The sequence below is a fragment of the Bacillus sp. AY2-1 genome (genome assembly GCF_008368965.1).
GTDB classification, from domain to species: domain Bacteria; phylum Bacillota; class Bacilli; order Bacillales; family Bacillaceae_G; genus Bacillus_A; species Bacillus_A thuringiensis_S.
In genome coordinates, this window is sequence record NZ_QPEL01000011.1 from 1 (window position 1) to 57,036 (window position 57,036).

The following is a 57,036-nucleotide window of genomic DNA, read 5'->3' on the forward strand; positions in this document are numbered from 1 at the left end:
TTATACTAGGTATACTATTTATTTTATATTTATTAAAGCGTTACTCCTTTGATCAGAAAATGAATTGGAAAAGAAGAATTCTATTTGGATTCGCATTTGCTACTCCATTTTGTTCCGCTGTATTCTTAAATATTTATTTCCAAAAGCAACCTTATCTCATTTACCATCTAAACTTTTGGCAAAGTGCCTTAATTGCTATCTTATTTTTTATTTTATATAAATTACTATACAAAAAATCAAATTTTTAACAGCCCTTCAAAAGGCTGTTTTTCTTCTGTCTAATTTTACAAATTGAAAAATTTCATAAAGAAAATAAGAAAAATGCAAAATAATTAAAGTTAATTGTTGACGTGATGCTTTTATTATCGGTATCATAAATCTTCGTGAGCAATTATTTTTCGTTATACGATTTTTTTATTATTACTGAATTTTTGAGAGGAGAAATTAGATGTCAGTTAAGAAGAAAACGCAAGTACGCACCGGCAAAATGGTACGTGAACTAATGTTAGCAGACGAAGATGTAAATGCTTCGCTAATTATGGTATATAGTGAAAACGGTGTAAACGCAGAAATTAAAATCGAGGGCTTAACGCCGAAATGTAACGAAGAATTATTTTTGAGCGGAAACGTGGATTGGAACAAGAGTGTTATTTATAAAATTGTTGATTTCACTGGAAACGCTGAAGTTGGTAAAGTTACATTAACAGCGATGAACAAAAACAATGTTTCTCTAGAAATTGAACGCGTTATGTGGAGTAAAGAAAATAAAGACGCTGCCGAGCAAGAAGAAACACAGGTAGAAGCAGCGCCGAAAAAAGAAGTAGTTGTAGAAGCTCCAAAAGCAATTCCACCCGCTCCTAAGCCTGTTACGCGTGTGGAAACACCTGCTATGGCACCTAAGCCTACTCCGGTACCGACACCGAAGCCAGTAAGTGTAGAAGCGGCTGTAGAACTAACTACTCCAGCACCTGTGAAAAAAGTAGTCCCTACTCCAGTTACAAAGCAAGAAACAGCACCGGTTGCTCCTGCAAAACCGAAGCAGCCTGCTTTGACTGAAACAAATTCAAAACTACAAGAAAATTATGTTAAACTCGTGAAAAAGACAATTGAAGTTTGTCAAGATTATGAGCTTGGCATCGACATAGATGATTCTATTGAAAGCTTAAAAGAAGAACTACAAAGCCAAGGTATTAGCGTTACATTTGACAAAGAAATTATGGACGTTGTAAGTCGCCTTCGTTCTTTACAAGATAAAGGAATCAAAGTAGAAAAAGTACTTAATTTACTATAAAAAAATAAGAGGTGGCAATTGCCATCTCTTATTTTTTATAATTCCACTCATTACTTTCATACTTCTCTTTCGCTAACGTTTGAACTTCATGTAACTGTTCTTCTGTTAATTCATATGGAACAAGTTCTACATCCAATCCTTTTTCAAACCCAATTTCAAACGCTTTAATTAACTGTTCTATCGTAAATGTACGGTCTGTTAATTCATTAATTGCTACCGCTTTAGAAGAAAACATACTTTTCATACGTTCCTTCACACGTTCATTTGGGAATAAAAATAGATCATATAGTTCATCTAAATCAATTTCTAATGGAATCGATCCATGCTGTAAAATAACACCTTTTTGACGTGTTTGAGCACTACCAGCAATTTTTCTTCCTTCCACTACAATTTCATACCAAGATGGTGCATCAAAACATACGCCTGAACGTGGATTTTTTAAATTTTCACGATCTGCTTCTGTTTTTGGAACTGCATAATATGCTTCTAGCCCTAATGCCTTAAAACCATCTAATAAGCCTTGCGAAATAACACGATACGCTTCTGTAACTGTTTTCGGCATATTCGGATGATCTTCAGACACAATAACACTATACGTTAACTCTTTGTCATGTAGTACACCCCTGCCGCCTGTTTGACGACGAACGAATCCATATTTCTTTTCGTTAACTACATCCATATTAATATCTTTTTCAACACGTTGAAAATATCCAACTGTTAATGTTGGTACTTCCCATTCATAAAAACGAATTGTTGGTGGCATTTTCTTTTCACTTTGCCAATTTAATAAACATTCATCTAACGCCATATTAAATGCCGGTGAACATTGACCAGAGTTAATATAACACCATTTTTCTTTTCCCATCCTGCACCTCATATAACCAAGTATTTTTCACATTCTCTAGTCTACCAAATTCGACAAAATTTGTGAAAGAATACGAAATTTCTTCTTATATGCAAATGAATCTGTTGCATAAATACATATGGGCATTATAATATTGAAAGTAGGATAAGAAAAAAGGGAGCGATAGAATCGTGTCAACAACTTGGATTATTTTATTAGCCGTAATCGTAGCATTCATCGGCTACACTGTATGGATGTACTTCTATCAGAAAAAATTAATTAAAACTCTTACAGAAGAAGAATTTCGCGCTGGCTACCGTAAAGCACAGCTTATCGATATTCGTGAAACAGATGAATATAACGCAGGGCACATTTTAGGTGCACGTAACATTCCGTTATCACAAATTCGCCTTCGCCATAAAGAACTTCGTCAAGATCAACCTGTTTACTTATATTGCCAAAGCGGATTCCGTACAGGTCGTGCAGCGCAATACTTAAAAAAACAAGGCTACAAAGATTTCTACCAATTACAAGGTGGATTTAAATCTTGGACAGGCAAAATTAAAAAGAAATAATAACATACAAAAAACTAGCTGAATAAATCAGCTAGTTTTTTCATTTCATCTTATTCGCAATGTATAATAAATTTTGCTTAATCGTGTCTTTATCGCTCTCTTCTACATTCCGATACAATAGCTGATATTCAATTCCTTTCTCTTTCCATAGAAGCGTAGCAAATTCGTCACCACGTTCATAATCATCTTTATTTTTAAAATAAGCAGACGTTCCATTATTTAGTTTCATTTGTTCTTGAAATCGCTTCTCTTCCACGAAATCCGGAAAACTATAAGGAAAGTTCGCGACATTTAACTCAATATACTCATTTCTACCTTGCTCCTGCTGTTTATATTTAATCGTTAAGACAGCCTTCTTTTTCCCAAGCGTTCTTACTTCACCCTTTACATCACTTATAATGTCGTACGGTAAAAACGTTGGAACTTTAAACTTCACCGGAAAATATTTTGGAATTTCCTTTAGCGGAATAGGATCCGTAACACGATCCATAGCTCCTCCTGTTGTTCCCACAAAGTGTTTTTCTTCTTGCATCGTTTGCTGAAACGAACACGAACTAAGTACAAAACTAGAAAACACGAAACAAATGATTCTTTTTTTCAATTTGTTTCCGCCCTTTCATACCGCTCTCTTAACGAACGAAGCGTTGATCCCGCACTAACGGCCCGATTAGTGCCGGCTAATAATCAGTGGGGGATGGCGCCCACTGATTAAAGTTTCACTTTATATGCTCTTCATATTCGCTTTGTCACCAAACTACACCTTTGAAAACTTTCCACGTTATTCTCACACATTTTGACAACACTTTTTGCAAACAAAAAAGACCCCTATCATTCTTACGCCCAAGTGAAAAGGTTACGCGAATAAAAAGAAGTCTTATTAATACCATAGTTTGTGAAAAGCTTTTCAGGTCAAGATTTTTTCTTTCTTATTATTTTCCCTTTATAATAAGAGAAAGAGGTGATACATATGGCCAATATAAAACAAATTGCTAAAACTGCTGGTGTATCGATATCAACTGTTTCTCGTGTCCTGAATAATCACCCTTACGTAAAAGAAGAAAAGCGTAAGCGTGTTCTAGATGCTGTTGAAGAATTAAACTACGCAAAAAATATAAATGCTGTCCATTTAATAAGAGGGAAAACATATACAATTGGCGTTATGCTCCCTTTCATTAACCTCCCCTACTTCAGTACCATTATTGAAGGAATTGGTAACGAAGCATTATTAGCTGGGTATCACATTAATTTATGCCAAACAAATTACGATAGCCTTGAAGAAATTCGTGTTCTTGAAATGATGAAAATGAAACAATTTGATGGGATGATTATTTGCTCCCGGACGAGCTCTTGGGAACAAATCGAACCTTTCGCAAAATTTGCCCCTATTATTTCATGTGAAAAAATGAACCATCCCCTCATTTCATCCATCTACGTAGATCATTATGAAGGCTTTCGTCTCGGTACTACCTATTTACTAAGTAAAGGCCATGAAAAGATCGGAATTTGTTTAGCGAGAAAAACAAGTGTAAATTCCATGGAGCGTGAAAAGGCGTTCGCCGATACACTTTGTAACGAAGGGAAGACGTTGCATCCTGAATGGATTTTCCACCAATGCTATACAATGCAGGACGGAGCACAAATACTCCATCGTATTTTAAATATGAAAAATCGTCCAACTGCTATTTTCACAGCGAACGATCAAGTTGCAGCTGGTTTATTAACAGAGGCTCGAAAACATGGCATCCGAGTACCTGAAGACCTTGCTATCCTTGGATTTGATAATCATGAAATTTCAAAGGCATTAGAAATTTCCACAATTGAACATCCCGGTCTCGCAATGGGCTCACATGCTTTTTCTTTATTCCATAAGCAGATTCAAAGCGAGCAAATTGTCGGCAGTGCAAAAGAGCTTTCATTCCATTTAATTAAGCGAGAGACTGTCTAAAAAGAGCGTTACCTATAACGCTCTTTTTCAGCTCTTCACCTATTGACATTATATTTTTCATCTCATATAATTAACCTAACGAACGGTAGGTAGGGGATGAAAATGACAGCAAACCGCATTAAAGCTGTAGCACTTTCTCATTTCGCACGCTACGGCTATGAAGGAACTTCATTGGCAAATATTGCTCAAGAAGTTGGGATTAAAAAACCATCGATTTACGCACACTTTAAAGGAAAAGAAGAGCTATATTTCATATGCTTAGAATCTGCTCTTCAAAAAGATTTGCAGAGCTTCACAGGCGATATCGAAAGCTTTTCCAATTCGTCCACTGAAGAATTGCTTTTAAAATTATTAAAAGGCTATGCAAAACGATTTGGTGAAAGTGAAGAATCAATGTTTTGGTTACGAACTTCTTATTTTCCGCCTGATGCATTTCGCGAACAAATTATTGATAAAGCAAATGTACACATTGAAAACGTCGGAAAACTTTTATTCCCTGTATTTAAAAGAGCAAGCGAACAAGATGAGCTGCATAACATTGAAGTAAAAGACGCCTTAGAGGCTTTTCTATGCTTACTCGATGGTCTTATGGTTGAACTATTATACGCAGGTTTAAATCGTTTTGAGACACGTTTAGACGCTTCTTGGAAAGTATTTTGGCGCGGACTTTCAAACTGACGGATTGCTCCTTTGCAATGCGTCGTTTTTAAGCACTTTACCTAACGACTGGTAGGAAGGAGAAATGACATATGGCATGGATTTATGTAATCATCGCTGGTATTATTGAAATCTTTTGGGTGATTGGACTAAAAAAAGCGGAGGCACCACTTGAGTGGGCTGGTGTTGCTCTATTAATTACAATTAGTTTCGTCTTATTATTTAGAGCTTATAAAGATTTACCTGTCGGCACTGTATATGCAGTCTTCACAGGAATCGGAGCTGGCGGAATCGTTCTTACAGAGATTTTCATCTTCGGAGAACCTTTCTCTATTGTAAAAGTTTTATTAATCGGTTTAATCTTCTTCGGAGTAATTGGTCTAAAACGAGTAACAGAAGAAAAAGAAACGAAGGAGGCTGCATAAAATGGCTTGGGTATTTTTAATTCTAGCTGGTATTTGTGAAATTATTGGTGTACTCTTTATGAAAGTAGCCACTGAAAAGAAAGGCTGGGCACCAAAAGTTATTTTAATCGCTAACTTCGGCGTAAGCTTCTTCTTCTTATCTCTTGCGATGAACACGTTACCGATGGGAACTGCTTACGCGATTTGGACTGGAATCGGAACTGCTGGAAGTGCACTTCTAGGCATTCTCATTTTCCGAGAATCAGCGGATTGGCGTCGTCTTGCTTTCTTAAGCTGCATTTTATGCGGCGCTGTTGGCTTAAAACTATTAAGCTAACGTGAGGTGAATGTCATGTGGAAAGAAAAAGGGAATCAACTGTTAGCATGGATTACACTCGGGATTGTCATTCTATTACAAATAAGTTTTCATATAATAGAATCATTGTTTCATAAAGTATTATCCATTCTCACATTCTTTCCTAACATGACACTTGAAATTATATCGATTGTTTGGTCCATTATCGCCTCCATTGCAATCGTCATTATATGAAGTATCGCCAAGCTATGGAATAAGTTATTTAAAAAGGACAGTACTTCTAAAAAAGAGTAACTGTCCTTTTTTGTATTCATTCAGATTTTCTATAAAAGTTAGATGCAATAAGACAAAACAGACCAACTATGACAATACTTATACCAATCCCTTTATGCAAATTAGGAAACGGTGATGGTATGTCTGAATAAAAATTTGCTAATATGAGACCGATTGAAACGAAAAGTACCCCTATTCTATATAACCATTTTCTTTTGTTCATCATTCTCCCCTCCTAAAATTTTTCATACACTCCTTTCTTTTGGACAGACTACCTAAAAAAGGAGTGAATAATATGCCAAATTCCATACATAAACAAATCCTATTTTTATTTTTCCTATTTCTTATTCTCATCATCGTTTTCAGCTTTATATTACATACTCCAAAAGATGTGCCAAATAGCGTTTCTTTTTATAAACTACTGCTCTCGTATTGTCGTTATTGAAGAACGTGCCTTTTGAAATTTCCCCAAGAAAAAAAGACCAACATTTCCCTGTTGGTCTTTCGTATATGTATCACTTTTCAAAGCGATCTAACATCTCGTCTCTCATTCCGAAACTTACTACTGCAATTCCTATATACATAAACAGAAGAAATGCCGGATGAACTGTGTTGTACCAGCTGCTGTCAACGATTAAGTAAATCGTTAATGCCACAACAAGAACAAACGCTAAGATAAACATATAAAAGTGTCTTGTACTACCCATGATAAACTCCTCTCTTCTCACTTCACCATTCAACAGTTTATTTTATCGAATAATTCGATATGACTCAAGGTTAACTTTCTGTTATGTAATCAAGTTCCACCTTTACAATGTCCTCACATGCTATTGAAATGATTGTTCCTTGTTTATCAATTGCCGTCACTTCTCTATTATCCATTACACGATTTGCTACTCTTTCTAACACTTTCCCTTGGTCTCGATAGCAAAATTCTTTTACATCTTTAATTGTTTCTCCATTTTCTAAATGGTATACCATTCTATAACATCGATATCCCACACTTTCACCCCCGTCTTGCTCGTTTTTTCACATATACATAAAAATGAGTAATTTTTGCCTCATCACATCTTCTTAATTTCAATAAAATTCTAACAAAAATAAATACTTTTATCAAACTGACTTTTTCAACAAAACTACCTATAAAACTACACCTTTACACCATTAGGAAACAAAAAATATAATTTTTTAACATTTTCTTCACTATTTCTGCACAAATTCTCCATACAAAAAAAGAACCCGCCGCAGCGAGTTCTTTTTTTGTTATTCTAATCAAACTTGTACAGGAGCTGGCTTTGCATAACGTAAAACTGGTTTACGTGCAGCCATCGTTTCGTCTAAACGTTTAATGACTGTCGTATGCGGTGCTTCTTGTACAACTTCTGGATTTTCTTCTACTTCTTTAGCGATTTGAATCATCTTATCAATGAAACCATCTAATGTTTCTTTTGATTCTGTTTCTGTCGGCTCAATCATAATACATTCTTCCACATTTAATGGGAAGTAAATTGTTGGTGGATGGTAACCGAAATCAAGCAGACGTTTTGCAATATCTAATGTACGTACGCCAAGTTTCTTTTGACGACGACCTGATAATACAAATTCATGCTTACAATGTCTATCGAATGGAAGATCGTAGAATGGTGCTAATCTTCTCATCATATAGTTCGCATTTAATACAGCATACTCAGTTACTGCACGCAAGCCATCTGGACCCATAGAGCGAATATACGTGTATGCACGAACGTTAATTCCGAAGTTACCATAGAATGGCTTCACACGACCAATTGCTTCTGGACGGTCGTAGTTGAAGTGATAACCATTTTCCGTTTTTTCTAAAATCGGTTTTGGTAAGTACGGAATTAAATCAGCTTTCACACCTACTGGACCAGAACCTGGGCCACCACCGCCGTGAGGACCTGTAAATGTTTTATGAAGGTTTAAATGCACAACGTCAAATCCCATATCTCCTGGGCGCGCTTGGCTTAATACCGCATTTAAGTTTGCACCATCATAGTATAATTTACCGCCTGCATTATGGACAATTTCTGCCATTTCTAAAATATTTTCTTCAAATAGACCTAATGTATTAGGATTTGTTAACATAAGTGCTGCTGTTTCTTCATTGACAACACGTTTTAAGTCTTCTAAATCAACAAGGCCATTTTCATTTGATTTTACTGTAATTGTTTCAAAACCAGCTACAGTTGCAGATGCTGGATTCGTTCCGTGAGCAGAGTCAGGCACAATTACTTTCGTACGGTTAAAGTCACCATTTGCTTCATGGTATGCACGAATTAACATTAAACCTGTCCATTCTCCGTGTGCACCAGCTGCTGGTTGTAAAGTAACAGTATCCATACCTGTAATTTCGATTAAATGCTCTTGTAAGTCGTACATTAATTCCATTGCACCTTGTACTGTCTTTTCATCTTGCAGTGGATGAATATTTGCAAATCCTGCGAAACGAGCTACACTCTCATTAATTTTCGGATTATATTTCATCGTACAAGATCCAAGTGGATAGAATCCAGAATCAACACCGTGGTTACGGTTTGAAAGTGCTGTATAGTGGCGCATAATATCAAGTTCAGATACTTCTGGTAGCTCTGCATCTTCTACTCGAATATAATCGCTCTCAAACACATCTTCTAGTTTCACTTCTTCTACATCTAATTTGGGTAAGCTATATCCTACGCGTCCTTCTTTAGTCACTTCAAAGATAAGTGCTTGGTCTTGGTTCTTCATTGGATAGCCCCCATTTCGTTTACAAGTGTGTCAATTTCCTCTTTCGTACGAAGCTCAGTTACCGCTACAAGCATATGGTTTTCATGCTCTTTATAATCACGGCCTAGATCGTAACCGCCGATAATATTCTTTTGTAATAATGCATCGTTTACTTCTTTCACTGGACGTTTGCAATCTACAACAAACTCATTGAAGAATGGTCCAGCAAATGTTACAGTAAAGCCTTTCGCTTCAAATTGACGTTTTGCATATTGTGCTTTAGAAATGTTTTGACGTGCCATTTCTTTCACACCTTGTTTGCCAAGTGCCGTCATTGCAACAGAAGCTGCTAATGCATTTAACGCTTGGTTTGAACAAATGTTAGATGTCGCTTTATCACGGCGAATATGCTGTTCACGTGCTTGTAACGTTAATACAAATCCACGTTTACCATCTGAATCTACAGTTTGTCCAACAAGACGTCCTGGAATTTTACGCATAAATGCTTTCGTTGTTGCAAAGTAACCACAATGCGGTCCACCAAACTGCGTTGGGATACCAAATGGTTGTGCATCACCGATTACAATATCAGCACCAAATTTCCCTGGTGGTGTTAATGCGCCTAATGATAATGGATTTGAAGAAACGATAAATAATGATTTTTGTTGATGAACGATTTTTTCAATATCAGCTAATTTTTCAACTTGTCCAAAGAAGTTTGGATATTGAACGATTACACAAGCAACTGTATCATCTACTTCACTTTGTAATACGTCTAAATCTGTTACACCATCTTTATGATTAATTTCAACAACTTCAAGATTTTGACCTTTTGCATACGTTTCAAGTACTGCTCTTGATTCTGGATGAACCGCGCTAGATACAAGAATTTTCTTTTTGCGAGTATGGCCAGCTGCTAACATTGCCGCTTCAGCTAAAGCTGTACCCCCGTCATACATAGAAGAGTTTGCTACATCCATTCCTGTTAATTCACAAATCATTGTTTGGAATTCAAAGATTGCTTGTAATTCCCCTTGTGAAATTTCCGGTTGGTATGGTGTGTAAGCTGTATAAAATTCTGAGCGAGAAATAACATGATCTACAATTACTGGAGCATAATGATCGTATACGCCTGCTCCTAAGAAAGAAGCGTATTCTTTTAAGTTAGCATTTTTACTAGCCATTTGAGATAGCTCTTTTAAAAGCTCTGGCTCTGATTTTGCTTCTTTAATTTTTAAATCCCCTTTAAAACGAACACTCTCTGGAATATCAGAGAATAATTCATCGATCGTTTGAACGCCGATCGTTTGTAACATTTCTTTTTTGTCTTCTTCTGTCATTGGAAGATAACGATGCAACATGAAATCTACCCCTCTCCCCGTTACTTTGAACGTTTGTAAAATGGTGTTGGAACAACTACTGCTTTGACGCGTTTATTACGAATTTCAATTTCTACTTCTGTATCAACTGCTGCGTATTTTACATCAATTAGTGCTAAACCAATGCTTTTCTTTAACGTTGGAGATTGTGTACCACTCGTTACTTCCCCAATTTTTTCTTCACCAATAAATACAGGGTAATGCGTACGAGGAATTCCACGTTCGATTACTTCGATGCCGACTAATTTACGAGGCGCACCGTTTTCTTTTTGCTCTTTTAACGTTGCTTTTCCAAAGAAGTCTGCTTCTTTATTTGTTTTTACCGCAAAGCCAATTCCAGCCTCAATCGGTGTAATATCTTTTGATAATTCTTGTCCATAAAGTGGTAATGTTGCTTCGAATCGAAGTGTATCACGAGCACCTAAACCACATGCTTTTAAGCCCTCTTCTGCTCCAACTTCAAGAAGTTTCTCCCAAAGTTTTGCAGCATCTTCACTCTTACAGTAAATTTCGAATCCATCTTCACCTGTGTAACCTGTACGAGATACAAGTGCTGGAATTCCATCTACAAGAATATTGTTTTTAAATTTAAAGAACTTAATTTCTTTCAAATCTTCTGACACAACTTTTTGTAAAATGCCTTCTGCTTTTGGTCCTTGAATTGCAAGCTGTGCAACTTCACTAGAAACATTGACTACTGTCGCATCGCCAATTACATGACTTGCTAACCATTCGTAATCTTTCTCTATATTTGATGCATTGATTACTAATAAATAGTCTTCTTCACCACGTTTGTAGATTAATAAATCATCTACTGTACCACCATTTTCGTAGCACATAGCTGTATATTGTGCGCCCCCTACCTTTAAGGTAGATACGTCATTTGTAACAACACGTTGTAAAAATGCTAAACTATCTACACCTTTTACTTCAACTTCTCCCATATGAGACACGTCGAACAAACCTGCAGCTGTACGTACAGCTTCGTGTTCTTCTTTAATGCTTGAAAATTGAACTGGTAATTCCCAACCACCGAAGTCGATTGTTTTCCCACCATACTTCGCGTATACATCAAATAACGGTGTACGTTGTAATGTAATCATGCTCTCTCCCCCTTATGCTTTGACAAATCAATAAAAGTTGCTTCCTTTTTCTAAACATTTTCATTCTGAAAAGATAGGATATACGGAATCTCATTATATTTTTTTATGAAAGCGTAAATAAAAAATCACTTTCTTGGATAAAATACGAAAGATTCCACACATTTCACACCATTATCCTAACATCATTCGCTATATTTCATCAATATTCTAGCATAAAAAATAATTTAGAATTTTTTATGTTAAAACACAATAAATACAGCTTTTGAGATTTAATACTTTATTATTGTCTATCATATAGCCTTTAATAACGATAATTATGCCTTCTTTTGAGGCAAATCATCATACATTAAAAAATAATTACTTTAGTTTATAAAAGGTGGGAGAGTCGTAATGAATGTCGATATTTCCGTAGATCGGACGTGGCAAAACAATTTTTTAAATAGAATTGATGAAGATGGTCCTTGGACAAACTGGGATTTATATCACTTAGCTTATGAAACAGAAAAATCGTTACTTGTTCCTACTTTTGATGGACTACAAGCACCGAAACATTTATCCCATTTCACGCCGCTTCCGCATCAATTAGAAGTCGCTCAAAATGTGATTGAACAAATGAATGGTAAAGCGATTCTAGCAGATGAAGTAGGTCTTGGAAAAACAATCGAAGCTGGACTTATTTTGAAAGAATACATGGTCCGCGGGCTTGTGAAAAAGGTACTTATACTTGTCCCAGCCTCTCTCGTATCACAATGGGCATACGAGCTGAATACAAAGTTTTTCATTCCCGCTGTAGCACAAAAGAAAAGCTACTCGTGGGAACAAGCTGACGTAATCGTATCATCAATTGATACTGCGAAACGTTCACCACATCGCGATATCGTGTTGAACTTAGAATATGACCTTATTATTATCGATGAAGCACATAAACTGAAAAATAATAAAACAAAAAACTATGAATTTGCACAACGATTAAAAAAGAAGTTTTGTTTATTACTAACCGCTACTCCTGTTCAAAATAAGATTGATGAAATTTTTAACCTTGTTTCTTTATTAAAGCCAGGACATTTAGGCAATCAATCCAACTTTGAAGAATATTACGCTTCCAAAAATCGCTCAGCCGAATCAGATGAAGACTTAAAAGCTCTCATTAACAAAGTAATGGTGCGAAATAGACGACATAATACCGGTATCGATTGGCCGAAGAGACATGTACGTACAATTTTTGTTGAGTTTAATGAACAAGAACAAGCTCTATATAATGATATCGAAAATTGGCGAGGACAAGACGCCTTCACATCTGCTTTCTCATCGTTAACTTTAAAACGGGAAGCGTGTAGTAGTCGTGAGGCTGTTTACTATTCATTGAAAAAGCATGTAGAAAAAAGACAGAAAGAAAATGAACATTATATAAAAGATCCACATATCGATGTGCTAATGGACAAAATTAATCATATTCCTTTCAACTCGAAAGCAACTAAAGCTCTAGAGCTTATAAAAGAAATTGACGATAAAGTCGTCATTTTCACGGAATACCGAGCATCACAGATGTACTTACAATGGTTTTTACAACAACACGGTATTTCTTCTGTCCCATTCCGCGGCGGATTTAAACGCGGGAAGAAAGATTGGATGAAGGAACTTTTCCAAAATCGTGCCCAAGTGTTAATTGCAACGGAAGCTGGCGGAGAAGGCATTAACTTACAGTTTTGTAGCCATATGATCAATTATGATTTGCCATGGAATCCAATGCGTCTTGAGCAAAGAATCGGACGTATTCACCGTCTCGGTCAAAAGAATGATGTTCATATTTATAACTTAGCTACAAAGCATACTGTTGAAGAACATATTTTGAAACTGTTATATGAAAAAATCAACTTATTCGAGCGTGTTATCGGTGAACTCGATGAAATTTTAACGAGAATTAATATGAAAAACATCGACGCGCACATTCAAGAAATTTTCGCGCAATCAAAAAGCGAAGGTGAAATTAGAATTAAGATGGAAAACTTAACATCTATTATCGACTTTGCGAAACGAAATGAAGCTGAGGTGCAAGGCTATGCAGCAACATGAAATTCATAATTACTTATACAATTTCTTTGAGGCGAATAACTGTGAAATTTTAGAACGTTCTCCTCATTTATTAGATGTACAGTTAACAATTGAGATGGATAAATTATTAATGAATCGCCCTTTTTATTGGCACTATCTTGAGAAAACAGGAGGCGTACCGAATCCGATGCGCCTTACTCTTATTACAAATCCAGAAAATGAAGAAAATGATGGTGAGCTTATTCACTACGGTTCACCACGTCTACATCAAATTTTCCAAACGACAAAAGAATTAGGCTCTTACATACGTTTATATGAGGATGTAAGACATAATGGGGCAACACATACACCGCTCCACCCTTGGCTCGGTATTAATATAAAAGTTTCCTATCAATGTGATCGAAAAAAAGACATCCTTCACTCGATTGGCATTCATCTCATTTCTGGAACAATGATGGCAAACTTTCATGAAACATTAACAAACATTAAACTTACACCAAAAATACCTGATTTTTGTTTTACGCTCTCGCCCATCATTAAACCTCAAAGTGGTTTACAACGCATAGAAGACGCTTTAAAAAATATAATTGCAGAAGATGACCATACGTGGGCAAAAGAAGCAAGAGTGCGTTGGAATCATGATCTAGACCTTTTAAACCGTTTTTATGAAGAAAGTGACGAACTTCCTGAGAGCTATGAAATTGAAAAACAAGCTCTGCAAGAACAGTATGAACCACGTATTACAGTGCAAATTATTAACGGTGGCCTTTTTTATGTTACCGCGAATCATTTTCTATCTTGAAGAAGCTCCTTCTGCTTTAGAAGGAGCCTCTTTTGAGCTATTTTCTACCCTACTCGCTATCGCCACTACGCTCTTGCTGTTTTTTCTGTGCCATACGTTTCTGCTGTGCACGATCCTTTGCGCTCACATGATTTGCATCAGTTGGAAGATTTTCTTTCGAACGTCCAATTCCATTGCTCATCTTTCCCACTCCTTTTTTCGTTTTTCAAAATACATGTTTATTTTCAGCTAGAGTTTCAATCCTTATACAAAAAAATAAGAGCAGCCATTGGCTACTCTTACTCGCTCACATATTTTTGAAACATATCATGGATGCCTTTATTTACTAGGTTCGAGATCTGCTCGTCAGATTTATTCGGATAACGATCACGCAATCTGATAGATGCCTTCACCATTAAATTTTCTAATACAGAACGGCCACCTTCTCCATAAATAATTTCAGCATATTTAACAAGCCTTCCATCCTCTACTGTTGCTGGATTATGATTGAAGAAAAATTTACTCATTGTCTCCACCTCTCTCTTTTGATAACGTTTACATTTATATAGATTATTTATGTTATTTATTTCACAATATTGTATGCATGTATATTTAATTAGTTTCATTATAAAGCAACATATCGATAGTAAATATGTGATTTTCCGTCCATTTTGTGAACAAACTAAAAATGAAAGCGTTTCCTTTATTATATACTAAAAAAACTTACTACGCTAGGGGCAATTTTTTTCAATCTACTAATCCCTCAAAAATTGATATATTTTTTCTTTTCCCATTAAACCTTATACAATTTTCAGAAATTATATTATAAAATATATGTATGACTTAAGGAGGCTTTGTATGAATCAAAATAAAAAAGCTATATTAGATCTTGTCTTTTATCTCGTAATCCCATTCCTCATTTGGAAATTTGCAAAACCTTATATCGATCCTTATTACGCGATGTTACTTTCCTCTGTTCCGGGGATTATTTATACACTGTATACCTTTAAAAAAGAAAAACAGTTTAACGTGACAGGGTTCTTTATTTTAATTACACTCATTTCTAATACAACGGTAGATCTATTATCTGGGTCAGCTGAACGAATGTTATGGAACGATGCGTATTATCACATCGTACTCGGTATTATCGTCATATGTACAATTTTTATAAAAAAACCACTTATGTTATATTTCGCAGCAGATATTGCAGCGCTGCAAGGCCATGACCGCGATAAAAGTCGTGAGCTTTATCGTGATAGTCGTATATATCCAGCACTGCAATATTTAACGTTATTTTTCGGGCTACAATTTATATTAAAAAGCTTTTTAAAAATTTATTTCATCTCTGTTTTTGGTGTAGATGGCTACGGTGAAATGAGAGCGATTATGACCGCTGTCGGCTGGGGCATTTCTATTTGTATCGGAATAGGGTTCGTATGGGTGAACAATAAAATACATGCCGTTACGGAAGAACAAGAATCCGTACAGTAAACAAAGATTCCCTAGTGTATTACGACACTAGGGGATCTTTGTTTTGCTAGACATATGACTAAAATTTAACTTGATTTTTTTCTTTTACTTTTTACATTTCGATAAAACAAAGCAGCACTCAGCGGCATAACACCAAACCACTTATTCATAAATGGCTCTTTTTCAGCACGGCGTTGTTCTTTCTTTTGTTTTCGATCTTCTTTTGGAGCATCCATATACGACACAAACTGCTGCGTCACAAAGCGAACATAATCATTAGTAGACATATTATCATCACCTCTACTTGATTAGTATGTCCACTTTTTTATACATTAATCTTTTCCTTTAATTCATTCATAATTTGCTTTACAGACTTATTTGTCGTATCGATATGAATATGAGCCTCTTCATAATAAGCTCGGCGTGATTCAAATTTCTTTACGAATGCAGCTATATCTTTCTTTTGAAATAGTGGACGTGTCGTATCTTCACGAAGCCTTTCTGCAATTACATTTGGATCACAATATAAATACACGACAGTTCCGTTCTCTTTCATCCACTTGCGATTTTCCGCTCGTTCAATAATTCCCCCACCAGTTGTAATAATGACATTATGGACTGGTAGCGAACGTAACATTTCGCTTTCATATTCCCGAAAAGTCATTTCGCCTTCTTCGGCAAAAATATCACGAATTGCCTTCTTTTGCTTCTCTTCGATTTTTTGATCAGTATCTACAACATCCATTTGAAGTTCTTGACTTAATGCTTTTCCAATTGTTGTTTTCCCTGCTCCCATATAGCCGGTTATGTATATAGATTTCATTTTCTGTCCTCTCAATCGTCATTTATTAATTGTTATTATAACGAAAGATGCTACTTTGTTTAATAAAAAAACGTTTTGTTCTTATACTATGAAGAACAAAACGTAACACTCGCTTTTACTTATAAGTACCTCTTCTCACCCACTGCGTTGCAATCCATTTCTCGCCTTTCGTTACAGGTGCCCCTCCATGTAACGTAAGCTCATTTAGTGATTGATCTTGATAAAAATACTCAAAGTATACTGCCATTCCCTTTCTAGGATGTACAGAAAGATTTAATTTCGGGAAGTACGTTTCCCCGCCTTCTTCTACATCATTTAAGTACATTACAAGCGTACTAATACGATTGTTAGCAGCTGATCTACTATGTTCCGCAAAATAATCATAGTGTGCTTTATATTGTTGATCCACTTCATAATTTAAAATGTGCAATCCTTCACCATGCGACGCAGGAACATTCATGATAGATGAAATTCGTTTTTCAATCTTTGAAGTAAGTTCATTGTCTTCCAAAAATGCACCGCTACTTGTTCGAATATCATTTACATCACGTGATGAACCAACTTTAGAACGCTTCATTTTATTTTTAGACATTTCAATCAATTTATCACACTCTTCATCACTTAGTACATTTGCTAATACGACAATAAGAGGTTCTTCGAATTTTGAAATAATGTGTATTTCTCTATCTTCTGTCATAATCGTATTTCCTTTATGATCAAAAATAGTTTGTTCCTTATTTTCACCTATTTGATTGTTATTTGTCATTTCCCTATTCTCCCTAAAAATAATGATTGGATAGCATGAATATATCATATTCTTTCTACCTTTCTCTTTTTTGAGAAAATTTAAACTTTTAATCATTATATTTATCCATTTCTTCTAAAAAGTCAATTCAATTTATAATAGAAACCCCTGGTTTATCTCCATATATTTCACATATTATCCTTCTATCCAATCGACTATTTTTCCATCCTTTTTTCTATACCGAAAGCTCACCGTATAGAAAGCTTCCTGTTTGAGTTTGCACTGCAACGCAACGAAAATTGAATCATTTTCAAAAACATAATTCCCACTCGCTTCTCCCTTTTCATACTGAAAGAAAAATGCACCTTCTTTTTCTTTTTGCTGTAAGTCTTTTTTTATATCTGTAATAGATCGGTTAAGTAGTTCATCCAGTAAAAACTTTTGTTCTATTTCCATATAAAAATTTTTATCTGTAAGCAGCATATTGGTTTCGTATATAAAAAAAGAAGTTAATAAAATAAGAAAGATGATCGTTCCAGGCATTGTAAACCCATTTTGCCCTCTCATACATTCATTTCCATTTCACTATATCGCATAACTACCCCTTCATATATTTTCCCACTAGTATCTTTCACATTTATAATGAGTACATGAGGTGTTAGTTTGTAAGAAACCGTTCCAATATTTTGTAAAACAACTTCTCTCCCACGCCTATTTACCTTTCTTATAAGACGACTATTCTCTTTTTCATATGATACTTCACTCCCATTACGCGATCGGAATCTTAAAATACTTTCTCCATTTTCAAATGCTAGCTGTTCTCCAGATGATACTTCACGAAACTCCAATTGCGTTTGACCTAAAAACACATCCCACTCCCAATCATTTAATCCTTTTGACTGTTTATTTTCCATTTCAATGAAATGTAGGCGGGGAAAGAGCAAAAAAAATATTGATAATAGAAACAGACATACAATCATTTCTATTAATGAAAAACCAAATTCTAATTTACTTTTTCTCCTACATAAAAGCATTGTTCCACCATTCTTTCTTTCACATCTCTCCACATGGTACAAACTTCATTGCCTCCCCAATATGTGTAATACACAATTCCATTCATATTCTTTTCTATTATTCGCTTTTCTTCATTTCCATACATATATATAGCTGCTTCTTTTTTTAATAACCCAGATGCCTTATAACGAATTTGTATATTTTTTCTTTCTTGCATAACTAATACTGTTTGCGGTAGTAGTAACGATACAGCCATCATTAAAACACTTAACGACACAATCATTTCAGCCATTATGGACCCTTTTTGACATTTCACGATACGTAAATCTCCCTCTTCCAAGCTGAAATACAATTTCATATTTATAATTTCGATACGAAATTATAATCGTACCACCTCTATTAATATTTCCACTTGGATTATATGTCATCGGGTTTGGAAACGTATGCAAATCAATTTGTATATCTTCTTCATACTCCCGCTTGACGATATAATACTTTGTACCTAACTCTTTTATAGCATACAAATTTCTATCTTTATACCAACGTAATGTATAGTGCTTTTGACGGTTTATCGCTAATTGCTGCATATACAAAACATCATTTGAAAACTGTCTCAAAAATTGTTCAACTTTTTGTCGCTCGTATAAGGAATGAACACTAAAATACGTAACTATACTCAATACAGAAATAGCAAATAAAACGAGTAACATCTCTAAAAAAGTAAACCCCTGTTGTTTCACAATGTCCTAATTGATACTGTGCCATCATCTGAAATATGAATAGATTCGCCATTCGGACACTTATCAATTGTAATATACTTTTCATCTATCAGTTCTTTTAACGATGGAATTTTATTATGTTGTAATTGATATACTTGTATTTGCGCTTCTATAGATTTCACGTAAGCTGCACACCCTTTTCCTTGGATCGATGAGCGCTGTGTAACTACATTCGGAATAATTAATAGTAATAATATAGTTATGACAACCATTACTAATAGCATCTCTAACAGAGTAAATCCTTCCTCATTCTGCATACAAATGCCTCCTAAATAGAATTCATCATTTGAAACATCGGCATAATCATCGCTAAATACATAAGGACAACGATTCCTCCAATACATGTAAATAAAATAGGCTGAATGATAACTACCATATGTTTAATTTTCCGTTCCATCTTTTCCATAATAAGATCGCTATAGTCACCTAATTCAATCGCTAAATTACCGTTTGCTTGTCCATGCGTAATAACATAAGAAAGTTCTTTCTCGTAATACCCACTTTTAGCAATGATAGATTGTAACTGTTCTCCTCCAATTAATTGTCTTTCAATTCGGCTCGCTTCATATTGAAAGAACGGATGATATCTTTGCTCCATCATTATTGTTAAAGCTTCGCATACTGATAGTCCACCATTTAATAAACCACTCAACTGAGTAGCAAAATAATGTGAATGCTTTAAAATAAGAAATGTTTTGATGAAGGGAATACGATGCATGATTTTTACCTGTCTAATATGTGGAAGTTTCCTAAAATACAACATATATAAACTACATCCAATAATAACAGTTACAATAGCGGTTAAAATAATGTAAGGTAGCATTTTTATTGCACTTAAAATTTGTTCTGTAAGTAGTGGTGTATTAGAACCGAACGAACTATAAACCATTTCAACCTGCGGTAATAAGATGAGGTTGAAAATAAAAAGCATGATTAGTAGAAAAAACACCAAAAACATAGGATACTGCATTATTTTCATCATGTCTCTCCTATACTTATCTTTCTTATAAAGAAGTGCACTTCCTTGTTGCAAAGCGAAAGAAATATCACCATGTTGCTCGGCATAAAATAAATAACTTAACATGTCCTGATGAAACCTTAACTGATGAAAAGAATCGTGTAGACTTTTCCCATCTTTTAATCCCTCAACCATGCTTTGCAATTGTACTTTCTTTTCTACAGGTAATTGAAACTGTAAAAATTCTAATGCTTGTAAAAGAGAGTAGCCTTTTTCTAATAATTCTCCTAAACGTTTCAACAATACTACTTGATTACTTAAACTCCAAGTTTTCTTAAACATAAACATCATCTTCTAAAAACCCTAAAGCATATCCTTTTCGTATTGACGATTCTAAAGTCTCATGTTTGTAAGTAACACATTCTCCATTCGCTTCTTTAAGCGCTTGTTTTAACTCATACCCATATAGCAGCTCATAAATGCTTGCTTGCCTTACTTGCCTCATTGATTTACATAAAGTTGAGCACTTCCCTCTGCAAAACGGACATTTCAATTCGACAAGTCGCTGTGCAGCTACAGCCAATAAAGACTGTTCAATCTCTTGCCTCGTTATACCATAATCCATGAAACGAATGATTGCTCCTTTCGCATCATTCGTATGCAGCGTTGTCATTACTAAATGTCCTGTCAAACTTGCTCTTATAGCTATTTTTGCTGTTTCTTCATCACGGATTTCACCGACTAAAATAATATCTGGATCATGACGTAAAATAGCCTTTAATCCTGTTTCATATGTAAGACCCGCTTTTTCATTTATTTGAATTTGTAATACATCGTCACTTCTTTTTTCAACCGGATCTTCAAGTGTAATGATACGACGTGTTTTCTTTTTTCTAATTACCTCTAATAATGCATACATTGTCGTTGTCTTCCCAGAACCAGTCGGTCCAGTAAACACGAGTAGCCCCTGTGAATAGCGTAAAAACGAGAGTAGTTTTGCTGCCGTACTTGGAAATAACGAAAGATGTGATAAGGGCTGAACAGATGCTTGTAAATGAAGGCGAATAACGAGACTTTCTTGATATACTGTTGGAAGTGTTGAAAGGCGTAAATACACTTCTTGTCCATCAATTTGCAAATACAACGAACCATTCTGTGGCTTCCGTTTCTCTCCTATATCCATAGATGCTAAAAATTTAAAATGTGAGACAAGTTTTTCTCCAAACTCCTTTTCAATACATTGTCTCGTCATTAAATCTTTTCCTATACGTAGTTGCACCGCTACATCCTTCTGCCGGGGCACAATATGTAAATCTGACGCTTGTACCCTACACGCTTCTTTTAAAATTGTATTCGCAAAAATTTCAATCCCATTCATCACTTTTCCCTCCTCACTATGTATATAGCATGAAAACATGCACAATAAAAATTTGGATTTTTGTATTTTCAATAGAGGAAAAAGGAAAAATATGTTTGTGAAATTATGAACAATTTCCGAATTATTGTCTGAAATTACCTATACTCATGTTTATCTGTATTATAATGTTATTATCTTGGATAAAGTGATAAAGGTGGAGATCCTCATGGAACAAGCTTTAAAAATTACAGGTGTTTTAGCTGACCCAACTCGTTATTACATTTATAAATATATTTCGCAAAAACATAGTTACGTAACTGTACAAGAAATTGCAGATGAATTCGATATTCATCCAAACGTAGCACGTTTACATTTATCTAAATTAGAAGATGTTCATATGCTTAAATCGGAAACAAAGAAAACTGGAAAAGGTGGAAGACCAAGCAGATTATATGTCTTATCTGAAGATGTTATTCAATTGCAATTTCCATTCCGTGATTATCAATTGTTAGCAAGAATAGCATTTAATTCTTTACTTAGCCTTGGCGCTGCTGGTGAGAAAGCGCTATACGAAACAGGAAAACAATTCGGGGCCGAATTAATGCAACAACATATGCAACGTTTAAATGTGAGTGAAGGTGCTTTAACAGTAGAACAAAAAGTTCAAATTGCAAAAGAAGCTTTCTCAACAGCCGGCTTATCACCTGCATTTGAATTAAGTGCAGATGGAACAAAAATTTTCTATGATGTACACAATTGTCCATTTAAAGAAGTGGCTGTTCATCATCCAACTGAAATTTGTAACATGCACGGAGATATGATGAAAGGAATTTTTGAAATCCTATTCCCTAACATGGAATTAACTCGAAATGATAGTCTATTAGATGGATGTAAATCTTGTAATTATAAACTAACAATTTAATTTCTCATATAAAAAGAAGCCAATAATAATTGGCTTCTTTTTATATGAATGAATATTTACAATAGTAAGAAAAATAAACTATAATGAAAAGAGGTTTTACTTTTTCTAGAAAAGGAGGGAAATAGCATGGATCGCATGTTTCGCGTTCTCGGCTTTTGGACTGGAATTTTCTCGGTTATGTTTTACGTAGGAGATATGCAACAGGCTGCACTACTATTTTTAGGACAAACAGGTTTCTTCGTACTTTTAAGCTATTTAAAATTAACAGAGCGTATGTATATATACGTATTCGGGGCATATTTAACTGTTTTCTTCATAGGATTTACATACTACACGACATTTTTACTTGTCCCTGGGGCTGGACATTAAAAGATGGCATTTTGCCATCTTTTTTTTAATCCCGGAATTTCCTAGTTGACTTATAGGTTTTATTACCTTATATTCTATATAACAGATTGGAATTAGGGGGAATCAACATGAATACACTGCTTGTCGGAATTAACGTTGCAGTCATGCTCATCTTAGTTGGCGTATTATATTATATGCAACGTAAGCATGTATCTTTTAATAAACGTGTATTTACCGCTTTAGGAGTCGGAATTTTATTCGGTCTTATATTACAATTCATTTATGAGCCAACTTCTAAAGTAATTATTGAATCAAATACTTGGTTTGGCTTAATTGGTAACGGTTATGTGAAATTACTTCAAATGATCGTTATGCCACTTATTTTAGTATCTATTATTTCAGCCTTTACAAAATTACAGTTAACGAAAAACCTTGGTAAAATTAGTGGTCTTATTATCGGAATTTTAATTCTTACTACAGGAATCGCTGCAGCTGTCGGTATCGCTGCAAGTGCAGGATTTGATGTATCTGCAACAGGCTTGCAACAAGGTGATGCAGAATCTGCTCGTCTGAAACTAGTTGAAGAAAGATTTACTTCTATTGAAAAGACAACAATTCCAGATAAATTATTAGAGCTATTGCCTACAAATCCGTTTCTTGATTTAACAGGCGCTCGTCCAACATCAACAATTTCTGTCGTAATATTTGCAGCCTTTATCGGCATTGCCTTTATAGGTGTAAAACGAAAATATCCAGAACAAGCAGAGCTATTTAAGAAAATGCTTGATGCTGTATATGCAATCGTAATGCGTATGGTAACATTAATTTTACGCCTTACTCCATACGGCGTATTAGCTCTTATGGCAAAAACAGTTGCTGGTAGCGATATAAATGCTATTTTAAAGCTTGGTAACTTCGTGTTAGCCTCTTATGTAGCACTTATCGTAATGTTTATCATTCACTTATTATTAATTGCATTGTCTGGTTTAAATCCAATTCAATATTTGAAAAAAGTGTTCCCTGTACTAACTTTTGCATTCACATCTCGCTCTAGTGCTGGTGCGATGCCATTAAATATTGAAGCTCAAAAAGAAAAGCTTGGTATCTCCGAAGGAATTGCAAACTTCGCAGCTTCATTTGGGGTATCTATCGGACAAAACGGTTGCGCAGGTATTTATCCAGCAATGCTTGCAATGATGGTCGCTCCAACTGTAGGAATTGATCCATTACAACCACAATTTATTTTAACTTTAATCGCTGTTGTTGCTATTAGCTCATTCGGTGTTGCCGGAGTTGGTGGCGGTGCAACATTCGCAGCTTTAATCGTACTATCTACAATGAACTTACCAATCGGTATTGTTGCTCTAGTTATCTCAGTTGAGCCATTAATCGATATGGGTCGTACAGCTCTTAACGTAAGTGGTTCTATGACAGCAGGTCTTATTTCAAGTAAATGGCTTGGTGAATTAGATCAAGATACGTACAATCAAGACGATACAAAAACTGGTGAAATTGCTTCATAATGAAAGAAAGACGCTAACATACAATTGTTAGCGTCTTTTTTATTCCGTTCCCTCTTTATAGATCTTATCTTGAGAATTATCACTCCAAGTATTCTTTTAATTGCTCTTTTAACTCTTCCTCAATCTCATAACAAGATTCATCAGCGAGTTCCCCTACTTTCTTACTACCCAAAATGTTTAATTGAATTGGCATTCCTAAAAAGATTCTTTCACATTTCTAAATTGGAATATCGTGAAATTCAATCATTTCTTTTTCTTCATCTATATAGCTATAGCAACTGATGAATAATAACCCACCTCAAAGGGATTCTCTTTTTCTCTTGCAAATCCCATATCTAATTCCATGTTTTTTTCTATGTATAAATGCGAATACTCTTTATACAATTTAAGTGACATTGGCTCTATTTCCTTCTCCATACATTGAATGTTCTCTTTTAACTCCAACGTAAACTCCTGTTCTGTATATTTCATTTTCGCCTCCTTAAACATAGAAAAAGAGAATACAATAATATATTCTCTTTCCTCAAATATATTTCATTATCTCACAGCCCGTCCTTTTCACAAATAACCATTTTGTTCGCACCATTTATGAAATTGTCCTACGTCTACTCCAACTAACACGATATCCTTTAGCTCTACATCAATAATTTGTTCTCCAATTACAATAGCAAAATGCGATGCTAATTTTGTCTCGTTTTTCTTTACAATTCCAATTCGGTTCCGATGCGGTCCATCTTTTATATATGCTTTTTGTCCTACAATATCAAAGTTCAAGATTTTCACCTCTTTTACTGCGCTCAAATTGGAAATACGATCTCCAACTCGGAAAATTTCCTTTCATTGCACTATTTCTCTATATATATGACGAAACAATAAAAGAGTCCTTCCTTCTTTACAATTATTTTTTCTTTGTTTCATTTTTGTGATTGAAACGTAAAGTTTATAATAAAATACACTTGGAAGCGCTTTCTATGTAATTTTTTATGGTATAATGTATAAGTAGAACTTCGTAAAGAGGGTTAAAAAAATGAATACAAAAATGATAAAAAAAGTAATTGAAGCATTAAAAGTATATGGCTTTCAGGATGTATCATTCTGTGACAAAACGAAGCAATTTTTATTTCATAACGAAACCGATATTATGAGCGGCTATGCAGAAATAACATATAGTAGTCAATTTGAAAAATTCAACGTACAAATTCATCCGATTGAAACACATCACCAAGCAGAGTTACAAGAGGTTGAAAGACATATACAAGCCTGTATAAGAAAAGTGGAATATTTAAACGCACTTCTTAGCGGACAAACAAAACTAGATGACAAAATTATTATAATGTAAAAAAAGAACGTGATCCAATCACGTTCTTTTTTCATTATACGTTCATCTTTTCCTTTAGTTGTAATCCTGTAACAGATTCTAATACATCCATAGATTCTCCAAATGTCATATCAAAAATTGTCTTGTCCTCTATGTATGGAAACTGGCTGAAACGCTTTTCTAACACCTTCACAGCATCTGATGTAAAGTTTGCACTATCAATTCCAAATTCTGTTTCAAGAAGAACGATCCAATCTAATACATGAAAACCTAATCCATTGACGAATGAAATAAGTTTTTCTTCTGGGTTTGAAGATAAGAATACTTGTCGTTCCATCTCACTAAAAAGTTCTTCTCCTAAAATTTCAGCTAACTCATCATCATGTTCGCGTTCAACAAGCTCTTCGTAGCCGTAATCATCCACAAGCTCTTCTACTTCTTCACTATCCTGACAAAGCAATTGACTAAGAAGTGCCTCTTTCTTAAATTCACTATTTTGTACGACTTCTAAAAAGCTCGTTTCCCATCCATTTTCTAATTTCATATTATGTACTCCTTTATATACGTTTCTTATCATCACTGTACCCAAAAGATCACTTTTATAACCTTTTAGGTAGTTACTATTATTTCACATGATTCATAACATAAGATGCAAACTCAGCTACATCTCCTTCAAAAATATTTATTTCTGGCAAGTGATAGAACGTTGTTTGGAGCGGATTTCCTGCATGATATACATATATAGTTTTCTCTAGCGCAATCGCCATTCCAAACTCTGTATGGCTCCCGTTTCCGCCATCTAATATAAGTAAAAACACATCCGCTTCTTTTACAGCATTTTTTTCTGCCTGACCAATTTCTCTTAATTGTTCTTGATTCACTGCTCTTTCGTTTTTGGCCCAATCATATGTATGGTGCCATCCTGCATGTTTCAGTTCATTTGCTACGGAACATACAAGATGTTTATTTTGGAAACCTGAGGCGATATAAAAATTCATTTATATACACTCCTTCATTATGTATAGGGAAACTCCTTTTTAGCGTTATTTGTTATAGCTATAATAAATAACAACTTCAAAAAAAATCCCCATCTTTAAAACTTATTTGCGTTTAAATGATGGGATGCTTCATGGTCTTCTTTTATTTTTTGTTTTTTATAACTTTCATCAGCTAACATTTCTAGTTCAGCTGTTATCTCTGACTTTTCAAGCTCTCTTTCTTGCGAAAATTTCCTTGAAATATAAACAATAACACTACCAACGTACAACACAAAGCATATAATAAGTGCAGTATTTTCATAGAGACTTAGCTCCAACACAGTCACTCCTAATCCATTCGTATTTTCACGCCTCATTAATTGGAATTTCTCTATTAACCCAGTTGTTATCCCGCTATTTGAGGGCAGTAAGACTCCCTCCTCAAATTTCAGTAAAAGTAAAGAAGTTAGATGTGGGATGCACCCAACTGATTAAAGTTTCACTTTATTGTAACATAAAAATATCAATTCTTGGAATCTTTCACCCTACTAAAAGAGGCATGATTGTTTCATCATGCCTCTGAAATATTTTGAATGATTGTTTGAATTGCTTCTTTTCCATTATATTTTTTTAGTGCTGTTTTATACTTCTCATTATTTTGATTCAATTCTTCGACATACTTTATCAGAGATTTTACAGTTACATCTTCTTCATATAATACGGAGGCATACCCTTGCCTTTCAAAGGACTCTGCATTTAATATTTGATCTCCACGGCTTGCAAATTTCGATAATGGAATTAAAACCATCGGCTTTTGTAATGTTAAAAATTCAAAAATTGCGTTGGAGCCCGCGCGTGAAATAACAAAATCTGTTACCGCTAATATATCCGGCAGTTCTCCATGTACATATTCAAATTGTCTATATCCTTCTTTATTTTGTAAACTTTCATCAAGGTTACCTTTTCCGCAAAGGTGAACAATTTGATACTTTTTAAGAAGTTCTGGTAATGCTTCTCGAGCCGTATCATTAATTTTCTTCGCGCCCAAGCTGCCTCCCATAATCGTAATAACTGGCTTTTTACGTGAAAAACCTAAAAATGCTAAACCTGTTTCAGGATTTCCCTTCAGCACTTCTTCACGTACAGGAGATCCCGTATATATTACTTTTTCTTTCGGTAAATGCTTCGCTGCTTCTTCAAATGTAACAAATATTTTCGAAGCAAAACGAAGCGCAATTTTATTTGCTAGTCCTGGCGTCATATCAGATTCATGTAATAAAACTGGTACTCTATTTAGCCATCCTCCAATTACGACTGGTACAGATACGAAACCGCCTTTTGAAAAAATCACATCTGGTTTTAGTTTTCGAATCCTTACATACGCATCCATAACACCCTTCATTACAAGAAAAGGATCTTTTATATTTTTCAAATCAAAATAACGACGTAGCTTTCCACTCGAAATACTATAGTAGGGAATGCCTTCCTTTTCTATAATCGTTTTCTCAATACCTTGATGAGAACCAATATAAGAGATATCCCAGTTGTCTTCCTGTAAATGTGGGATAATGGCTAAATTAGGTGTTACATGTCCTGCCGAACCGCCACCTGTAAAGACTATTTTCTTCATACGTCTCCCCCTTCTAGACTATAATACACTAAAATATCTTGCCTCAGGGTGAGAAAATACCATAGCCGTTACGGACGCTTCTGGCTCCATCATGAATCCTTCTGTTAATGAAATACCTATTTCCTCTGGATGAATTAAGCGAAATAGCTTTTCTTGATCTGCAAGTTCTGGACACGCCGGATAACCAAATGACACGCGTATTCCTCTATATTTCGTACGGAAACGTTCTTCCATCGTCAGTTCAGGTGAGTCTGGAATGCCCCAGCGGTCACGAATGAGCATATGTGTTTTTTCAGCAAGTCCTTCTGCTAATTCAAGCGCTAACGATTGAATGGCATGACTACGTAAGTAATCACCTTTCGCCTTCCACTCTTCAGCAATGTCCCGAACTCCTTCCCCAACCGTAACAGATAAGAAAGCAACATAGTCCATCTCATCTCCAATTGGGCGCAAATAATCGCCTAAAGTACGATAGGGGGCCTTTCCTTGTCTAGGGAACGTGAAACGCTCTATAACACGCGTATGATCTTCTGGATCATATATTACAATGTTTTGTCCATCGCTTTGCGCTGGGAAAAATTGATACACTGCTTTTGGCTTTAACCAAGATTGTCCTTCTTGCAATAATTCATCTATTAAATCATTTAATTCATGCGCTCTCTTATCTCCCTTTTTCAAAAGCTTCTTCACATTTCCTTTTAATCCAAGGTGATGCCCAAGTAGCATTTGTCTATTTAAAAATGGAGCGAGATGAAGGGCGGGAATATCGCGTAATACAATTCGTTTTGTTGAATCAGGCACGATAACCTCAGCCTTTGGTAATGGCTCAATTACTGCTGGAATTTCTACTTTCTTCTCCTCTTTTTTTACGATATGAAGATGCCGTTCTTTCTTATCCTGTTTCATCTTCTCACGCTCTTCTTCTTTTTGAAGCTTATTAATAATATCGAGCCCCGTCATCGCATCACTCGCATAACAAACGAGCCCTTTATATGATGGTGAAATCCGATTATCTGTAAACTTTCTCGTTAACGCTGCACCACCTACAACAATGGGAACATCAATATTTGCTGCTTTTAAATCTTCAGCAGTCGTTACCATTTGTTGCGCTGATTTTACTAATAAACCTGAAAGTCCTATAATGTCCGGATTCTTTTCTTGTACTTCTTGAACAATTCGATCTGAACGTACATTAATTCCTAAATTAATAATCTCATATCCGTTATTCGCTAAAATAATTTCAACGAGATTTTTCCCAATATCATGCACGTCACCTTTTACAGTTGCTAATAATACTTTCCCTTTTTTCGCACTATCACTAGATTCCATATATGGCTCTAAATAACTTACAGCAGCTTTCATACTTTCGGCACTTTGCAATACTTCAGCAACAATAAGTTCATTATTATTAAATAGTCGTCCTACCTCGTCCATCCCTGTCATAAGCGGACCGTTAATAATATCAAGAGGTTTTCTTCCTTCTTCAAGTGCAAGACTTAAATCCTCGTGTAATCCTTGTTTCGTACCTTCTACAATATAATTTGCTAGTCTTTCATTAAGCGTTAACGTTTCTTGCACAACGACATCTTTCTTTTTAGCGACTCGGTAAAAGTTTGTAAATTCTTCTAACGTCTCTTTAGTCGTTTCAAACAGTAATGCATCTGCAAGGTGTTTTTCTTCCTCTGGAATCGACGCATAGCGTTCTAATTTTTCCGTATTAACAATCGCGTAATCTAATCCAGCCTTCGTAGCATGATATAAAAAGACGGAATTCAATACTTCACGTCCAGCTGGTGGTAAACCAAATGATATGTTACTTACACCTAAAATCGTTAAACACTCTGGTAACGCTTCTTTAATAAGACGAATTCCTTCTATAGTCGCTGCCGCTGAACCAATATATTCTTCATCACCTGTCCCTACTGGAAACACAAGTGCATCAAAAATAATATCTGACGGACGTATTCCATATTTCGTCGTTAATAATTCGTAACTTCTTTTTGCAATTTCTAATTTTCTTTCAGCACTTACTGCCATACCATCTTCATCGATTGTACCAACTACAATTGCAGCACCATACTTACGAAGAAGCGGTGTTACCTTTTCAAAACGCTCTTCTCCATCTTCTAAATTAATAGAGTTGATAACAGCTTTTCCTTGAATATAAGTAAGTGCTCTTGCCATAACATTTTCATCCGTTGAATCAATCATAATCGGTACTTTTAACACTTTCGTAACTTCTGTCAAAAATTTCTCCATATCTTCTATTTCATCACGATCAGGATCTGCCATACAAATATCAATAATATGAGCATTTTTCTTCACTTGCGCCCTTGCCACTTCAGCAGCCTCTTCAAATTTCCCTTCTGCTACTAATCGTTTAAATTTACGTGATCCAATAACATTCGTTCTTTCACCTACAAATAACGGTCTCATAGACTCATCGTATTGCAGTGCCTCCAATCCACTAATTCCATGTCCTTCTCTCTCATGATGGTCACGAGGCTTAAGAGATGCTAGCGCGGATTTCATTGCTTTTATATGTTCTGGTGTCGTGCCACAACAACCACCGATAATATTAACCCATCCTTCTTCAGCAAATCGCTTCACCTTTTCAGCAAGAGAAGATGGAGATTCATGGTAATGTCCATCTTCATCAGGAAGACCTGCATTTGGATAACAAGAAATGTAACACTCCGATAAATCAGATAGTGAACGAATATGGTCCCTCATAAACTCCGGACCAGTCGCACAGTTTAATCCAACAGATAATGGTTTCATATGTTCTACTGATAAATAAAAAGCTTCAATTGTTTGCCCAGCCAGAGTCGTTCCCATTGGCTCAATCGTTCCTGAAATCATAATAGGAACCGTTTTTTTCATTTCTTCAAAAGCAGCTTGAATTCCAATATAAGCTGCTTTCACGTTACGCATATCTTGACTCGTCTCAACGAGTAATACATCAACTTCTCCTTTTAACAATCCTCGTGCCTGCCTTGTATAAGCCTCAATCAATTCTTCAAAAGTCACACCACCTGTAACACTAATTGCTTTCGTTGTTGGTCCCATTGCTCCCGCAACATATACTTCCTTCCCGCTTTCTTTAACAGCTTGCTTCGCCAAAAGTGCTGCCTTTTCATTTAGTTCTTCATCTAAATGAGACAGCTCATAATCACTTAGTACAATATTCGTTGCCCCAAATGTATTTGTTTCAATAATATCCGCTCCAGCTTCAATATAAGCTTTATGAATTTTTAAAATAACGTCTGGTCTTGTTTCTACTAAATATTCATTACAGCCCTCGTACTCTTCTCCTCCGAAATCTTCAGCAGTTAAATCCTCTTGCTGAATCATTGTCCCCATTGCCCCATCTAATATTAAAATGCTATTCTGTAATTTTTCTTCTATACACTTCATCAATTAATACCTTCTTTCACTTCTTGCTTTTCTCTTACATATTTAACAAGATGTTCTGTAATTTCATACTTTAAAAATGGTGTAATAAGATAAATACCATTAAAATATTTCATCGCTATGTCGATTAATTCTTGCGAAATGCGAATCCCTTCCTCAATTGCTGCCTCTTTCGTTTCGTGTCCATCCATTCTCTCTCTTATTTCTTCAGGAAGAGTAATACCCGGCACCTCAAAATGAAGAAAATCTGCATTCCGCTTACTTACTAACGGCATAATTCCAATAAAAATAGGTTGTTCCAGATGCTTTGTCGCTTCATACACTTCTTCAATTAGCGCGATATCGTAAATTGGCTGAGTTAAAAAATACTCCGCTCCAGCATCTATTTTTCGTTCCATTCGCTTAACCGCTGCTTTTAAGTGCCTCACGTGAGGATTAAATGCGCCGCCTACAGAAAACCTTGTCGCCGGTCCAATTGATTTCCCTAAAATTGAACGTCCATCGTTCATTTCTTTAATCATTTTAATGAGCTCAATAGAGGATAAATCATATACAGAAGTTGCACCGGGAAAATCACCAACGCGCGCTGGATCACCAGTTAAAGCTAACACTTCTTCCATCCCTAACGCCGATAAACCTAACAAATGAGATTGTAGTCCAATGACGTTATGATCTCTACACGTTAAATGTGTCAATACTGGGATATCATGCTTGGTTAATAACGCACCCATTGCCATATTCGAGATGCGAGGCGATGCTAATGAATTATCTGCTAGAGTAATAGCATCTGCTCCCGCTCTTTTTAACGCTCTTGCTCCTTCAAAAAAACGCTGTGTATCTAACGTTTTCGGTGGATCTAATTCCACTACAACTGTCGTTTGTTTTTTCGCTTTCTCTGCTAGAGTGACGTGAGCCTTCGAACGTTTCTCATGCGTATGAACGACTTTCGGCCTTTGAATCGTGTCTTTTTCTATTACAGGGGTAATATTCGCAACAGCGCGCTTCATACTTTGAATATGTTCTGGAGTCGTACCACAACAACCACCCAATAATCGAATACCTTGCTCAATAAATCTCGGTGTCATCGCTTCAAAATAAGCTGGGCTTCCCTCATATACATAACGTCCCTCCACATAATTCGGGAGACCTGCATTTGGGTATGCTGATAAATAGCCATTTTGCGGAATCGATATCATTTTGAAAGCTTCCGTCATATGAAGCGGCCCTAGTTGACAATTCAATCCAACAACATTTGCACCGCAATCTATAAGTTGCTTTAATATTTCATTGACATCATTTCCATTTTGAGTCGTACCTGCTTCATGTAACGCTAATTGAGCAACAATTGGAATATTCGTTTGCTTACGCAATACTTTAACGGCATGAAGTAATTCAAATTCATCGTAAAAAGTTTCTAATAGTAATCCATCAACCTGCTCTTCTAGTAAAGCCCCTGCCTGTTCAAGTAGCATAAACTCCCTTTCCATATCAGTCGTTGTAACGGCTCCGATGTGTTTCATACCACCAATTGTTCCTAAAATTGCATTTCTGTCTGTAACAGATGCTTTCGCCAGTTTTACTGCCGCTCTATTAATTTCTGTAACTTGATTTTCTAAACCATACATACGTAATTTCGTCTCATTTGCCCCATACGTATTCGTTTGAATTACATCTGCTCCAGCAGCTACATATTGTTTATGAATCGATATAATTAAGTCTGGATCAGATACATTCAATTCTTCAAAGCTACTTTGCAAACCATGTGAATGCAATAACGTCCCAACCGCACCATCACCTATTACAATTCCTTTTGATAATAAATCTAGTAATTTCACGAATCTCCCTCATTTCTATCAATATAAAAACCCCCTCTTCACTTTGAAGAGGGGGACATAATCGTTCCTCCTCTTATTATGCAAAACATTCGTTTTGCAGGTATTAGCACCGTTTCAAACATTTCGTTTGAAGGTTGCCGGGTTTCACAGGGCCTTTCCCTCCACCGCTCTCAATAAGAGTTGTCTTTATTATTTTATTTATGTAGCTAAAAGGAAATGCGTTCCCCTTTTAACAATGTTTGTTAATTTTTTAATAAATTTAGCATGCACAAAAGTAAAAGTCAATGATACTTGCGGAAAAATAAAAATTATTTAAAATAAACTTGCAATTCAATTATCTTTTGTTGTAAAGTTAAAAACATAATAAAAATTTCATACGAACATTCTTATCTAGAGAGGTAGAGGGACTGGCCCTATGACGCCTCAGCAACCATTAACAGTTTGTTAATAAGGTGCTAATTCCAGCAAATTGTGAAAGATTTGACAGATGAGAAGAAGACTCTATTCAAACCGAAAGCCTTCTTCTTAGAAGGCTTTTTTTATTTTATATTCACTTAATGTTTCAATTTAAAAAGGAGGAATTTTCACATGTCAACAATCGAAACAAAACTAGCACAAATCGGAAATCGCAGTGAAACTACAACAGGAACGGTTAATCCACCGGTTTATTTCTCAACCGCTTATCGTCACGAAGGAATTGGTAAATCTACTGGCTTTGACTATTCACGAACTGGCAATCCAACTCGCGGTCTTTTAGAACAGGCAATCGCAGACTTAGAATATGGCGAACAAGGTTATGCCTGTAGTTCAGGGATGGCGGCTGTTCTCCTCGTCCTTTCTCTATTCCGCTCTGGAGACGAACTTATTGTATCTGAAGATTTATACGGAGGAACGTATCGATTATTTTCTGAGCACGAAAAAAAGTGGAATGTTCGATGTAGATACGTAAATACACAATCTATTAAACAAATTGAGCAAGCTATCACAACTGAAACGAAGGCTATTTTCATAGAAACTCCAACTAATCCATTAATGCAAGTTACTGATATTGCTGCTGTCGCAACTGTAGCGAAAAGGCACGGACTACTTCTTATTGTAGACAACACATTCTACACACCTTATATACAGCAACCATTAACAGAGGGTGCTGACATTGTACTCCATAGCGCAACGAAATATTTAGGGGGACATAACGATGTACTAAGCGGACTTGTCGTTGCAAAAGGAATGGAACTTTGCGAGGAAATCGCTCATTATCATAATGCATCAGGCGCGGTTTTAAGCCCATTTGACTCATGGTTATTAATTCGCGGTATGAAAACGTTAGCGCTTCGCATGAGACAACATGAAGAAAATGCGAAAGCAGTTGTTGCATATTTAAATGATGAAAACGGGGTGACAGATGTATTTTATCCAGGAAGAGGCGGCATGATTTCATTCCGCCTTAAAGATGAAGCTTGGATTAATCCATTCTTACAATCTTTATCCTTAATTACATTTGCAGAAAGTCTTGGTGGTGTAGAAAGTTTAATGACTTATCCAGCAACGCAAACACATGCTGATATTCCTGAAGATATTAGAACAGCAAACGGTGTATGCAATCGTCTTCTTCGATTCTCCGTTGGCATTGAAAATAGTAACGATTTAATTCAAGACTTAAAGCAAGCCATTAAACTCGTAAAAGAAGGTGTAAAAATATGAGCTATTCTATAGATACACTCTTACTACACAACCAATATAAACATGACTCACAAACGGGCGCTGTGAACGTTCCCATTTATAACACATCAACTTTTCACCAGTTTGATGTAGATACGTTCGGAAAATATGACTATAGCAGGTCAGGAAATCCAACTCGTGAAGCTCTTGAAGATATCATTGCTTTATTAGAAGGTGGAACAAAGGGATTCGCCTTTGCATCAGGCATTGCAGCGATTTCCACTGCATTCCTCCTTCTTTCACAAGGTGATCACGTACTCATTTCAGAAGATGTATACGGAGGCACTTACAGAGTGATAACTGAGGTACTCTCCCGTTACGGTGTTTCACATACATTTGTTGATATGACCAATTTAGAAGAAATAAAACAAAACATTAAACCAAATACAAAGCTCTTTTATGTAGAAACACCTTCTAACCCACTTTTAAAAGTGACAGATATCCGCGAAGTTTCTAAACTTGCAAAATCTATTGGCGCTCTTACTTTTGTTGATAATACTTTTTTGACACCACTATTCCAGAAACCACTTGAACTTGGAGCTGATGTCGTTCTTCATAGTGCTACAAAATTTATTGCTGGTCATAGTGATGTTACTGCCGGATTAGCAGTAGTAAAAGATGCAGAACTCGCTCAAAAGCTTGGATTTTTACAAAATGCATTCGGTGCTATTTTAGGGCCTCAAGATTGTTCTCTCGTACTTCGTGGCCTAAAAACATTGCATGTACGCCTCGAGCATTCAGCTAAAAATGCCAATAAAATTGCACATTATTTACAAGAGCACGCTAAAGTACAAAATGTCTATTATCCTGGATTACAAACGCATCTCGGATTTGATATTCAACAATCTCAAGCAACATCAGCTGGAGCGGTCTTATCGTTTACTTTGCAGTCAGAAGATGCACTCCGCCAATTTTTGTCAAAAGTAAAATTACCCGTTTTTGCAGTTAGTTTAGGAGCGGTAGAGTCAATTCTTTCTTACCCAGCAAAAATGTCACATGCAGCACTGTCGCAAGAAGCTCGTGATGAAAGAGGGATCTCTAATTCATTACTTCGGTTATCAGTTGGCCTTGAAAATGTTGACGATTTAATATCCGATTTTGAAAATGCCCTTTCTTATGTAGAAGAACCTGTAAATGCATAGAATGAATAGAAGATATGAAATTAAGTTTTCATATCTTTTTTTATGCTGTCTACCATACTCGTTTTAGTGCTTTTCTATCTATATAGTTCATTAAAAAATAAAATTTTTATCTATTTCCAAGTAATGGATTAATTGATATATTAAGAAATAAAAAGGAGCAAAAATAATGGATACTTGTACAGATATTTTAATCGTTATCGATTTACAAAATGGAGTATGTTATAGCGGAGAGCATCTATTTGATTTACAGAACTTACTAACAAAAGTAAATCAAAGAATTTCTTCATACAGAAAATTAAATAAACCAATCCTTTTTGTTCAACATTGTGATGATGATTTAGTACCCGAGAAAGAAAATTGGGCTATTCATACCGATCTAGATGTTCAAGAACAAGATTTTTTTGTAAGAAAAACACATGCAAATTCATTTTATAAAACAAACTTAAAAGAAATTTTAGATCAATTATCTGTAAAGCGCATTGAATTTTGTGGTGCCCAAACAGAGTACTGTATGGATGCTACGATTAAGTTTGCCCACGGACTGGGATACGAAAACTTTATGGCACAGAAAACAACCTCTACGTTGAAGAATCCTTTTATGTCCGCAAAAGAGACGATTGATTTTTACGAGAACATATGGAATCACAGGTTTTTAACGTTGCTAAAAGATGAATTTTAGAATAAATGACTAATGACTTGATTATCCTAAGATTTATCAGCTGTAATCAAATATTTCGTTATCATCATAAAGAAGCGAATTACATTCAGCTTCTTTTCTTTTAAACTGTTTTATATTCTATATATATCATTACAATTCCTTTGTCGTATTATTTTAAAAATTTTGTATATTCATTTGAAAGAATAAGAAAATCATGATAAAATTGTGTTACAAATATATCTATATCTTTCAATTTTTAAAACGCATCGAAATTTTCACCCAAAAATTTTATTTTACAAAAACGTGCTAATTTACCTATTTTATTTACATCAGGGTCTCTTTTCTTACAATTTCTTTACTTTAGGACTTTTTTTCTGCAACAACTATTTTCTTTTCTTTAAATTTTTGGTATGTATAGTATGGTATAATAGCTCACACGGAGGTGGAAAAGAACATGTTAGAAACCTTTCAAAAAGAATTAGAACTATATGAAAGTAATGCAGAATTATTAAAAGTACTAGCTCATCCTGTTCGTTTATGTATCGTAAAAGGATTAATTGAGCGCGGTCCAAGCAACGTTTCTACAATGTATACTGGCTTAAACATGCCACAATCTACAATTTCACAGCATTTAGCAAAATTAAAAAGCGCTAAAATCGTTTCTAGTGAAAGAAAAGGATTGGAAATTTATTACAAAGTAGAGAACGAAACAATAATTCAACTCGTTCGCGTATTATTAGGTTAGGGACTAATAATCGAAGAAAAAGAACGTATTCTATATTTTTCATCTCATATCTTTAATATAAATATATATCATGAGAGGAAATATATAATACTACATAAGTCGTATTAAAAAACAAGACACAGTATATACTGTGTCTTGTTTTTTTTATATTGTTACATACCGCTCCAAATGCAAATGTTGCATATCTTTTGTATGTATAACAACATCAAACGCACTCCCTACTCCTCCATTCAAAATCATAGAACGAACTGCTCGATTTTTTTTTTGCGTTTCAGAAAAAGGATTCGTATCTTGATGGCTCGTAAGCTGTTCTAATATTCCTGCAGCTAACAAGAACTCAGATTGTTTCTTATGCCATACTGCACTCATTCCCTGCAGACTAAACATCTCAGTTAGCTCGTCCCAATGAATATGAGTAGTAAGATCCATTTCACCTGGATACGCTAGTGGGTTTCGTATTAGCTTATGCTGATAATACCCTCGCAAACTTCCTTCACGGTGTGCTGGATGCATCCATTCTTCTTTTGTGTATCCGTAATCAACTGTAATACATATACCTTTTTGAAACCATTTCGCAATTTCTTTTATATACTCCTCCATCACAATTGGTACTTCAAAACGTTGCCCTTCAGCAATATGAATATTATATTTCAATAAATATCGACCAATTCTTTTATCTAACGGCCTACATACTTCTGAAAGGTTTCCTTCCTCTGTATATGTAATACGTACTTCATACAACATACCATTTCTTTTCTCAATTATTTCAACAGGAAATGCATCAAACAACTCATTCGAAAAAAGAATTCCCTCGAAAGAATCTCCCATTTCACTATAGGAGGTATAGTACGATACATTAGAAAATGAGCCAAGTTGCTCCTGCTGTAATTTCCTATGAAAAGGGCTCACTTCAATCATTGAATAGTTTAAATCAATAAAGGTTTTTGGAGATAATTGCTTCCATTCTTGTAAAACATCATAGGCAAACTTTCCAGTTCCCCCACCAACCTCACAAATATTCGAAGCAACTTCACCATTTTCAACAAGACGAATAAAAAGTTTAGCAAAAGTTTTTGCAAAAACAGAGGATACATTGCTACTTGTAAAAAAATCCCCTTTTCTTCCAATCTTTTCACGTTCTTTCATATAATATCCATGACCTTCTGTATACAATACAAGGTTCATATACGTACTATATGAAATTGAATAATCCTTTTCTTTCCCCATCCATTCTCTTAAAATGAGCTCCATTCCCATAATGACTCCTTATTGTAAAAACGGATTATTTTCTTTTTCAAAGCCAATGCTTGTTTCTGGACCATGTCCACATAACACCGCTGTTTCATCTGGTAATACAAATAATTTCTCTTCAATACTTCCAATTAATTCAGCAAAACTTCCACCAGGCAAATCTGTTCTTCCAATGCTCATTTGGAACAATACATCTCCTGAGAATACAGCATTCGCCTCTTTACTATAATAAGAAATACTTCCTGGAGAATGTCCCGGCGTCTCAAAAATTTCAAAATTAAATGATCCAATTGTTAATGTACCTTCTGCATCAATAATATGATCCGCTGGTTTTGCTGTAATACTGCGGTTCATCATAAAAATTTGAGAGCCGTTTACAGTTGCATCTCCTAACCAATCTGCTTCTTCTTTATGTACGTATACAGGAATATAAAAAGCGTCTCTTACCGCATCAACAGCACCGATATGATCAAAGTGAGCATGTGTTAATAAAACCGCCAATGGTTTTAATTGTTCTTCTTGTAAATATGTAACGAGCTTTTCACCTTCATGACCAGGGTCAAAGATAATGCACTCTTTTTGATCGTTCATTAAAATATAAGCATTGGTTTGCAATGGGCCTAACGGCATTTGTATCCATTTCATATGAAATCTCCTCCAGTTATTAAACTTACTTTTAATGATACAACATTTCTTTCTCTGAGGAAAAGAAAGGATGCTATCTCGACAATCATTTTTAAAACATGTACAATATAAAAGAGTAAATATTCCAAAAACTCATAATAAGAAATGGGTAGACAGAGGAGGATATTGTATGGGCCTTGTTATTATTTTTACACTTGTCACTCTGTTAGCTGTATTTGCTACGCTTAGAACACTTCGTGAAAAAAACTTTTTCGCGAGCGGCTTTGCAATTGCAACTGTACTCGTTTTCGGATGGTTTACGATCATGACTGTTCTATATAACGGGTATCCACCAGCAGCTTAATTCGTTTACACTTTATTCTTCATCGAGATTTCACACAAAAAGAGGAAGGGTTCCCCCTTCCTCTTTTCATATTTCACATCTTATATCATCTTCGCTTCGTATTTGTGCTTTTTTACAAGCCAAGCTCCTCCGATAACACCTGCATCATTACCAAGTGTTGCAATAGCTAACTTCGTGCTCTTTACAGCACGTGAGAAAGCGTATTGCTCGAAATAGCGTTGAATTGGTTCTAATAGCGCATCTCCAGCTTTAGACACGCCTCCACCAATAACAATTTTCTCTGGGTTCAACGTACTAGAAAGGTTCGCTACAGCTAATCCTAAATAAGAAGCTACTTTTTCTACTACTTCGCCTGCTAATTCATCACCTTGTCCAAGTGCTTCAAAGACATCTTTTGATGTAATACGTCCTTCTTCAGCTAACATAGAACGCAACATGCTTTCTTTATTAGTCTCTTGTATTTTTTGCATAGCAACACGTACAATACCTGTTGCAGATGCTACTGTTTCTAAGCAACCAGACTTCCCGCAATTACATGGGAAAGCATTTTCTGTAACTACTGTAATATGTCCAATCTCACCAGCAGCACCACTCACGCCGTGTACAATCTCACCATTGGCGATTACACCACCACCAACGCCCGTACCAAGTGTCATGCAGATTAAATCTTTTGCACCTTCACCAGCACCTTTCCACATTTCACCAAGCGCTGCTAAGTTTGCATCATTATCAATAACAACAGGTAATCCTGTTTCTACTTCTAATAAATCTTTTAGCGGATAGTTTTTCCACCCTAAATTAACCGCTTCATAAATCATTCCAGATGCCACATGTACAGGGCCAGGAGCTCCCATACCAATACCAATTAACTTGCTCTTCAATTCGCCTAATTCTTCTAGCTTTTTATCAATTGCTTTCGCAACATCAAGTGTAATATGTTTTCCTTGCTCAACTGTATTCGTAGGGATTTCCCACTTATGTAAAATTTCACCGTATACATTAATAAATGCTAATTTAATCGTTGTACCACCAAGGTCAACACCAACTAACCATTTCTCTTCCATGTTGCTTACCTACCTTTATCTAATTCTTATTTAGCTCTTTTTGAATTTCTTGCTTCAATAAAAATAAAGCTGTTTGATAGTCTTGTGGATCGATTAGCTGTGATTGATTTAATTCACGCAATTCATCTTGCATTAATTGTAAATCTGCAATTCGATCTCCCGTATAAATAATCGTACCAAATTTCTTTAGCAATTGCTGAATATCATAAATAGATACCATTTCATCACCCTCTATGCTTGCTTACTATAAAAAATTATAATAAGAAAACGTTCACATATTTTATTATAATCAAGAAGAAAAAGTCTCGTCAATTTTTATTTGTCTAGACAAGCTCATTTATAAGCATTGTTCCTTTTTCTGTAATAATTTTTTCTATATTTTTATCAAATGGCTCTACCGGAATGTGTTTTACCATTTGAAAACCATACGCTAATGATAGCGTTTTCCCTTTATAATGCACGAGATAACGATCATAATAGCCACCGCCGTACCCAATTCGCTCTCCTCGTTCTGTATAAGCTACGCCCGGCACAATTTGAAGATCAATTCCATCCACATTCACTTCTTCCGTAAGCCCGGGAATCGGTTCACGTAAATTCATATACACCGTTTCTAATTGATCAAAATTATTAATTTGCCGGAAGGACATCGTTCTTGTTCCTTTATTACACTTAGGAACTACAACTTTCTTTCCTTCTTCCCAAGCTTTTTCAATAATAGGATATGTATTCACTTCATTTTCCATTGAAAGAGTAATTCCAATTGTTTTAGCTTCAACCCACTCTTTTTGCGCATACAGCAAAAATGCAATCTGTTCTGATAAAGTTGTATACTGTTCTTCTGATAAAGAATTCATGTGTTCTATTATTTGTTTACGCAAACGCACTTTCTCTTCTTTCACACATTTCCCCCCTACAGTGACACTTTTCTCTATGATGATAGTGTATCACTTTTAACATAGGAATCGAATAAAAAAAGAAACAGTAGGAAAATATTCCTACTGCTTACTTTGTTTCACGGTGTAACGTAGACTTCTTGTCACGCTTGCAATACTTTTTAAGCTCGATACGCTCAGCGTTGTTACGTTTATTTTTCTTTGAGATATAGTTACGATCTCCGCATTCTGTACATGCTAGAGTAATATTCACACGCATTCTTATTTCCCTCCAGTACTAATAACTTAAATCAGACTATACTATAATACCACTTTTAAAATAAAAATTCTACACCTTTTGATATTGTCTAATTTTTTCTATAAGATTTTTCATGTTTTCCCTTGCTATTACTGGGTTTCTAGCATGTGAATACACTAAAAATTTTGGTTGTTTTGTGTCAGAAACGATATAAGACCACTCTTTTTCAGTATATTTGAACTGTACTCCTTCAAATATACCTTCTCCCTTCCTTTCTATATCATCCAATAATTTCCTCATAATTTCCCCTTTTTCATTCCATGAACATGCCACTTCATCATAAAGTAAATAGAGCGGCGGTGATTGCTCTACTATGCTGAGAAACGTTTTTCCTTGCAATGCTATTAGCTCGAATAATTTTCCAATTCGATATAAAATATCTCGCTTCCACCTTACTTGAAACGACTTTCTTTCATCCTGCGTATAAAATAGAAGATAACATTCTCCTAACTTCAAAGACATCGGGTAAATATTTCCTGTCGATTCGAGTAAGAAATCCGGAATATCTACCTCTTCCAAATCTGTACCCTGGTAAATATTACTATGTTTATCGTATAACTCGAAATGATTTCCTTGCTCAGAAAACATAAGAGCCATATTCGCTTTACTTGATTTCATCAAAGCTTTCACATGATCTTTTTGTTCGCTTGCATAAATCCATGTAACTGTACAACCAAGTCTTTGCAGAAAGAGCATAAGTAAATGTTGCAACGTATCATTTCTCTTATTAATAAGAAGATGAAACTTCTGCATCTGTATTTTCTCGATATCAATATGCTCCAATATAACTTCTATATACTCATTCATAGAAACATGAACCAGCTCATTACGCCCCATTTCTTTCTCATGTACGTAATAAAACAATTCGGACATATATACTTGTTCTATCTCTTTTTGCTGCTTATACGTTAACGGCATGCCAGCTTGACTGTATAACTTTATAACAATCTCATTCTCATTCTCCACTTGAATGAAAACACCACCTGCACATTGCAAATGATGAACACTATATTGAAAAAGTGACTCGTTCATTTCTTTACATTCCATCGTATGAATCCCTATACCATGAATAGCATGTAAAAATAAATTTTTATAAGAGGTTGTTTCTATATTTTCTTGACTTCCAATTAATATACTCTCTCCTTTTGTAAAAAGAGATCCATACGCCATCGCAATCTTCACGATAAACTGGGGAGTAATTTCAACATTCCCTCTTCCTACAATGCGGCTTTTTTGTAACCAACCTGCACTCATTTCACTCTCTTGAATACCAGCTGCTCCTACTATCGAATGACTATCAATGGCCTTATAAGGCCATAGTTTTCCTTTTTGCTTAATTACCGTGCTTCTCCCAATATGACAGTGATCCGCTACAACGCTTTTTTGAAACAGTGTAACGTCATCTTCAACTATTGTACGCTCTCCTATTGTCGTTTCTAATAGTTCACAATACTTCCCAATGTGGGCATTTGCAAAAACAATACTTTTTTGAAGATGAGAATAATTTGAAACGATACTATTTTTCCCAATAATAGAATATGGCTCAATTACAGCTCCTGTACCAATCTTTGCTCCTTCTCCAATAAAAGAGGGGCCATGAATTTTCGTCCCTTTGCCAATCGTCACCCCTTCTCCCATCCATACCATCGGTAATACTTCCGTATAAGGAATAGGTACTTGTAACTTTTTCGTTAACAAATCAAATTGTGCTTGTCGATATTGATTAAATGTGCCGATATCTAACCAATAACCTTCTGACAAATATGCGAATAACACATTTTTATTTGCCAATAACGGAAACACATCATGACTAAAATCAAAAAATTGCCTAGGCGGTATGTAAGAAAAGATTTCTGGCTCCATAATATATATGCCTGTATTCACAACATTAGAGACTACCTCATTCCAGCCCGGCTTTTCTATATATCGTGTAACCTCCTGGTCTTTATTCATTACAACCAATCCAAATGAGAGTGGATTTTCTACTTCTTTCACAAACATTGTTACTATTCTTTTCTTTTGTTCATGAAACCTAATTCCTTCTGATAATTGAAAGTCAGTTAATGCATCCCCACTTATCACAACAAATGTTTCATCTAAAAATTGTTCTGCTTGTTTAATACTCCCTGCTGTACCAAGCGGAGGAGAGTCTTCAAAATAATACAAGTTAACTCCCCATTTACTACCATCACCAAAATATTGCTTAATGGTCGTACTCATATATTGAACAGTAATTGCAATTTCACGAATACCATGCTGGCGTAATAACTCAATATTGTATTCTAAAACTGGTTTTTCTAATAACGGTAACATCGGCTTTGGAGTATTACATGTTAATGGTCTAAGGCGTCTTCCTTTTCCTCCAGCTAAAATAACCCCCTTCATATACTTCAGCCTCCACTTATATAATGTTCAGTAGCTCCATATACCATATGTATATTCTCTATCCCACATGAACTAGCAGCATAAACTTGATTAGTTAAACGAATCCTCATTTAAAAGACCCTATAATTAAATGTCCCACCTATAAAAACGTACGGTTCAAACTCAAAGAAAGCGCTTACTATTAATTGATAAATAATACTTATTAACGAACAACATATATACTAATTTTCCCATTACATTATGATACATCTTATCATCATAAACTAAAGGAAACAACGAGCTTTTTTTGTCATGTTTTGACTAAAAAAAGCAGGTGATTTCTCATCACCTGCTTTAATTCCTACTCATTCAATAAATAATGCTTTCCTTTTACTAAATAAAAGACATTTTCAGCAATATTTGTAATATGATCTGCTACACGCTCAATATATCTCGCCACAAATGATAATTGTGTAATTTGCGTAATTGCTTCTGGTTGTTCCGGAACTGAAGATATAAACTCACGAATTGATTTTCCATATATTTCATCAACAGAATCATCCATTTCAGCGATTTGTTTCGCAAAAGTTAAATTTTCTTGTTCATATGCTTCTAACGCTAAATGCAACATCTCATTTGCAATCGCAAACATTTCATCCAGGTTGTGCAAACTAACAGCCACTTCTTTTTCCCCAAGACGAATTGTAGCCTTTGCAATATTAACAGCATGATCTGCAATACGCTCTAAATCTGTCGCTGTTTTAATTGAAATAAAGATCCTTCTTAAGTCACTTGCTACAGGTTGCTGCTTCGTAATAAGCATAAGTGCAAGATCGTTTATTTCCTCTTCTAAATTATCCATGCGGTAATCACCATCAATGACCTCTAACGCTTTCTCTACATCCCTTGTATGCAGACCTTCCATAGCAATCAATAAAGCCGCATTTGCTAATTCTCCAAGCTCGATTACCTTTTGCTGTAACACTTTTAAATCACCTTGAAACTGTTCTCTTACCATTTTTTCTTCCCCCTCAATATTATGTGCCATTATATATAAAGTGAAACTTTAATCAACCCTCATCAATCGGGCTTTTACAGGCGGCCCGCCATCTAACTTCTTTGCTTTTGTTGAATTTTGAAATCCGGTCTTACTGCCCGCAAATAGCGGGATAAATCTCCTACATAGCCTCTTACACTTGTAATAAAACTTAAAATAAAGGAAGTATTACTTCCCTATTAAAGTGAGATAAAAATAAGAAATGCCCTCTGTTAAGAGGGCATTTTCTCTTAGCTTTGCGACGATATCAGCCAAAGCGACCTGTAATATAATCTTCTGTACGCTTATCTGAAGGAGTCGTAAATAATTTGTTTGTATCTGTATACTCCACAACTTCCCCGCTTAAGAAGAAAGCAGTTTTGTCTGAAATACGCGCTGCTTGTTGCATATTATGCGTTACGATAACAATACTAAAGTCTTTCTTTAACTCTTGAATTAATTCTTCTACTTTTAATGTTGAAATTGGATCTAATGCCGATGTTGGCTCATCCATTAAAATAACGTCTGGCTCAATAGCTAAGCAGCGTGCGATGCATAGACGCTGTTGCTGTCCACCAGATAAACCGTATGCATTATCGTGCAAACGATCTTTTAATTCATCCCAAATCGCTGCTCCACGTAAACTTTTTTCAACAATTTCATCTAATGTCTTTTTGTCACGAATACCATGGATTTTTGGACCGTATGCTACATTCTCATAAATAGATTTTGGAAATGGATTTGGCTTTTGGAACACCATTCCTACATGTGTTCTTAATTCTTCAACTGGATATGATTTATCAAATATATTGCGTTCTCTATATTCAATTACACCTGTAGTTCGAACGATCGGTACTAACTCTACCATGCGATTTAACGTTTTTAAGTACGTTGATTTACCACAGCCACTTGGACCGATAATGGCTGTAACTTCATTCTCATGAATACTTAAATTAATATCTTTTAAAGCATGGTCTTCCCCGTACCATAAATTTAAGTTTTTCGTATCAAATACTACTTTCTTTGGCGCAGTCTCGATTTTCTCTTCGTTTTTCACCTGTACATTTACTACTGTTGCTACCATTTGAATTCCCCTTTCATCCACTTCCAACTTATTTTCGATTTCGTAACCATAAAACAAATATATTGATAAATAGCAACAAACCTAACAAAACAATCATCCCAGCTGCTGCTACATACTGAAATTCTTCTTGTGGCCTACTCATCCAATTAAAAATTTGGATTGGTAAAACTGTAAATCTATCAAACATACTAAATGGAACATAATTCGCAAACGCAAGTGCCCCGATCACTAATAGTGGTGCTGCTTCTCCAATTGCTCTTGATATCGCTAACGTACAGCCCGTTATAATCCCTGGAAAAGCATATGGCAATACAATTTGATACATCGTTTGCCACTTCGTAGCACCTAATCCGTAAGAACCCTCTAATAATACACTTGGTACTGATCGGATTGCTTCTTGACTCGCCACAACAACTGTTGGTAAGACGAGTAAACTCATCGTCAGTGCTGCTGCAACTATACTCTCTCCTAAATGAAGAGCATATACAAAAATAGTTAAACCAAGCAATCCAAATACAACGGATGGTACTCCTGCTAACGTTTGATTATTAATCTCTACTATTTTTTTAAATAGAGATTCCTTCGCATATTGCTCTAAATAAAGAGCTGTTCCAACTCCAAATATAAAAGAAACAGGTATAACAATACTCATAAATAATATTGTCCCTGACAAAGCTGCAGCAATACCAGCTTCTTTCGGATTACGTGAAGCGAAATTTGTAAAGAAATCTATTGAAAGATAACTTATGCCTTTTTCAACAATTTGAAACAGTAACACAGACAAAATTACGATTGAAAATAAAATTGCTATATAAAATAACAATTTGTAAATTCGATCTTTTAAAAAGCGTGATGCCATGTTTTTTTGTATTTTATTATGATTCAACATTCGCATATTATGTCATCCTCCTAAAACGGCGCATAATAGACTGCGAAATGATGTTCATAATAAAAGTAAACATAAATAAAGTTGCACCTACAGCATACATGCTGTAATACGTAACCGTTCCATGCGGAGCATCACCTAAACTTACTTGCACAATATAGGCTGTTAACGTTTGAATAGAATGTGTCGGATCAAGCGATACATTTGGTGTGGATCCTGCTGCAATTACAACGATCATCGTTTCACCAATTGCACGAGAAGCCGCTAATATAATTGCTGCCATAATCCCTGTAAAAGCGGACGGAAACACCACTTGTTTTACCATTTCAAACCGCGTCGCTCCGAGTGCTAATGAAGCTTCTTTCGTCCCTTTCGCCACAGATCTCATCGCGTCTTCAGATAGAGATGCAACTGTAGGCATCATCATAAATCCGATAACGATTCCTGGACTAATCGCATTAAAAAACTGTAAATCTGGTATAATCCTTTGTAAAAGCGGTGTAACAATTGTTAATGCAAAAAAACCGTATACAATTGTCGGGATACCTGCTAATAGCTCTAACATCGGCTTTAATATTTTCCGTGCACTATTTGAAGCATATTCGCTTAAAAATACAGCACACGCTAAACCGATAGGAATTGCCACAAACATAGCAAGCGCTGTTACAAGGAACGTTCCACATATAAGTGGTACTATACCAAATTTAGGATCTTCAAAAAATGGTAACCATTCTTTCTCCGTCAAAAAGGAGTATAGTGATATTTTTTGAAAAAACATGATTGTTTCATTAGAGAGCGTAAAAACAATTCCAAGTGTCGTCACAATAGAAACGCTAGCAATTATTTTTAGTAATAAAGGTACTATTCGATTGATTCGCTGCGTTTTTTTTCTTTGCTTTTTATTTCTTTCAATCAAATGTTGTACAGAAAATGTAATTTGATTTTTGTCATTATGAGCCAAAGATGAAAACCCCTTTCCACCCTGACATTACCTTTTTATTTCTGTTAACATACGCAGCTGTTCATTGTATTTTTCTTTTCGCAATTTTACATAACCGACCTCTTCAGCGAGGTTACCAACATGCTGAATCATAAACTCAACATAGTTTGCTACATTCATTTTATTTCGGATAGATGCATTATTCACATAAGTAAGTAGCGGCCTAGATAACGGCTTATATTTACCTGATTGAATGGTCTCTTTCGTCGGAAATACACCATTTACTTTTATTGCTTTCACCTTATCTCGATTAGCCATATAATAAGCATATCCTACAAAAGCAATGGCATGTTTATCATTCATTACCCCTTGCATAATAACTTGATCGTCTTCAGACAAAGAGACTTTTTTTACAATGCGATGATTTTGTAAGATGACATTTTGAAAATAATCATACGTACCAGAGTCTACGCCTGGTGCATAAAAGTTCACTTGTTCACGTGGCCATGTTGAATGAATTTGTGACCATCGCTTCTCACTTCCATCTTCACTCCACAGTAGACGTAACTCGTCTACTGACATATCGTCTACCCATGTATTGTGCCAATTCACAACAATTGTAAGACCATCTTTAGCCACCTCAAAAGGTGTGAATTGAATAGAATTTTTCTTCATTTCATTTTTCTCGACTTGTTTCATTACTCTCGAAGCATTATTTATATCTACTTCTCCTTTACCGAAACGATTAAATCCTCCCCCAGTTCCAGAAATACTGATGGAAATTTTCACGTCTGGATGCACCTTTGTATATTCCTCCGCTACTGCTTCTATAATAGGAAAAACCGTTGAGGATCCATCAACTCTCACTTCTCCCGTATCATTTAAAGCAAATGCAGTAGACATTTCAAAACAGAGGAACCATATTGATAGTACGAAAATTTTAATCGGTGTACGCATCCATTTCACGTGTTCTTCCTCCTAGAAGTAACCGGAAATAACAGGATTACAGATATAAGAATACTGCTAAACTATTAATTCGGTTTTAATTGTTTGTAAAAGTTTTGTAAAGTTCCACAAAGATCAACATACGATACAATTTTAATCAGTAGTAGCTATTCATTTTCTCTGATGATTTCCCTATAAAACAGTTATCCCCTATCTCATCATATACAAGTATCATTTATACGGCCGCGTGTTTTTCAGTGTTGTATACTTGTCCACATTTATTACACGATATGCATAAACCATAAAAAAAAGCACACTATCTTTTCAGATAGTGTGCTTTTTTACAATTTTTTTATTCATCATCTTGATCTTTATTTTTATTGTCTTTGTCATCTTTTGGAGTTTCACCATTTACTTCTTTGTTTTTCAAATCAAAGTAAGCGTCCATAATTTCACGACCAATATATCCATTAATACCAGTCTTATCATCATGTACCCACGGAACGACAACAGAGAATGCTACTTCTGGATCTTCAAGTGGCGCATAACCTACTAATGTTAGGTTATATGTTTCCACACGTTCACCGTTTGCCTTTCTACCAATCTCTTTATCTCCGCCATACACAGTTTGCGCGGTACCTGTCTTCCCTGCCGCTTTATATTTTGCACCTGTAAAGTATTTTGTAGCTGTACCACCTGAATCATTATACACTTGTCTAAATCCTTCTTGAACACGTTTAATTTGCGATTCTGGCATATCAACACGATTTAATACTTTCGGTTCCATAGATTGAACAACTTTCCCAACTTCATCTGGTTTCACTGCTGGTTGACGAATTTCTTTTACAACTTGTGGTTGCATACGATATCCGCCACTGGCAATCGTCGAAATATATTGCGCTAATTGAAGCGGTGTATACGTATCATACTGTCCAATTGATAAATCTAGTAAGAAACCTGGTTGACTACTTCTACCCATCTGACCAGCAGATTCATTGGGTAAATCAATTCCTGTTTTTACACCCAGTCCAAACTGTCCGAAATAATAACGCATCGTATCAAATGCTTTTTGAGGTATATCTAACGTACCACCTCTCACATATTGAACACCGGCGATATTCATCGCTGTTTTAAACATATAAACGTTAGAAGACATTTTTAAAGCTGTAAGGTCATTAATGTATCCCATCGTTTTCCAAGACGATTTCGTAGGTGTACCTTTTAATTTAATTGGTTCATCCAATTGCACCGACCCTGGTTGAATCGCACCAGTTTGATATCCAGTAAGTACTGTTGCACCTTTTACAGTTGACCCCATCGGATAAGAACTTGTCATGGTACCTAATGCAAAGTCATTTACTTTCGTTTGACCATCTTCGTTAACTAATTGTTTCCCCGCCATAGATAAAACTTCACCATTTTTTGGATTCATCATTACAACGAATGCGCGATCTAAAAGAGGTTCGCTTCCTTTAAATCTCATTAAATTCTTCGCAAGAATATCTTCCACACGCTTTTGTAATTCCATATCAATTGTTAAGTTCAAGTCATTACCACTTTGTCCTTTTGATACATTAATCGTTTCTAAAATATTACCGTTTTTATCTGTAACATTTCTAACTTCTGCTTTCGTACCGTGCAGGCTATCTTCATACTGTTGTTCAAGATAACTTTTTCCTACTCGGTCATTTCGATTATAATCACGAACAAGATAGTAATCTAGTCTTTCTCTCGGTAAGCCTTCATCAGATGTCGACACCCCACCAAGTACACTTCGGAATAAATCATCGTACGTATATTTTCGATCCCAATCAACATTCGTATCTACACCTGGTAATGCTGCTAGGTTTTCACTAATAATCGAATATTCCTTTTCTGTAGCATCCTTTTTAATAACTTGAGGTGTCATTGCATATCCGCCGTCCATCTTACTTTTAATCGCTAATATTTCTAGATCTTTTGCGGATAATTGATTAATCTCTTCTTCTGTTACACGACTTCGCTGACGCTCGTCTAATTCTTTATCATCAATTTTTTTATCTTTAAACTCTTGGCGATCTTTATTCGTAATTTTTTCTTTAGCTTCCTCTTTATGCATAGCAAGCCAATAATCTTTTTTATCGCGATCTGTTAATTTATCTGTCGGTACTTCAATCAAATCTGCTAGCTTTTTCGCTGTTTCTAAGCGATCCTCTGCCGTTGATCCTTTCATTTTTGTAAATGTAATAGTACGAATGGCTGCATTATCTACTACAGGTCGCCCATAACGGTCAAATATTTTCCCACGCGGTACAGGATTACTTATCGTTGAGTTTTCTTTCTTCTCCACTTCATTCTTATATTCTTCACCGCGAACAATTTGTACATATCCGAGCCTTACAATAACCGCGGAGAACATTAAAAACACGCAGAAAAACAGCACGTTTAACCGAAAAGGAACGTGGGTCTTTTTCTTATTTTGCTTCTGCTTCTTGCTCATACAAACCCCCTCTACCAACAGCTATGTAATGTGAAAGGGACACCTTCATACAGGTGTCCTCACTGCTGTTTTACATCTTTTTCTATTCTAGCATAAAACAAACGAGAAGTTAACCTTCTGGTTCAGTTTGATTCTGCGTAGTTCCTTGCGTTACAACACTTGTTTTATCTGCATTTTCCCCATCATATTTGACATTTTTAACTGCAAAATAAATAAGAAAATGTCCAGCACCTAAAATACATAATAAGTAAGGTAAACTTTTTTCAGGTGGAAAGAATAGTACAGCACATAAAAAACTTAAAATGGAACAGATTCTTCCGGCATTTAACCATAACTCCCGGACAACGACATATTCCACACGCCATTCTCTCGCATTTTTAGCTCTACCAATTACGTCATATGTCATTGACCCGTATGGAACAAGTAAAATAGGATATGCAACCGCAATACATGCCGCATAAATAAGTAATTTCGTGTATGTAACATTGAAAATAACTAAAAAGACGACAGCATATAAAATAATGCCCCCAAGTAAAATTGCTTTTTTTCGCCACTCTTTCTTTAACATGCGAGCGACCAAGTAATAACATACAAAGGATACAGCAGAGTTCACTAAACTATATTTCCCTAATGCGAACTCACTATTAGTTGCTAAATACACATATACTGAAATGACAAAAATAAACGTTCCTTCTCTCAATCCTTGGAAAAAATGAGCTCGTGTAATCTTTCCCCAATTTTTATCAACTCTTCGTTCTTTCAATACTTGCACAATTTCATAACGCCCTTCACATTCTCTTTTAGATAAAAAGAAACTTAAGACGACAGCAATTGCAAATAAAACTAATGAAAGAAAGAATATAACAGTATAACCACTCCATTTCTCCATGCGTGAAATTGTGTATCCTGCTGCTATTGGTCCAATCATCCCAGAGAAAGATGTAAGAAGTCCAAGAAATCCATTAAAGAAATCTCTTGTTTCTGGTTCTGTAATTTCAAATGTCAATAAGTTAAAAGCCAACCAGTAAAAACCGTATCCTACTCCTAAAAGAGCCCCCATTAATAAAATATACTGAGAAGCACTTTTTCCAGCCACTAAAACAACGATAAAAAAAATTGCGAGCGTTCCTACTCCTATTCGTAATAAAATCGAGCGATCGATACGTTTCGCTAATTTCCCCCCTACAAGAAATGTGAGAGGCTGTAATACAACGCTGGCCAAATTATACAAGCCAAGATTCACATAATTTTGTGTTTGCTTCCATAAATAAATATTTACAAACGTATTCGATAAAGAAATTGCGAGCGTGTATAAACCTCCTATAAGGAGCAATAACACTAAATCCCGATTCACTTCAACGTCACCAATTATATGTTTCCACTTCATACACAACTCTCCTTTACTTCATGTTCTAGTCTTCCAAAGACAAGCCCAATTATGTAAAAGGAAAGCATAGAAAAAAGCTAGGGGCTCTCCCCTAGCTTTTTCTATATTTATTACGATTATTTTGCTTCTTGGTAACGTTTTTCAGCAGCGTTCCAATCTACAACGTTCCAAAATGCGCCGATGTAGTCTGGACGACGGTTTTGGTAGTTTAAGTAGTAAGCGTGCTCCCAAACATCTAAACCGATAACTGGAGTTTTACCTTCAGTTAAAGGAGAATCTTGGTTTGGAGTGCTTGTTACTTCTAACTCACCATTGTTTACTACTAACCAAGCCCAACCAGAACCGAAGCGAGTTGCGCCAGCTTTTGCGAATTCTTCTTTGAATGCATCGAAGCTACCGAATTTCGCTTCAATTGCAGTTGCAAGTTCACCTACAGGTTGTCCTCCGCCGTTTGGAGATAAGATTGTCCAGAAGAATGTATGGTTAGCGTGTCCGCCACCATTGTTACGTACTGCTGTACGGATCGCTTCTGGTACTTCGTTTAAGTTTGCAACTAATTCTTCTACGCTTTTGTCAGCTAATTCTGCATGACCTTCTAAAGCAGCGTTTAAGTTTGTAATATACGTGTTGTGATGTTTTGTATGATGGATGTTCATTGTTTCTTTGTCAAAGTGAGGCTCTAAAGCATCATACGCATAAGGTAAATTTGGTAATTCGTGTTTTGCCATTGTTATATTCCTCCCAGTTTATGTATTGCCACTTAGTGACATACAACTTCATTCTACCCTAATTGCCATAGGGTGCAAACAAATAAATCACATTGTCTTGCTATCATTAAAGTAGCAAAATTCCCACTTCTTTTCAATTAAAATGCTCATATATTCCGTAAAAAAAGCTTCCTTCTACAAGGAAGCTTCCTGCTAACATAATAAACATGCGAAATGGATATGGACCCTGTAGGACTCGAACCTACGACCGGACGGTTATGAGCCGTCTGCTCTAACCAGCTGAGCTAAGGGTCCACAATTATGTATGTAACAACATATCAAATAAAGGAATTCCTATCGGATATGCCCTTTAAGAAAGGTAAGATAAATTTACCATATAGAAAAGAAAAGTGTCAATTGTATTTTTCTTATTTAAAAGAAGAAAGTTAATAAAAAGAAATTTAGTTATCTCCACTATATGTAAATATAATATATCTTGAGATTCTCTAGATTCCTACGTTACAATGATTTTATACATACATAAAGGAAGTGAATCTATGTCCATATTTACCCAATTCGTAAAAAGCATATACTCGCCTAAAGATATGGCGCTATTCCGTTTTCAAAAAATCGGTAAAACCATTTTGTATATTATGCTACTTTGCTTAATTACTACTATTCCAAGAACTTTTTTGTACGGTAGTTTTATCCAAGATGGTGTAGGCATGGTAAATCAAGTCATCGATAAAGATTTACCTGACTTTAAGATTGAAAATGGCGAACTAAAAGCCGATATTGATCAACCCATTGAAAAAGAAGAAGGAAATGCACTTTTCGTATTTGATCCAAATTCAACAGACCTAGAAAAATATCAAAATAAAACAGGTTTATTTGTTTTAAAAGATAAAGTAGTCTCTATGGGAAATGGTCAAACACAAACGTATTCTTATAACGATTTGTTAGGTGCATCTCTTGAGAAAAAAGATCTACAAGAATTTATTTCTTTATTCGATAATATTTATCCAATTTTATTATTCGTTATCGGATTCTTAGTGTACCTATTCCAATTATTCATCACTTTTGTAGGCGTGACTTTACTTGCGTTCATCGGTTCTGCTATGAGCGGTCAACGTAAACTATCCTATAAACAAGTTTGGACACTAACTGCATACAGCTACACAATCCCAACCATTTTCTTCATGATTATGGATTTATTCAAAATAGTCGTACCTGGGGCAACATTCATTTATATCGCTGTTGTTTTAATCGTTCTATACTTAACGATTAAAGAGGTACCCCAACCGAAAGAAAAATAAAAAAATGCCTAAATAGGCATTTTTTTTTTGGACAAGCATATATTCCTAGCAAAGGAGTGAAGAATATGAAGAGGTTAGGTATATTCCTATTCGTGCTTGTTCTCGGTTATGTATTTTATTACGATATAAAAATCGGTACTTTACCGATGTTAAGTTCATATAAAAAAACAACCTCTGCCCAAACGATTAAAAAAGAGAACGCAGACAGCCAACAAAATAAAGAGAATAAAACAGAAAAAGAAACGGATACATCTTATAAAACAATTGAAGTAAAAACTGGTGAGACAGTTCTTTCTATTACAGAACAAATTAACAAGAAAAAAATTCCTTCCATAGAAAAAGTCATTGACGACTTTAAACTATTAAACAAAAGTACATCTGCTACAAAAATCCAAATTGGAAAGTCTTATAAATTCCCGTTATATCAATAAGCTATCACTTAATCCTTGTCAATTACATAAAGGCGCTGATACAATAGTAAAAGTGAAACCGAGCACTTCGGTTTCTATAGCCCTATATCACGTATACTATCATTGATATGAGGGACTAAATAAGAAACTTCTTTTATAAGGAGAGCGATCTATTCGTGAATGAAATGACTCATCGTACAAAAACACGTCCAGTTAAAGTCGGTAATTTAACAATCGGCGGTAATAATGAATTAATTATACAAAGTATGACAACAACAAAAACACATGATGTTGAAGCAACAGTTGCTGAAATCAAGCGTTTAGAAGAAGCCGGCTGTCAAGTCGTCCGCGTTGCCGTTCCAGATGAACGCGCAGCAGATGCTATTGCTGATATAAAAAAACAAATCAACATTCCACTTGTTGCTGATATTCATTTTGATTATCGCCTTGCTTTAAAAGCAATTGAAGGTGGCATTGATAAAGTACGTATCAATCCAGGTAATATTGGTCGTCGCCATAAAGTAGAAGCTGTTGTAAATGCAGCAAAAGAGCGCGGTATTCCAATCCGTATTGGTGTAAACGCCGGTTCATTAGAGCGTCACATTTTAGAAAAGTACGGGTACCCAACTGCAGATGGTATGGTTGAGAGCGCGCTACATCATATTAAAATTTTAGAGGACTTAGATTTCCACGATATTATCGTATCTATGAAAGCCTCTGATGTTAACTTAGCAATCGAAGCATACGAGAAAGCTGCTCGCGCTTTTGATTACCCATTACATTTAGGTATTACAGAATCTGGAACATTGTTTGCTGGAACTGTAAAAAGTGCCGCTGGTCTTGGAGCAATCTTAAGTAAAGGCATCGGAAATACACTACGTATTTCATTAAGTGCTGATCCAGTTGAAGAAGTAAAAGTTGCTCGTGAATTATTAAAATCATTCGGTCTTGCGTCTAACGCAGCGACACTTATCTCTTGTCCAACTTGTGGTCGTATTGAAATCGATTTAATTAGCATCGCTAACGAAGTGGAAGAATACATCTCTACACTTCAAGTACCAATTAAAGTTGCAGTACTTGGTTGCGCTGTAAATGGCCCTGGTGAAGCTCGTGAAGCTGATATCGGTATTGCTGGTGCACGTGGAGAGGGATTATTATTCCGTAAAGGGCAAGTCGTTCGTAAAGTACCAGAAGAAACAATGGTAGAAGAACTGAAAAAAGAAATCGACGTAATTGCTGCTGAAATGGCTGCTGAACGAGA

Annotated in this window: 65 protein-coding genes, 1 tRNA gene, 2 pseudogenes and 2 riboswitches (1 of these 70 only partly in view); of the genes and pseudogenes, 24 read left to right on the forward strand and 44 right to left on the reverse strand. The window is 35.5% G+C overall.

The genetic code is table 11. The features are described 5' to 3' along the window. Both DN403_RS01425 and DN403_RS01430 read left to right on the forward strand, forming a co-directional pair. A pseudogene (locus DN403_RS01425) lies at nt 1-248 on the forward strand (hypothetical protein); the annotation flags it as partial. Nucleotides 249-448: 200 nt separating this feature from the next. Beyond that, nucleotides 449-1,291, forward strand: a complete 843-nt coding sequence (locus DN403_RS01430) for a hypothetical protein (protein ID WP_000111891.1) — start codon at nt 449-451, stop codon at nt 1,289-1,291. Nucleotides 1,292-1,319: 28 nt separating this feature from the next. Here DN403_RS01430 and DN403_RS01435 read toward each other — a convergent pair whose 3' ends face one another. Then, nucleotides 1,320-2,156, reverse strand: coding sequence for a lipoate--protein ligase family protein (locus DN403_RS01435; RefSeq protein WP_000514076.1), 837 nt, complete (start codon nt 2,154-2,156; stop codon nt 1,320-1,322). A 170-nt stretch (nt 2,157-2,326) separates the two neighbouring features. Between DN403_RS01435 and DN403_RS01440 the strand changes: the two genes are divergently transcribed. Further along, nucleotides 2,327-2,710: a rhodanese-like domain-containing protein gene (locus DN403_RS01440; protein ID WP_000108654.1), complete on the forward strand. Its 384-nt coding sequence runs from the start codon at nt 2,327-2,329 to the stop codon at nt 2,708-2,710. Between the two features lie 40 nt (nt 2,711-2,750). On the opposite strand, the gene DN403_RS01445 is transcribed toward DN403_RS01440, so the two are convergent. Continuing rightward, complete coding sequence (locus tag DN403_RS01445; protein ID WP_033668925.1) at nt 2,751-3,287, reverse strand: hypothetical protein; 537 nt, start codon at nt 3,285-3,287, stop codon at nt 2,751-2,753. Between the two features lie 390 nt (nt 3,288-3,677). Here DN403_RS01445 and DN403_RS01450 point away from each other — a divergent pair, with 390 nt between their 5' ends. The 5 genes from DN403_RS01450 to DN403_RS01470 all read left to right on the forward strand — a co-directional run bounded on the left by DN403_RS01450 (nt 3,678) and on the right by DN403_RS01470 (nt 6,266). Then, nucleotides 3,678-4,655: a LacI family DNA-binding transcriptional regulator gene (locus DN403_RS01450; protein WP_001273990.1), complete on the forward strand. Its 978-nt coding sequence runs from the start codon at nt 3,678-3,680 to the stop codon at nt 4,653-4,655. A gap of 96 nt (nt 4,656-4,751) precedes the next feature. Further along, nucleotides 4,752-5,333, forward strand: a complete 582-nt coding sequence (locus tag DN403_RS01455; RefSeq protein ID WP_002082177.1) for a TetR/AcrR family transcriptional regulator — start codon at nt 4,752-4,754, stop codon at nt 5,331-5,333. A gap of 71 nt (nt 5,334-5,404) precedes the next feature. Continuing rightward, on the forward strand, nt 5,405-5,737 hold the full coding sequence (locus DN403_RS01460) for a DMT family transporter (protein ID WP_000312340.1): 333 nt from the start codon (nt 5,405-5,407) through the stop codon (nt 5,735-5,737). 1 nt (nt 5,738) lies between these two features. Beyond that, nucleotides 5,739-6,053, forward strand: coding sequence for a DMT family transporter (locus DN403_RS01465; RefSeq protein ID WP_000312623.1), 315 nt, complete (start codon nt 5,739-5,741; stop codon nt 6,051-6,053). Between the two features lie 15 nt (nt 6,054-6,068). Beyond that, entirely contained in the window at nt 6,069-6,266 is a 198-nt protein-coding gene (locus tag DN403_RS01470; protein ID WP_000265400.1) for a DUF3975 family protein, read from the forward strand. A 76-nt stretch (nt 6,267-6,342) separates the two neighbouring features. On the opposite strand, the gene DN403_RS01475 is transcribed toward DN403_RS01470, so the two are convergent. From DN403_RS01475 to gcvT, 6 genes are all read right to left on the reverse strand, one after another. Then, nucleotides 6,343-6,531, reverse strand: coding sequence for a hypothetical protein (locus DN403_RS01475; protein WP_002082175.1), 189 nt, complete (start codon nt 6,529-6,531; stop codon nt 6,343-6,345). A 289-nt stretch (nt 6,532-6,820) separates the two neighbouring features. Next, nucleotides 6,821-7,012, reverse strand: coding sequence for a hypothetical protein (locus tag DN403_RS01480; protein WP_000535933.1), 192 nt, complete (start codon nt 7,010-7,012; stop codon nt 6,821-6,823). Between the two features lie 70 nt (nt 7,013-7,082). Beyond that, entirely contained in the window at nt 7,083-7,286 is a 204-nt protein-coding gene (locus tag DN403_RS01485) for a DUF3929 family protein (RefSeq protein WP_000262496.1), read from the reverse strand. A 291-nt stretch (nt 7,287-7,577) separates the two neighbouring features. Next, nucleotides 7,578-9,053, reverse strand: a complete 1,476-nt coding sequence (gene gcvPB, locus DN403_RS01495) for an aminomethyl-transferring glycine dehydrogenase subunit 2 (RefSeq protein WP_000795712.1) — start codon at nt 9,051-9,053, stop codon at nt 7,578-7,580. After that, on the reverse strand, nt 9,050-10,393 hold the full coding sequence (gene gcvPA, locus DN403_RS01500; protein ID WP_000903240.1) for an aminomethyl-transferring glycine dehydrogenase subunit 1: 1,344 nt from the start codon (nt 10,391-10,393) through the stop codon (nt 9,050-9,052). Before gcvPA ends, gcvPB begins: the two co-directional genes overlap by 4 nt. Nucleotides 10,394-10,413: 20 nt before the next feature. Continuing rightward, entirely contained in the window at nt 10,414-11,514 is a 1,101-nt protein-coding gene (gene gcvT, locus DN403_RS01505) for a glycine cleavage system aminomethyltransferase GcvT (protein ID WP_000631776.1), read from the reverse strand. 390 nt (nt 11,515-11,904) lie between these two features. Between gcvT and DN403_RS01510 the strand changes: the two genes are divergently transcribed. Together DN403_RS01510 and DN403_RS01515 are read left to right on the forward strand one after the other, a co-directional pair. Next, entirely contained in the window at nt 11,905-13,587 is a 1,683-nt protein-coding gene (locus DN403_RS01510) for a DEAD/DEAH box helicase (RefSeq protein ID WP_001100040.1), read from the forward strand. Then, nucleotides 13,574-14,368, forward strand: a complete 795-nt coding sequence (locus DN403_RS01515) for a YqhG family protein (RefSeq protein ID WP_001183963.1) — start codon at nt 13,574-13,576, stop codon at nt 14,366-14,368. The genes DN403_RS01510 and DN403_RS01515 overlap by 14 nt, the downstream gene beginning before the upstream one ends. A 49-nt stretch (nt 14,369-14,417) precedes the next feature. On the opposite strand, the gene DN403_RS31635 is transcribed toward DN403_RS01515, so the two are convergent. Next, complete coding sequence (locus DN403_RS31635) at nt 14,418-14,549, reverse strand: hypothetical protein (RefSeq protein WP_000064665.1); 132 nt, start codon at nt 14,547-14,549, stop codon at nt 14,418-14,420. 97 nt (nt 14,550-14,646) lie between these two features. Then, nucleotides 14,647-14,874, reverse strand: coding sequence for a hypothetical protein (locus DN403_RS01520; RefSeq protein WP_000032702.1), 228 nt, complete (start codon nt 14,872-14,874; stop codon nt 14,647-14,649). 73 nt (nt 14,875-14,947) lie between these two features. Here DN403_RS01520 and DN403_RS01525 point away from each other — a divergent pair, with 73 nt between their 5' ends. Then, nucleotides 14,948-15,064 carry a hypothetical protein gene (locus DN403_RS01525; protein WP_003279814.1) on the forward strand — a complete coding sequence of 39 codons (117 nt, stop codon included), beginning with the start codon at nt 14,948-14,950 and terminating at the stop codon, nt 15,062-15,064. A gap of 141 nt (nt 15,065-15,205) precedes the next feature. Then, nucleotides 15,206-15,838, forward strand: coding sequence for a VC0807 family protein (locus DN403_RS01530; RefSeq protein WP_001073111.1), 633 nt, complete (start codon nt 15,206-15,208; stop codon nt 15,836-15,838). 65 nt (nt 15,839-15,903) lie between these two features. Here DN403_RS01530 and DN403_RS01535 read toward each other — a convergent pair whose 3' ends face one another. The 10 genes from DN403_RS01535 to comGA all read right to left on the reverse strand — a co-directional run bounded on the left by DN403_RS01535 (nt 15,904) and on the right by comGA (nt 21,514). Further along, entirely contained in the window at nt 15,904-16,104 is a 201-nt protein-coding gene (locus tag DN403_RS01535; protein ID WP_000106083.1) for a YqzE family protein, read from the reverse strand. 38 nt (nt 16,105-16,142) lie between these two features. Next, nucleotides 16,143-16,640, reverse strand: a complete 498-nt coding sequence (locus DN403_RS01540) for a shikimate kinase (protein ID WP_000836665.1) — start codon at nt 16,638-16,640, stop codon at nt 16,143-16,145. 115 nt (nt 16,641-16,755) lie between these two features. Beyond that, nucleotides 16,756-17,406, reverse strand: a complete 651-nt coding sequence (locus tag DN403_RS01545; RefSeq protein ID WP_000183866.1) for a 2OG-Fe(II) oxygenase — start codon at nt 17,404-17,406, stop codon at nt 16,756-16,758. Between the two features lie 174 nt (nt 17,407-17,580). After that, nucleotides 17,581-17,952, reverse strand: coding sequence for a competence type IV pilus minor pilin ComGG (gene comGG, locus DN403_RS01550; protein WP_001214886.1), 372 nt, complete (start codon nt 17,950-17,952; stop codon nt 17,581-17,583). Then, the gene (gene comGF / locus DN403_RS01555) at nt 17,949-18,419 is read right to left on the reverse strand and encodes a competence type IV pilus minor pilin ComGF (protein ID WP_000923110.1); all 471 of its coding nucleotides are present in this window, start codon (nt 18,417-18,419) and stop codon (nt 17,949-17,951) included. Before comGF ends, comGG begins: the two co-directional genes overlap by 4 nt. Beyond that, on the reverse strand, nt 18,389-18,691 hold the full coding sequence (locus tag DN403_RS01560; protein WP_000829465.1) for a hypothetical protein: 303 nt from the start codon (nt 18,689-18,691) through the stop codon (nt 18,389-18,391). The genes comGF and DN403_RS01560 overlap by 31 nt, the downstream gene beginning before the upstream one ends. Then, the gene (comGD, locus tag DN403_RS01565) at nt 18,684-19,139 is read right to left on the reverse strand and encodes a competence type IV pilus minor pilin ComGD (RefSeq protein WP_002082168.1); all 456 of its coding nucleotides are present in this window, start codon (nt 19,137-19,139) and stop codon (nt 18,684-18,686) included. Before comGD ends, DN403_RS01560 begins: the two co-directional genes overlap by 8 nt. Next, on the reverse strand, nt 19,136-19,435 hold the full coding sequence (gene comGC, locus DN403_RS01570) for a competence type IV pilus major pilin ComGC (protein ID WP_001178680.1): 300 nt from the start codon (nt 19,433-19,435) through the stop codon (nt 19,136-19,138). Before comGC ends, comGD begins: the two co-directional genes overlap by 4 nt. Nucleotides 19,436-19,446: 11 nt before the next feature. Beyond that, nucleotides 19,447-20,484, reverse strand: coding sequence for a competence type IV pilus assembly protein ComGB (gene comGB / locus DN403_RS01575; RefSeq protein WP_025989085.1), 1,038 nt, complete (start codon nt 20,482-20,484; stop codon nt 19,447-19,449). Continuing rightward, complete coding sequence (comGA, locus tag DN403_RS01580; protein WP_001013181.1) at nt 20,471-21,514, reverse strand: competence type IV pilus ATPase ComGA; 1,044 nt, start codon at nt 21,512-21,514, stop codon at nt 20,471-20,473. Before comGA ends, comGB begins: the two co-directional genes overlap by 14 nt. A gap of 205 nt (nt 21,515-21,719) precedes the next feature. On the opposite strand from comGA, the gene DN403_RS01585 reads away from it, so the two are divergent. From DN403_RS01585 to DN403_RS01595, 3 genes are all read left to right on the forward strand, one after another. Further along, a complete protein-coding gene (locus tag DN403_RS01585) occupies nt 21,720-22,415 on the forward strand; it encodes a helix-turn-helix transcriptional regulator (RefSeq protein ID WP_000434110.1) in 696 nt (231 codons plus the stop codon). A 126-nt stretch (nt 22,416-22,541) separates the two neighbouring features. Beyond that, nucleotides 22,542-22,784, forward strand: a complete 243-nt coding sequence (locus tag DN403_RS01590; RefSeq protein WP_000375619.1) for a DUF2626 domain-containing protein — start codon at nt 22,542-22,544, stop codon at nt 22,782-22,784. Between the two features lie 107 nt (nt 22,785-22,891). After that, nucleotides 22,892-24,286: an L-cystine transporter gene (locus DN403_RS01595; protein ID WP_001094344.1), complete on the forward strand. Its 1,395-nt coding sequence runs from the start codon at nt 22,892-22,894 to the stop codon at nt 24,284-24,286. 79 nt (nt 24,287-24,365) lie between these two features. On the opposite strand, the pseudogene DN403_RS31640 reads toward DN403_RS01595, so the two are convergent. Together DN403_RS31640 and DN403_RS01605 are read right to left on the reverse strand one after the other, a co-directional pair. Next, a pseudogene (locus DN403_RS31640) lies at nt 24,366-24,757 on the reverse strand (hypothetical protein). An 87-nt stretch (nt 24,758-24,844) separates the two neighbouring features. After that, nucleotides 24,845-25,060, reverse strand: a complete 216-nt coding sequence (locus DN403_RS01605) for a DUF3912 family protein (RefSeq protein ID WP_001008325.1) — start codon at nt 25,058-25,060, stop codon at nt 24,845-24,847. A 253-nt stretch (nt 25,061-25,313) separates the two neighbouring features. On the opposite strand from DN403_RS01605, the gene DN403_RS01610 reads away from it, so the two are divergent. Further along, nucleotides 25,314-25,625, forward strand: coding sequence for a hypothetical protein (locus DN403_RS01610; RefSeq protein WP_001093238.1), 312 nt, complete (start codon nt 25,314-25,316; stop codon nt 25,623-25,625). 34 nt (nt 25,626-25,659) lie between these two features. Here DN403_RS01610 and DN403_RS01615 read toward each other — a convergent pair whose 3' ends face one another. From DN403_RS01615 to DN403_RS01640, 6 genes are all read right to left on the reverse strand, one after another. Then, nucleotides 25,660-26,148 carry a hypothetical protein gene (locus DN403_RS01615; protein ID WP_000764268.1) on the reverse strand — a complete coding sequence of 163 codons (489 nt, stop codon included), beginning with the start codon at nt 26,146-26,148 and terminating at the stop codon, nt 25,660-25,662. Between the two features lie 79 nt (nt 26,149-26,227). Next, entirely contained in the window at nt 26,228-26,602 is a 375-nt protein-coding gene (locus tag DN403_RS01620; protein WP_001012330.1) for a nucleoside 2-deoxyribosyltransferase, read from the reverse strand. Nucleotides 26,603-26,697: 95 nt separating this feature from the next. Next, on the reverse strand, nt 26,698-26,958 hold the full coding sequence (locus tag DN403_RS01625; RefSeq protein WP_001250699.1) for a DUF3966 domain-containing protein: 261 nt from the start codon (nt 26,956-26,958) through the stop codon (nt 26,698-26,700). Nucleotides 26,959-27,152: 194 nt separating this feature from the next. Further along, a complete protein-coding gene (murG, locus tag DN403_RS01630) occupies nt 27,153-28,211 on the reverse strand; it encodes an undecaprenyldiphospho-muramoylpentapeptide beta-N-acetylglucosaminyltransferase (protein ID WP_000724741.1) in 1,059 nt (352 codons plus the stop codon). Between the two features lie 18 nt (nt 28,212-28,229). Continuing rightward, nucleotides 28,230-31,628, reverse strand: a complete 3,399-nt coding sequence (gene metH / locus DN403_RS01635; protein ID WP_000649726.1) for a methionine synthase — start codon at nt 31,626-31,628, stop codon at nt 28,230-28,232. After that, nucleotides 31,628-33,460: a bifunctional homocysteine S-methyltransferase/methylenetetrahydrofolate reductase gene (locus tag DN403_RS01640; protein ID WP_000770367.1), complete on the reverse strand. Its 1,833-nt coding sequence runs from the start codon at nt 33,458-33,460 to the stop codon at nt 31,628-31,630. The genes metH and DN403_RS01640 overlap by 1 nt, the downstream gene beginning before the upstream one ends. Nucleotides 33,461-33,530: 70 nt before the next feature. Further along, a riboswitch (SAM riboswitch) is annotated at nt 33,531-33,640 on the reverse strand. 203 nt (nt 33,641-33,843) lie between these two features. After that, nucleotides 33,844-33,954: riboswitch (SAM riboswitch) on the forward strand. 94 nt (nt 33,955-34,048) lie between these two features. Between DN403_RS01640 and metI the strand changes: the two genes are divergently transcribed. From metI to DN403_RS01660, 4 genes are all read left to right on the forward strand, one after another. Beyond that, entirely contained in the window at nt 34,049-35,161 is a 1,113-nt protein-coding gene (gene metI / locus DN403_RS01645; protein ID WP_000103895.1) for a cystathionine gamma-synthase/O-acetylhomoserine thiolyase, read from the forward strand. Continuing rightward, the gene (gene metC, locus DN403_RS01650) at nt 35,158-36,321 is read left to right on the forward strand and encodes a cystathionine beta-lyase (RefSeq protein WP_000122296.1); all 1,164 of its coding nucleotides are present in this window, start codon (nt 35,158-35,160) and stop codon (nt 36,319-36,321) included. Before metI ends, metC begins: the two co-directional genes overlap by 4 nt. A 166-nt stretch (nt 36,322-36,487) precedes the next feature. Continuing rightward, nucleotides 36,488-37,000: a cysteine hydrolase family protein gene (locus DN403_RS01655; protein WP_000379186.1), complete on the forward strand. Its 513-nt coding sequence runs from the start codon at nt 36,488-36,490 to the stop codon at nt 36,998-37,000. A gap of 433 nt (nt 37,001-37,433) precedes the next feature. Then, nucleotides 37,434-37,724, forward strand: coding sequence for an ArsR/SmtB family transcription factor (locus tag DN403_RS01660; protein WP_000894377.1), 291 nt, complete (start codon nt 37,434-37,436; stop codon nt 37,722-37,724). A gap of 144 nt (nt 37,725-37,868) precedes the next feature. Here DN403_RS01660 and DN403_RS01665 read toward each other — a convergent pair whose 3' ends face one another. Together DN403_RS01665 and DN403_RS01670 are read right to left on the reverse strand one after the other, a co-directional pair. Beyond that, nucleotides 37,869-38,981, reverse strand: coding sequence for a class I SAM-dependent methyltransferase (locus DN403_RS01665; RefSeq protein ID WP_000525135.1), 1,113 nt, complete (start codon nt 38,979-38,981; stop codon nt 37,869-37,871). Nucleotides 38,982-38,990: 9 nt separating this feature from the next. Further along, on the reverse strand, nt 38,991-39,620 hold the full coding sequence (locus DN403_RS01670; protein WP_000871230.1) for an MBL fold metallo-hydrolase: 630 nt from the start codon (nt 39,618-39,620) through the stop codon (nt 38,991-38,993). A 169-nt stretch (nt 39,621-39,789) separates the two neighbouring features. On the opposite strand from DN403_RS01670, the gene DN403_RS01675 reads away from it, so the two are divergent. After that, entirely contained in the window at nt 39,790-39,963 is a 174-nt protein-coding gene (locus DN403_RS01675; RefSeq protein WP_000524852.1) for a DUF2759 domain-containing protein, read from the forward strand. A gap of 80 nt (nt 39,964-40,043) precedes the next feature. Here the strand turns inward: DN403_RS01675 and glcK are convergent, their stop codons facing one another. The 14 genes from glcK to DN403_RS01745 form a co-directional block, all read right to left on the reverse strand. Beyond that, complete coding sequence (glcK, locus tag DN403_RS01680; protein WP_097890931.1) at nt 40,044-41,027, reverse strand: glucokinase; 984 nt, start codon at nt 41,025-41,027, stop codon at nt 40,044-40,046. A 19-nt stretch (nt 41,028-41,046) separates the two neighbouring features. Continuing rightward, complete coding sequence (locus DN403_RS01685) at nt 41,047-41,247, reverse strand: YqgQ family protein (RefSeq protein WP_000253699.1); 201 nt, start codon at nt 41,245-41,247, stop codon at nt 41,047-41,049. A 103-nt stretch (nt 41,248-41,350) separates the two neighbouring features. Then, the gene (locus DN403_RS01690; protein ID WP_000656859.1) at nt 41,351-41,929 is read right to left on the reverse strand and encodes a 5-formyltetrahydrofolate cyclo-ligase; all 579 of its coding nucleotides are present in this window, start codon (nt 41,927-41,929) and stop codon (nt 41,351-41,353) included. A 103-nt stretch (nt 41,930-42,032) separates the two neighbouring features. Next, complete coding sequence (rpmG, locus tag DN403_RS01695; protein ID WP_001265616.1) at nt 42,033-42,182, reverse strand: 50S ribosomal protein L33; 150 nt, start codon at nt 42,180-42,182, stop codon at nt 42,033-42,035. A gap of 69 nt (nt 42,183-42,251) precedes the next feature. Then, on the reverse strand, nt 42,252-44,606 hold the full coding sequence (locus DN403_RS01700; RefSeq protein WP_097890929.1) for a sugar phosphate nucleotidyltransferase: 2,355 nt from the start codon (nt 44,604-44,606) through the stop codon (nt 42,252-42,254). Between the two features lie 340 nt (nt 44,607-44,946). After that, nucleotides 44,947-45,603, reverse strand: a complete 657-nt coding sequence (gene phoU, locus DN403_RS01705; RefSeq protein WP_000251245.1) for a phosphate signaling complex protein PhoU — start codon at nt 45,601-45,603, stop codon at nt 44,947-44,949. 286 nt (nt 45,604-45,889) lie between these two features. Next, complete coding sequence (pstB, locus tag DN403_RS01710) at nt 45,890-46,705, reverse strand: phosphate ABC transporter ATP-binding protein (protein ID WP_000226681.1); 816 nt, start codon at nt 46,703-46,705, stop codon at nt 45,890-45,892. A gap of 28 nt (nt 46,706-46,733) precedes the next feature. Then, nucleotides 46,734-47,600 carry a phosphate ABC transporter permease PstA gene (gene pstA, locus DN403_RS01715; RefSeq protein WP_001242568.1) on the reverse strand — a complete coding sequence of 289 codons (867 nt, stop codon included), beginning with the start codon at nt 47,598-47,600 and terminating at the stop codon, nt 46,734-46,736. A 1-nt stretch (nt 47,601) separates the two neighbouring features. Next, nucleotides 47,602-48,552, reverse strand: coding sequence for a phosphate ABC transporter permease subunit PstC (pstC, locus tag DN403_RS01720; RefSeq protein ID WP_000940890.1), 951 nt, complete (start codon nt 48,550-48,552; stop codon nt 47,602-47,604). Between the two features lie 27 nt (nt 48,553-48,579). Beyond that, nucleotides 48,580-49,497: a PstS family phosphate ABC transporter substrate-binding protein gene (locus DN403_RS01725; protein WP_000871818.1), complete on the reverse strand. Its 918-nt coding sequence runs from the start codon at nt 49,495-49,497 to the stop codon at nt 48,580-48,582. Between the two features lie 331 nt (nt 49,498-49,828). Further along, the gene (locus DN403_RS01730) at nt 49,829-51,955 is read right to left on the reverse strand and encodes a peptidoglycan D,D-transpeptidase FtsI family protein (protein ID WP_149185275.1); all 2,127 of its coding nucleotides are present in this window, start codon (nt 51,953-51,955) and stop codon (nt 49,829-49,831) included. Between the two features lie 109 nt (nt 51,956-52,064). Further along, nucleotides 52,065-53,342, reverse strand: coding sequence for an MFS transporter (locus DN403_RS01735; RefSeq protein ID WP_000871388.1), 1,278 nt, complete (start codon nt 53,340-53,342; stop codon nt 52,065-52,067). Between the two features lie 116 nt (nt 53,343-53,458). Beyond that, nucleotides 53,459-54,070: a superoxide dismutase [Mn] gene (gene sodA / locus DN403_RS01740; RefSeq protein ID WP_001052031.1), complete on the reverse strand. Its 612-nt coding sequence runs from the start codon at nt 54,068-54,070 to the stop codon at nt 53,459-53,461. A 220-nt stretch (nt 54,071-54,290) separates the two neighbouring features. Further along, nucleotides 54,291-54,364: transfer RNA gene (locus DN403_RS01745), tRNA-Ile, on the reverse strand. A 242-nt stretch (nt 54,365-54,606) separates the two neighbouring features. Between DN403_RS01745 and yqgB the strand changes: the two genes are divergently transcribed. The 3 genes from yqgB to ispG all read left to right on the forward strand — a co-directional run. Continuing rightward, nucleotides 54,607-55,365 (forward strand): protein YqgB, encoded by a 759-nt coding sequence (yqgB, locus tag DN403_RS01750; protein ID WP_000021895.1) that lies wholly within the window; start codon nt 54,607-54,609, stop codon nt 55,363-55,365. A 65-nt stretch (nt 55,366-55,430) separates the two neighbouring features. After that, entirely contained in the window at nt 55,431-55,796 is a 366-nt protein-coding gene (gene yqfZ, locus DN403_RS01755) for a protein YqfZ (RefSeq protein WP_000825421.1), read from the forward strand. A 164-nt stretch (nt 55,797-55,960) separates the two neighbouring features. Next, nucleotides 55,961-57,036, forward strand: the 5' portion of a protein-coding gene (gene ispG / locus DN403_RS01760) for a flavodoxin-dependent (E)-4-hydroxy-3-methylbut-2-enyl-diphosphate synthase (protein WP_153578351.1). 28 nt of this gene lie beyond the right edge of the window; 1,076 of the gene's 1,104 nt are visible here — the first part of the coding sequence; it begins with the start codon at nt 55,961-55,963; the stop codon falls past the right edge of the window.

Excerpts from the sequence above, each read along its gene's own strand:
- yqgB (WP_000021895.1), top strand. The coding sequence starts at position 54,607 with ATGTCCATATTTACCCAATTCGTAAAAAGCATATACTCGCCTAAAGAT.
- DN403_RS01475 (WP_002082175.1), bottom strand. The coding sequence starts at position 6,531 with ATGATGAACAAAAGAAAATGGTTATATAGAATAGGGGTACTTTTCGTT.
- DN403_RS01470 (WP_000265400.1), top strand. The coding sequence starts at position 6,069 with ATGTGGAAAGAAAAAGGGAATCAACTGTTAGCATGGATTACACTCGGG.
- DN403_RS01585 (WP_000434110.1), top strand. The coding sequence starts at position 21,720 with ATGGAACAAGCTTTAAAAATTACAGGTGTTTTAGCTGACCCAACTCGT.
- comGG (WP_001214886.1), bottom strand. The coding sequence starts at position 17,952 with ATGAGAGGGCAAAATGGGTTTACAATGCCTGGAACGATCATCTTTCTT.
- pstB (WP_000226681.1), bottom strand. The coding sequence starts at position 46,705 with ATGGTAGCAACAGTAGTAAATGTACAGGTGAAAAACGAAGAGAAAATC.
- DN403_RS01435 (WP_000514076.1), bottom strand. The coding sequence starts at position 2,156 with ATGGGAAAAGAAAAATGGTGTTATATTAACTCTGGTCAATGTTCACCG.
- DN403_RS01460 (WP_000312340.1), top strand. The coding sequence starts at position 5,405 with ATGGCATGGATTTATGTAATCATCGCTGGTATTATTGAAATCTTTTGG.
- gcvPB (WP_000795712.1), bottom strand. The coding sequence starts at position 9,053 with ATGAAGAACCAAGACCAAGCACTTATCTTTGAAGTGACTAAAGAAGGA.
- DN403_RS01610 (WP_001093238.1), top strand. The coding sequence starts at position 25,314 with ATGAATACAAAAATGATAAAAAAAGTAATTGAAGCATTAAAAGTATAT.
- DN403_RS01520 (WP_000032702.1), bottom strand. The coding sequence starts at position 14,874 with ATGAGTAAATTTTTCTTCAATCATAATCCAGCAACAGTAGAGGATGGA.
- DN403_RS01590 (WP_000375619.1), top strand. The coding sequence starts at position 22,542 with ATGGATCGCATGTTTCGCGTTCTCGGCTTTTGGACTGGAATTTTCTCG.
- murG (WP_000724741.1), bottom strand. The coding sequence starts at position 28,211 with ATGAAGAAAATAGTCTTTACAGGTGGCGGTTCGGCAGGACATGTAACA.
- DN403_RS01545 (WP_000183866.1), bottom strand. The coding sequence starts at position 17,406 with ATGACAAATAACAATCAAATAGGTGAAAATAAGGAACAAACTATTTTT.
- DN403_RS01685 (WP_000253699.1), bottom strand. The coding sequence starts at position 41,247 with ATGGTATCTATTTATGATATTCAGCAATTGCTAAAGAAATTTGGTACG.
- comGB (WP_025989085.1), bottom strand. The coding sequence starts at position 20,484 with ATGTTTATGTTTAAGAAAACTTGGAGTTTAAGTAATCAAGTAGTATTG.
- DN403_RS01485 (WP_000262496.1), bottom strand. The coding sequence starts at position 7,286 with ATGGTATACCATTTAGAAAATGGAGAAACAATTAAAGATGTAAAAGAA.
- DN403_RS01655 (WP_000379186.1), top strand. The coding sequence starts at position 36,488 with ATGGATACTTGTACAGATATTTTAATCGTTATCGATTTACAAAATGGA.
- DN403_RS31635 (WP_000064665.1), bottom strand. The coding sequence starts at position 14,549 with ATGAGCAATGGAATTGGACGTTCGAAAGAAAATCTTCCAACTGATGCA.
- sodA (WP_001052031.1), bottom strand. The coding sequence starts at position 54,070 with ATGGCAAAACACGAATTACCAAATTTACCTTATGCGTATGATGCTTTA.
- DN403_RS01480 (WP_000535933.1), bottom strand. The coding sequence starts at position 7,012 with ATGGGTAGTACAAGACACTTTTATATGTTTATCTTAGCGTTTGTTCTT.
- DN403_RS01450 (WP_001273990.1), top strand. The coding sequence starts at position 3,678 with ATGGCCAATATAAAACAAATTGCTAAAACTGCTGGTGTATCGATATCA.
- DN403_RS01525 (WP_003279814.1), top strand. The coding sequence starts at position 14,948 with ATGCATGTATATTTAATTAGTTTCATTATAAAGCAACATATCGATAGT.
- DN403_RS01615 (WP_000764268.1), bottom strand. The coding sequence starts at position 26,148 with ATGAAATTAGAAAATGGATGGGAAACGAGCTTTTTAGAAGTCGTACAA.
- yqfZ (WP_000825421.1), top strand. The coding sequence starts at position 55,431 with ATGAAGAGGTTAGGTATATTCCTATTCGTGCTTGTTCTCGGTTATGTA.
- gcvT (WP_000631776.1), bottom strand. The coding sequence starts at position 11,514 with ATGATTACATTACAACGTACACCGTTATTTGATGTATACGCGAAGTAT.
- DN403_RS01700 (WP_097890929.1), bottom strand. The coding sequence starts at position 44,606 with ATGAAGGGGGTTATTTTAGCTGGAGGAAAAGGAAGACGCCTTAGACCA.
- pstA (WP_001242568.1), bottom strand. The coding sequence starts at position 47,600 with ATGCGAATGTTGAATCATAATAAAATACAAAAAAACATGGCATCACGC.
- gcvPA (WP_000903240.1), bottom strand. The coding sequence starts at position 10,393 with ATGTTGCATCGTTATCTTCCAATGACAGAAGAAGACAAAAAAGAAATG.
- DN403_RS01540 (WP_000836665.1), bottom strand. The coding sequence starts at position 16,640 with ATGAAATCTATATACATAACCGGCTATATGGGAGCAGGGAAAACAACA.
- DN403_RS01510 (WP_001100040.1), top strand. The coding sequence starts at position 11,905 with ATGAATGTCGATATTTCCGTAGATCGGACGTGGCAAAACAATTTTTTA.
- rpmG (WP_001265616.1), bottom strand. The coding sequence starts at position 42,182 with ATGCGTGTGAATATTACTCTAGCATGTACAGAATGCGGAGATCGTAAC.
- DN403_RS01660 (WP_000894377.1), top strand. The coding sequence starts at position 37,434 with ATGTTAGAAACCTTTCAAAAAGAATTAGAACTATATGAAAGTAATGCA.
- comGF (WP_000923110.1), bottom strand. The coding sequence starts at position 18,419 with ATGCTTTTATGTAGGAGAAAAAGTAAATTAGAATTTGGTTTTTCATTA.
- DN403_RS01670 (WP_000871230.1), bottom strand. The coding sequence starts at position 39,620 with ATGAAATGGATACAAATGCCGTTAGGCCCATTGCAAACCAATGCTTAT.
- metI (WP_000103895.1), top strand. The coding sequence starts at position 34,049 with ATGTCAACAATCGAAACAAAACTAGCACAAATCGGAAATCGCAGTGAA.
- comGC (WP_001178680.1), bottom strand. The coding sequence starts at position 19,435 with ATGCAGAATGAGGAAGGATTTACTCTGTTAGAGATGCTATTAGTAATG.
- DN403_RS01465 (WP_000312623.1), top strand. The coding sequence starts at position 5,739 with ATGGCTTGGGTATTTTTAATTCTAGCTGGTATTTGTGAAATTATTGGT.
- DN403_RS01535 (WP_000106083.1), bottom strand. The coding sequence starts at position 16,104 with ATGTCTACTAATGATTATGTTCGCTTTGTGACGCAGCAGTTTGTGTCG.
- DN403_RS01560 (WP_000829465.1), bottom strand. The coding sequence starts at position 18,691 with ATGGCTGAAATGATTGTGTCGTTAAGTGTTTTAATGATGGCTGTATCG.
- DN403_RS01515 (WP_001183963.1), top strand. The coding sequence starts at position 13,574 with ATGCAGCAACATGAAATTCATAATTACTTATACAATTTCTTTGAGGCG.
- DN403_RS01530 (WP_001073111.1), top strand. The coding sequence starts at position 15,206 with ATGAATCAAAATAAAAAAGCTATATTAGATCTTGTCTTTTATCTCGTA.
- DN403_RS01455 (WP_002082177.1), top strand. The coding sequence starts at position 4,752 with ATGAAAATGACAGCAAACCGCATTAAAGCTGTAGCACTTTCTCATTTC.
- DN403_RS01675 (WP_000524852.1), top strand. The coding sequence starts at position 39,790 with ATGGGCCTTGTTATTATTTTTACACTTGTCACTCTGTTAGCTGTATTT.
- DN403_RS01595 (WP_001094344.1), top strand. The coding sequence starts at position 22,892 with ATGAATACACTGCTTGTCGGAATTAACGTTGCAGTCATGCTCATCTTA.
- DN403_RS01730 (WP_149185275.1), bottom strand. The coding sequence starts at position 51,955 with ATGAGCAAGAAGCAGAAGCAAAATAAGAAAAAGACCCACGTTCCTTTT.
- DN403_RS01665 (WP_000525135.1), bottom strand. The coding sequence starts at position 38,981 with ATGGGAATGGAGCTCATTTTAAGAGAATGGATGGGGAAAGAAAAGGAT.
- DN403_RS01625 (WP_001250699.1), bottom strand. The coding sequence starts at position 26,958 with ATGAGGCGTGAAAATACGAATGGATTAGGAGTGACTGTGTTGGAGCTA.
- glcK (WP_097890931.1), bottom strand. The coding sequence starts at position 41,027 with ATGGAAGAGAAATGGTTAGTTGGTGTTGACCTTGGTGGTACAACGATT.
- DN403_RS01430 (WP_000111891.1), top strand. The coding sequence starts at position 449 with ATGTCAGTTAAGAAGAAAACGCAAGTACGCACCGGCAAAATGGTACGT.
- comGA (WP_001013181.1), bottom strand. The coding sequence starts at position 21,514 with ATGAATGGGATTGAAATTTTTGCGAATACAATTTTAAAAGAAGCGTGT.
- metC (WP_000122296.1), top strand. The coding sequence starts at position 35,158 with ATGAGCTATTCTATAGATACACTCTTACTACACAACCAATATAAACAT.
- DN403_RS01735 (WP_000871388.1), bottom strand. The coding sequence starts at position 53,342 with ATGAAGTGGAAACATATAATTGGTGACGTTGAAGTGAATCGGGATTTA.
- DN403_RS01620 (WP_001012330.1), bottom strand. The coding sequence starts at position 26,602 with ATGAATTTTTATATCGCCTCAGGTTTCCAAAATAAACATCTTGTATGT.
- phoU (WP_000251245.1), bottom strand. The coding sequence starts at position 45,603 with ATGGTAAGAGAACAGTTTCAAGGTGATTTAAAAGTGTTACAGCAAAAG.
- metH (WP_000649726.1), bottom strand. The coding sequence starts at position 31,628 with ATGAAGTGTATAGAAGAAAAATTACAGAATAGCATTTTAATATTAGAT.